Origin of the sequence: Streptomyces atratus (assembly GCF_040655115.1) — a bacterium.
GTDB classification, from domain to species: domain Bacteria; phylum Actinomycetota; class Actinomycetes; order Streptomycetales; family Streptomycetaceae; genus Streptomyces; species Streptomyces atratus_D.
The window spans coordinates 1-57,671 of sequence record NZ_JBFAJH010000045.1 but is presented as its reverse complement, the minus strand read 5'-3'; the positions used below and the strand labels follow the sequence as shown (position 1 = coordinate 57,671).

Annotated in this window: 44 protein-coding genes and 7 pseudogenes (1 of these 51 running past the window's edge); 23 read left to right on the top strand and 28 right to left on the bottom strand. The window is 69.6% G+C overall.

What is annotated here, in order from left to right; translation table 11 throughout:
• Together AB0I23_RS32500 and AB0I23_RS32495 are read right to left on the bottom strand one after the other, a co-directional pair.
• Positions 1 to 1,152, bottom strand: partial view of a DUF5107 domain-containing protein gene (locus AB0I23_RS32500; protein ID WP_359114714.1) — the 5' portion only. 819 nt of this gene lie to the left of the window's left edge; only the first 1,152 of its 1,971 coding nucleotides appear in the window; it begins with the start codon at positions 1,150 to 1,152; its stop codon lies off the left edge, out of view.
• 188 nt (positions 1,153 to 1,340) lie between these two features.
• Positions 1,341 to 1,688: pseudogene (locus tag AB0I23_RS32495) on the bottom strand (arginase family protein); the annotation flags it as partial.
• A gap of 57 nt (positions 1,689 to 1,745) precedes the next feature.
• Here AB0I23_RS32495 and AB0I23_RS32490 point away from each other — a divergent pair.
• Complete coding sequence (locus AB0I23_RS32490) at positions 1,746 to 2,099, top strand: DUF6204 family protein (protein WP_359114710.1); 354 nt, start codon at positions 1,746 to 1,748, stop codon at positions 2,097 to 2,099.
• Between the two features lie 595 nt (positions 2,100 to 2,694).
• Here the strand turns inward: AB0I23_RS32490 and AB0I23_RS32485 are convergent.
• From AB0I23_RS32485 to AB0I23_RS32475, 3 genes are all read right to left on the bottom strand, one after another.
• Positions 2,695 to 3,621 carry a hypothetical protein gene (locus AB0I23_RS32485; RefSeq protein WP_359114708.1) on the bottom strand — a complete coding sequence of 309 codons (927 nt, stop codon included), beginning with the start codon at positions 3,619 to 3,621 and terminating at the stop codon, positions 2,695 to 2,697.
• A gap of 103 nt (positions 3,622 to 3,724) precedes the next feature.
• Positions 3,725 to 4,162 carry a hypothetical protein gene (locus AB0I23_RS32480; RefSeq protein ID WP_359114706.1) on the bottom strand — a complete coding sequence of 146 codons (438 nt, stop codon included), beginning with the start codon at positions 4,160 to 4,162 and terminating at the stop codon, positions 3,725 to 3,727.
• Between the two features lie 154 nt (positions 4,163 to 4,316).
• On the bottom strand, positions 4,317 to 5,420 hold the full coding sequence (locus tag AB0I23_RS32475; protein ID WP_436847036.1) for a cation diffusion facilitator family transporter: 1,104 nt from the start codon (positions 5,418 to 5,420) through the stop codon (positions 4,317 to 4,319).
• Between the two features lie 71 nt (positions 5,421 to 5,491).
• Between AB0I23_RS32475 and AB0I23_RS32470 the strand changes: the two genes are divergently transcribed.
• On the top strand, positions 5,492 to 5,839 hold the full coding sequence (locus AB0I23_RS32470; protein WP_359114705.1) for an ArsR/SmtB family transcription factor: 348 nt from the start codon (positions 5,492 to 5,494) through the stop codon (positions 5,837 to 5,839).
• A 21-nt stretch (positions 5,840 to 5,860) separates the two neighbouring features.
• On the opposite strand, the gene AB0I23_RS32465 is transcribed toward AB0I23_RS32470, so the two are convergent.
• From AB0I23_RS32465 to AB0I23_RS32450, 4 genes and pseudogenes are all read right to left on the bottom strand, one after another.
• Positions 5,861 to 6,022, bottom strand: a complete 162-nt coding sequence (locus AB0I23_RS32465; RefSeq protein ID WP_359114703.1) for a hypothetical protein — start codon at positions 6,020 to 6,022, stop codon at positions 5,861 to 5,863.
• A gap of 379 nt (positions 6,023 to 6,401) precedes the next feature.
• A complete protein-coding gene (locus tag AB0I23_RS32460) occupies positions 6,402 to 8,693 on the bottom strand; it encodes an ABC transporter permease (protein ID WP_359114701.1) in 2,292 nt (763 codons plus the stop codon).
• Positions 8,694 to 8,836: 143 nt separating this feature from the next.
• Positions 8,837 to 9,490: pseudogene (locus tag AB0I23_RS32455) on the bottom strand (ABC transporter ATP-binding protein); the annotation flags it as partial.
• A gap of 89 nt (positions 9,491 to 9,579) precedes the next feature.
• On the bottom strand, positions 9,580 to 10,095 hold the full coding sequence (locus AB0I23_RS32450) for a PadR family transcriptional regulator (RefSeq protein ID WP_359114698.1): 516 nt from the start codon (positions 10,093 to 10,095) through the stop codon (positions 9,580 to 9,582).
• A gap of 318 nt (positions 10,096 to 10,413) precedes the next feature.
• Between AB0I23_RS32450 and AB0I23_RS32445 the strand changes: the two genes are divergently transcribed.
• The 14 genes and pseudogenes from AB0I23_RS32445 to AB0I23_RS32380 all read left to right on the top strand — a co-directional run bounded on the left by AB0I23_RS32445 (position 10,414) and on the right by AB0I23_RS32380 (position 27,919).
• On the top strand, positions 10,414 to 11,685 hold the full coding sequence (locus tag AB0I23_RS32445; protein WP_359114696.1) for an ABC transporter substrate-binding protein: 1,272 nt from the start codon (positions 10,414 to 10,416) through the stop codon (positions 11,683 to 11,685).
• Positions 11,686 to 11,851: 166 nt separating this feature from the next.
• Positions 11,852 to 13,489: a glycoside hydrolase family 13 protein gene (locus tag AB0I23_RS32440; RefSeq protein WP_359114694.1), complete on the top strand. Its 1,638-nt coding sequence runs from the start codon at positions 11,852 to 11,854 to the stop codon at positions 13,487 to 13,489.
• Positions 13,490 to 13,588: 99 nt separating this feature from the next.
• Positions 13,589 to 14,923, top strand: a complete 1,335-nt coding sequence (locus tag AB0I23_RS32435; protein WP_359114693.1) for an ABC transporter substrate-binding protein — start codon at positions 13,589 to 13,591, stop codon at positions 14,921 to 14,923.
• 5 nt (positions 14,924 to 14,928) lie between these two features.
• Complete coding sequence (locus AB0I23_RS32430) at positions 14,929 to 16,287, top strand: ABC transporter permease (RefSeq protein WP_359114691.1); 1,359 nt, start codon at positions 14,929 to 14,931, stop codon at positions 16,285 to 16,287.
• A complete protein-coding gene (locus tag AB0I23_RS32425; RefSeq protein WP_359114689.1) occupies positions 16,284 to 17,123 on the top strand; it encodes a carbohydrate ABC transporter permease in 840 nt (279 codons plus the stop codon). The genes AB0I23_RS32430 and AB0I23_RS32425 overlap by 4 nt, the downstream gene beginning before the upstream one ends.
• 547 nt (positions 17,124 to 17,670) lie before the next feature.
• Entirely contained in the window at positions 17,671 to 19,218 is a 1,548-nt protein-coding gene (locus AB0I23_RS32420; protein WP_359114687.1) for an esterase, read from the top strand.
• A gap of 105 nt (positions 19,219 to 19,323) precedes the next feature.
• On the top strand, positions 19,324 to 19,677 hold the full coding sequence (locus tag AB0I23_RS32415) for a hypothetical protein (RefSeq protein ID WP_359114685.1): 354 nt from the start codon (positions 19,324 to 19,326) through the stop codon (positions 19,675 to 19,677).
• 330 nt (positions 19,678 to 20,007) lie between these two features.
• Entirely contained in the window at positions 20,008 to 22,230 is a 2,223-nt protein-coding gene (locus AB0I23_RS32410) for an NADP-dependent isocitrate dehydrogenase (protein WP_359114683.1), read from the top strand.
• Positions 22,231 to 22,282: 52 nt separating this feature from the next.
• Positions 22,283 to 22,699: pseudogene (locus tag AB0I23_RS32405) on the top strand (ATP-binding cassette domain-containing protein); the annotation flags it as partial.
• Between the two features lie 208 nt (positions 22,700 to 22,907).
• Positions 22,908 to 24,014 carry a polyamine ABC transporter substrate-binding protein gene (locus AB0I23_RS32400; RefSeq protein ID WP_359114682.1) on the top strand — a complete coding sequence of 369 codons (1,107 nt, stop codon included), beginning with the start codon at positions 22,908 to 22,910 and terminating at the stop codon, positions 24,012 to 24,014.
• On the top strand, positions 24,011 to 24,835 hold the full coding sequence (locus tag AB0I23_RS32395) for an ABC transporter permease (RefSeq protein ID WP_359114680.1): 825 nt from the start codon (positions 24,011 to 24,013) through the stop codon (positions 24,833 to 24,835). The genes AB0I23_RS32400 and AB0I23_RS32395 overlap by 4 nt, the downstream gene beginning before the upstream one ends.
• Entirely contained in the window at positions 24,832 to 25,629 is a 798-nt protein-coding gene (locus AB0I23_RS32390; RefSeq protein WP_359114678.1) for an ABC transporter permease, read from the top strand. The genes AB0I23_RS32395 and AB0I23_RS32390 overlap by 4 nt, the downstream gene beginning before the upstream one ends.
• Entirely contained in the window at positions 25,626 to 26,633 is a 1,008-nt protein-coding gene (locus AB0I23_RS32385) for an ABC transporter ATP-binding protein (protein ID WP_359114676.1), read from the top strand. The genes AB0I23_RS32390 and AB0I23_RS32385 overlap by 4 nt, the downstream gene beginning before the upstream one ends.
• Positions 26,630 to 27,919 (top strand): glycosyltransferase, encoded by a 1,290-nt coding sequence (locus AB0I23_RS32380; protein ID WP_359114674.1) that lies wholly within the window; start codon positions 26,630 to 26,632, stop codon positions 27,917 to 27,919. The genes AB0I23_RS32385 and AB0I23_RS32380 overlap by 4 nt, the downstream gene beginning before the upstream one ends.
• A gap of 611 nt (positions 27,920 to 28,530) precedes the next feature.
• Here the strand turns inward: AB0I23_RS32380 and AB0I23_RS32375 are convergent.
• From AB0I23_RS32375 to AB0I23_RS32365, 3 genes are all read right to left on the bottom strand, one after another.
• Positions 28,531 to 29,559 (bottom strand): alpha/beta hydrolase, encoded by a 1,029-nt coding sequence (locus tag AB0I23_RS32375; protein ID WP_359114672.1) that lies wholly within the window; start codon positions 29,557 to 29,559, stop codon positions 28,531 to 28,533.
• A gap of 55 nt (positions 29,560 to 29,614) precedes the next feature.
• Positions 29,615 to 31,225 (bottom strand): phosphodiester glycosidase family protein, encoded by a 1,611-nt coding sequence (locus tag AB0I23_RS32370; RefSeq protein ID WP_359114670.1) that lies wholly within the window; start codon positions 31,223 to 31,225, stop codon positions 29,615 to 29,617.
• Between the two features lie 247 nt (positions 31,226 to 31,472).
• A complete protein-coding gene (locus AB0I23_RS32365; protein WP_359114668.1) occupies positions 31,473 to 31,868 on the bottom strand; it encodes a DUF6281 family protein in 396 nt (131 codons plus the stop codon).
• A 284-nt stretch (positions 31,869 to 32,152) separates the two neighbouring features.
• Here AB0I23_RS32365 and AB0I23_RS32360 point away from each other — a divergent pair, with 284 nt between their 5' ends.
• Positions 32,153 to 32,296 carry a hypothetical protein gene (locus AB0I23_RS32360; protein ID WP_359114666.1) on the top strand — a complete coding sequence of 48 codons (144 nt, stop codon included), beginning with the start codon at positions 32,153 to 32,155 and terminating at the stop codon, positions 32,294 to 32,296.
• Between the two features lie 255 nt (positions 32,297 to 32,551).
• Entirely contained in the window at positions 32,552 to 35,266 is a 2,715-nt protein-coding gene (locus AB0I23_RS32355; protein ID WP_359114664.1) for an ATP-binding protein, read from the top strand.
• 183 nt (positions 35,267 to 35,449) lie between these two features.
• Here AB0I23_RS32355 and AB0I23_RS32350 read toward each other — a convergent pair whose 3' ends face one another.
• Positions 35,450 to 36,475 (bottom strand): terpene synthase family protein, encoded by a 1,026-nt coding sequence (locus tag AB0I23_RS32350; protein WP_359114663.1) that lies wholly within the window; start codon positions 36,473 to 36,475, stop codon positions 35,450 to 35,452.
• A 403-nt stretch (positions 36,476 to 36,878) separates the two neighbouring features.
• Here AB0I23_RS32350 and AB0I23_RS32345 point away from each other — a divergent pair, with 403 nt between their 5' ends.
• A complete protein-coding gene (locus AB0I23_RS32345; protein ID WP_359114662.1) occupies positions 36,879 to 37,601 on the top strand; it encodes a carbon-nitrogen hydrolase family protein in 723 nt (240 codons plus the stop codon).
• A gap of 250 nt (positions 37,602 to 37,851) precedes the next feature.
• Here AB0I23_RS32345 and AB0I23_RS32340 read toward each other — a convergent pair whose 3' ends face one another.
• The 8 genes and pseudogenes from AB0I23_RS32340 to AB0I23_RS32305 form a co-directional block, all read right to left on the bottom strand.
• Positions 37,852 to 38,424, bottom strand: a complete 573-nt coding sequence (locus AB0I23_RS32340) for a GNAT family N-acetyltransferase (protein WP_359114660.1) — start codon at positions 38,422 to 38,424, stop codon at positions 37,852 to 37,854.
• Positions 38,425 to 38,451: 27 nt separating this feature from the next.
• Positions 38,452 to 38,691, bottom strand: coding sequence for a lipopolysaccharide assembly protein LapA domain-containing protein (locus tag AB0I23_RS32335; RefSeq protein WP_359114658.1), 240 nt, complete (start codon positions 38,689 to 38,691; stop codon positions 38,452 to 38,454).
• 134 nt (positions 38,692 to 38,825) lie between these two features.
• Positions 38,826 to 39,230, bottom strand: a pseudogene (locus AB0I23_RS32330) (peptidase S15); the annotation flags it as partial.
• A gap of 74 nt (positions 39,231 to 39,304) precedes the next feature.
• Positions 39,305 to 40,249 (bottom strand): S66 peptidase family protein, encoded by a 945-nt coding sequence (locus tag AB0I23_RS32325; protein ID WP_359114656.1) that lies wholly within the window; start codon positions 40,247 to 40,249, stop codon positions 39,305 to 39,307.
• Complete coding sequence (locus AB0I23_RS32320; RefSeq protein WP_359114654.1) at positions 40,246 to 42,234, bottom strand: prolyl oligopeptidase family serine peptidase; 1,989 nt, start codon at positions 42,232 to 42,234, stop codon at positions 40,246 to 40,248. Before AB0I23_RS32320 ends, AB0I23_RS32325 begins: the two co-directional genes overlap by 4 nt.
• Before the next feature lie 21 nt (positions 42,235 to 42,255).
• A complete protein-coding gene (locus AB0I23_RS32315; RefSeq protein WP_359114652.1) occupies positions 42,256 to 43,599 on the bottom strand; it encodes a M20/M25/M40 family metallo-hydrolase in 1,344 nt (447 codons plus the stop codon).
• On the bottom strand, positions 43,592 to 44,425 hold the full coding sequence (locus AB0I23_RS32310; protein ID WP_359114651.1) for a M55 family metallopeptidase: 834 nt from the start codon (positions 44,423 to 44,425) through the stop codon (positions 43,592 to 43,594). Before AB0I23_RS32310 ends, AB0I23_RS32315 begins: the two co-directional genes overlap by 8 nt.
• Before the next feature lie 504 nt (positions 44,426 to 44,929).
• Positions 44,930 to 45,922 (bottom strand): aldo/keto reductase, encoded by a 993-nt coding sequence (locus AB0I23_RS32305; protein WP_359114649.1) that lies wholly within the window; start codon positions 45,920 to 45,922, stop codon positions 44,930 to 44,932.
• A 123-nt stretch (positions 45,923 to 46,045) separates the two neighbouring features.
• Here AB0I23_RS32305 and AB0I23_RS32300 point away from each other — a divergent pair, with 123 nt between their 5' ends.
• The gene (locus AB0I23_RS32300; protein ID WP_359114647.1) at positions 46,046 to 46,963 is read left to right on the top strand and encodes a LysR family transcriptional regulator; all 918 of its coding nucleotides are present in this window, start codon (positions 46,046 to 46,048) and stop codon (positions 46,961 to 46,963) included.
• Positions 46,964 to 47,127: 164 nt separating this feature from the next.
• Positions 47,128 to 47,322: pseudogene (locus tag AB0I23_RS32290) on the top strand (acyltransferase family protein); the annotation flags it as partial.
• Between the two features lie 36 nt (positions 47,323 to 47,358).
• Here the strand turns inward: AB0I23_RS32290 and AB0I23_RS32285 are convergent.
• The 6 genes and pseudogenes from AB0I23_RS32285 to AB0I23_RS32260 all read right to left on the bottom strand — a co-directional run bounded on the left by AB0I23_RS32285 (position 47,359) and on the right by AB0I23_RS32260 (position 54,146).
• The gene (locus AB0I23_RS32285; RefSeq protein WP_359114646.1) at positions 47,359 to 48,084 is read right to left on the bottom strand and encodes a methyltransferase domain-containing protein; all 726 of its coding nucleotides are present in this window, start codon (positions 48,082 to 48,084) and stop codon (positions 47,359 to 47,361) included.
• 112 nt (positions 48,085 to 48,196) lie between these two features.
• A pseudogene (locus AB0I23_RS32280) lies at positions 48,197 to 48,556 on the bottom strand (ATP-binding protein); the annotation flags it as partial.
• Between the two features lie 40 nt (positions 48,557 to 48,596).
• Positions 48,597 to 51,065: a DHA2 family efflux MFS transporter permease subunit gene (locus tag AB0I23_RS32275; protein ID WP_359114645.1), complete on the bottom strand. Its 2,469-nt coding sequence runs from the start codon at positions 51,063 to 51,065 to the stop codon at positions 48,597 to 48,599.
• 187 nt (positions 51,066 to 51,252) lie between these two features.
• Entirely contained in the window at positions 51,253 to 51,696 is a 444-nt protein-coding gene (locus AB0I23_RS32270) for an SRPBCC family protein (RefSeq protein ID WP_359114643.1), read from the bottom strand.
• A 231-nt stretch (positions 51,697 to 51,927) separates the two neighbouring features.
• Positions 51,928 to 52,753: pseudogene (locus AB0I23_RS32265) on the bottom strand (transposase family protein); the annotation flags it as partial.
• An 835-nt stretch (positions 52,754 to 53,588) separates the two neighbouring features.
• Positions 53,589 to 54,146 (bottom strand): hypothetical protein, encoded by a 558-nt coding sequence (locus AB0I23_RS32260; protein WP_359114641.1) that lies wholly within the window; start codon positions 54,144 to 54,146, stop codon positions 53,589 to 53,591.
• A 140-nt stretch (positions 54,147 to 54,286) separates the two neighbouring features.
• Between AB0I23_RS32260 and AB0I23_RS32255 the strand changes: the two genes are divergently transcribed.
• Positions 54,287 to 55,117, top strand: coding sequence for an IS5 family transposase (locus tag AB0I23_RS32255; RefSeq protein ID WP_359114639.1), 831 nt, complete (start codon positions 54,287 to 54,289; stop codon positions 55,115 to 55,117).
• Complete coding sequence (locus AB0I23_RS32250; RefSeq protein ID WP_359114637.1) at positions 55,114 to 55,536, top strand: hypothetical protein; 423 nt, start codon at positions 55,114 to 55,116, stop codon at positions 55,534 to 55,536. Before AB0I23_RS32255 ends, AB0I23_RS32250 begins: the two co-directional genes overlap by 4 nt.
• Before the next feature lie 539 nt (positions 55,537 to 56,075).
• Here AB0I23_RS32250 and AB0I23_RS32245 read toward each other — a convergent pair.
• A partial coding sequence (locus AB0I23_RS32245) for a polymorphic toxin type 44 domain-containing protein (protein ID WP_359114636.1) occupies positions 56,076 to 57,671 on the bottom strand: 1,596 nt, incomplete at its 5' end.

Here is a 57,671-nt window from a genome sequence, read left to right as displayed (position 1 = left end):
CCGCGGCAGCGCCTCGGCCAGCCGTTGTTCGGTCTCGGCGCGGGCCGCGGTCCAGTCGTCGCCGTGCACGACCCGGGGGTCCGTTGCCAGTGGACCGTACGACTCCAGCCAGCTGAACTCGGCGCCGGGTTCGAGCGGTATGTGCTCCAGCTGGGTGCGGGCCAGTCCGGCTTGGATCTCCGCGTAGCCGACGGTGCCGGGTTCGGTGAGCCACTGCTGCCAGCGGCGTCCGCCGGGCCCGTTGCCCCAGACGAAGAGCTTGCGGCCGCGCAGCAGGTCGGTGGAGGTCTGGACGAGGCCCCGGCCCTCGGCGTCGAGGGAGGCGATCCAGCGGCGGGCGCCGTCGGGCACTTCGTAGAAGTAGTCGGCGGGGAAGTCGCTGAGCAGCGGGTACGTACGGTCGACGGAGCCGCTCTCCGGGACGGGAACCCGGGTCAGGGTCCGCTCGTAACCGAAGTGCCAGGCCTCGTCGGCAGGGGCCAGGACCCGGGTGCGTTCGCCTTCCGGGACGGCGGTGTTGGACCACCAGTAGACAGGTGCGGTGTGCTCGTGCGGGTTGCGTATCCGTACACCGACGTGGAGGAAGTCGGAGTCCTCCGGCAGCCACAGGTCCACCTGGAACGGCAGGTCGCGCAGCCGCTCCCACTCCCAGAGGCGGACCATCTCACCGCCGTCGGGGGCAGGTACACGGGCGGCGTGCACCGGGGCGCAGGACAGCGTGGTGTGACCGGTGGCGCCGATGTTCCACTCGATGCCGCCGGAGAACCAGGCACCGTTGAGCGCGAAGTCGGCGGGCTGCAGGACGGGGTTGGTGTAGAGCAGTTCACGGCCGGCCGGCTTGTGGTGGAGGGAGTGGATCCGGCCGCCGAGCCCGGGCAGGACGGTGGCCCGCAGCCGGTCGTTCTCGATGATGATCGCGTCCACGCCGGTGGGCGTACGCTCGCGCCCGTAGCCGTCGAGGACGCGCACCGGCAGGACGGTGCCCAGCGGCTCGTAGCCGATCTGCCGTGCCATGTCACGTGGCAGTCCTGCCCGGGCCCGGTCGTCGACGACATGCATCTCGTCGAGCGGCCGCAGCGCCGGCAGCGGGTTCTCCGGGCCCAGCGGTGCGGCAGGCAGAGTCAGTACGACACGTCGTACGGTCGTGGCCAAGGCATCCTCGCTCCCTCGCGCGGGCCGCCGCAGGTCCGGGCGCCCCCCCCGATGACCATGGAACACGCTGGGAGCCTCCCCGACCAGGGGCGCAGCTGTCACTCTTCGGCAAAAGCCGCCACCAGCAGATCGGTGAGCAGGGCTCCGGCGGCTCCGTCGGGGTCGAGATCGGGGTCGTACACCGTGACGTAGAGGCCGACGCGACGGGGCGAGCCGGCAAGGGCGCGCGGCAGCGGGCCGAGCTCCAGAGGGAAGTCGCCGGCTCGGACATGGTGCTCCACTCGGTCGGCGAGGGTGCGGGTGCAGCGGGCGATGGCGGCGGCGTCGAAGGCCCCGTCGCCCTCCTGCCGCCCGCCGAGGTCGTACCGCGGCGGTACGACGACGCCGCCTTCCAGCGCCCCGAGCCTCTGCACGATCCGCTGCTCGCCCAGTGCACCGGCCGGCTTGCAGCAGCCGGGGACGGTGCCGGGAGCGGGCGGCCGCAGCCCGAGGTCGGACGGGTCGTCGACGACGCCGATATTCCGCGTGCCGCCCATCCTCGCCGTCGTAGCCTTGATCCTCAACGAATCATGCGATGAAGGCGGCAGGACTCTATGAGCACCCAGCACACGTACCGAGTGATCGTGCGCGGCACCTTTGAGGGCCTCACGGACGAGGCGCGCGCCCGGCTGCTGGCCGAGGTGGAGCAGCACGGCCTGGCGGCGATGCAGTTCACCGAGGAGGGTTCACTCACCTACGACGCGGTGCTCAAGCACTTCAGCTTCCGGTACGTGGTCGTGTCGGACGCCGAGGACGGCGAGGAGATGGCGTCGGCGATCGCCGAGGACCGGGCGGAGACGGCCCTGAAGGAGTACGACTACGGCTTCCGCGAACTGCGCTCCACCGCCACGGACATGGACACCATGAAGATCAATTACAAGGGGCGGCGCGCGGCGGGCTCGGCGTGACGCCGCATCGAGAGCCGCCGCACGGGCTCTGATCCGGATTTTCCCGTCCGTCGGTTCCGTCATGGTCTTTCCCGCTCGCACACCGGATCGTCCCGCGTCGCGCGCATGCGTCAGGAGCCGGTCGGGAATCAGGCGTCGTGCCCCTGCCTCAGGGACTCCGGAGGTCCTGGTCGGGGTAGAGCATCGTCCCAACCAGTTCATCGACGCCGGGACCGCCGACGAGCTCGCCGTGATGCGACCGCTGACCGAGGACCAGATACGCGCCTGGGCGCCGGACGGCCGCCCCACGTACAGCCGGTTGGCCGACGCCCTCCACTCCGACCTGCTCGCATTCCCGGACGCGGTTGCGGGAGGTGCGCCGTGCTCTACCGCGACGGTGAGCCCGCGGAGATCGGCTGCTGGGGGTCACGGCGGACTGACTGATCGCCGATCCCGTACTCGTCGGGAACCGCTTGTCCGCCGGCTCGATCGTCGACGACGTGCCCATGTCCCAGGGGCCGGCGCGGATGACGGCGTGCGGGCCGTGACACTCCCCTCGGGGGTGTCACAGGGATGGGACGAGGGGCGCCACCGCTTCGGCGGCGCCCCTCCGGGTTCAGCCCACGGACAGGGTCAGGGCCGCGGTGTGAAGCCTGCCGCCGGTCTGGAACTGCAGGAACAGACGCCAGTCGCCCGAGGTGGGCAGTTCGGCGTGGAAGGACAGGGCGGGGCCGCCGAGCTCACCGTTCACCGCGGTGGTCGGGTGGAGGTGGGCGAATGCGGCGTCGCCCTCGTGGAAAGCCGTCAGGTGGGCGTAGGTGTCCAGGTAGGGCTGCAGATCGGTGACCGGCTCGCCGTCCTTGGAGACCGTGACGGTCAGCGGACACGCCATGCCGGCCATCGGCTCGCCCTTGACCGTGACGGTGTACCCGTCGACCTCCGCGCTGCCGGCCGCCGCGGGCAGCGGGGTCTTCGTGGTTGTGCCGGGGACGGTGACGGTACGGCTGAGAACGAGGTCCTTGCCCTTCCCGGTGCCGGTGTCCGGGGTGAAGGAGGCGAACATGCGCCAGGATCCGGGAGCGAGGGAAGCGAGGTCGGCGGTCCAGGTGCCGTCGGCGGCCATGACCGGGTGGATGTGCTGGAAGCCGGTCAGGTCCGAGCGGATGGCGTAGACGTGCATCCGCTTGGTCTGGTCGACGGCGAAGGCGGTGACCGGCTTCGCGTCCGGGCCGTTGACCGTGAACCGGTACGCGGCCCGCTTGCCGGAAGCCAGGGCCGCGTCGTGGGAGGTGAGGCGGTAGCCGTCCTTGCTGTCGGACAGCCCGTCGGCGGCGGCCATGTGATCCATGCCGGGCATGTCACCCGTCGATGGCGATGCGCCGGGCGAAGAGGACGCCGACGTCTTCGCGCCGTGGTCCATGCCGGGCATGGACGAGGAGTCGCTGGAGGAGCCGCACGCGGCCAGGGTCAGTGCGAGGGCCGCTGCGGTGCCGACCATGGCGATGCCGCGGCGACGCATGGTGAATCGGGAAGAGGCGAACATCTGAGAGTGGTCTTTCCGGGTGGGCGCACCACGCCGGTGGCGCGCGGGAAGGGCAGGACACGGTGCCGGGCCGGTCGGTGACCGGGCCTCGGCGCGGTGTCTGTCACGTCCGTGCGACGCACACCTGGATGAGGAGATCTCGCCCACCGGCCGGCGGCCCGCGCCGCCGTGTCCAGCCGGTGGCCGCCCGCAAACCTGCCGGGAACCATGCGGCCGGCACGGCGACGGCGGCGTACAGGCCGCCCGTCGGCAGCGGGTTCCGTTCGTGGGCGGGGGTGAAGACGCACTGCACTCCGTGCGTCCCCGAACCGTCCCCGGCGTGGGCGGCCGGAGCGCTCTGCGCGGGGGTCGGCGGCGCCGCTGAGGTCGTCGTCGAAGCGGCGTGGCCGTGCTGCACGGGAACGGTGACCGAGGGCATCGCGCCGTGGCAGCCCTCGGCGGCGGTGGCCGGGGCGCCGTGCATCAGGAAGAGACCGAGCAGCACGGCACAGACCGCCACGAGCCGGGCGATGCCCCGCTCGCCCGGTCGTCCGCTGCTCACTGTCACTCCTTTCCTCCGCGTCGACGCACGCCTGTGGCCGGCTGCCCGTCCGACGATACCCCGGCCGGGTACGCGCAGCCCCTCGGCGAGTCGGATGCGGGCGATGAGTGCGTACCGTTCGTCGTTGACCGGCCCGCCCCACGTGATGCCCAGGTCAGACGGCGGTGTGGTGGGCGAGGGCGGCGTGGGGGTCGCCGTGGTCCGGAGTGTGGTCGGTGTGCACGGTGGCGCCGGTCAGGCGGGGAACGGCGTGGATGAGGGCGTGCTCGGCTGCGACGGCCAAGGCGTGGGCCTCGACCACGGTGAGCTGCGGGTCGACGACGATGTCGGCCTCGGCACGCAGCGCGTGACCGATCCACCGCATGCGGACCTGCCCGATGTCGCGGACGCCGTCGACGGCACGCAAAGCGGTTTCGGCGGTGTCGACCAGAGCGGGGTCGACGGAGTCCATCAGCCGCCGGTAGACCTCACGGGCGGCATTCCTCAGCACCATGAGGATCGCCACGGTGATCAGCAGCCCGACGATGGGGTCGGCGGCCCGCCACCCGACTGCCGCGCCGCCGGCGCCGAGGAGGACGGCGAGCGAGGTGAAGCCGTCGGTGCGGGCGTGCAGCCCGTCGGCGACGAGGGCGGCGGAGCCGATCGCGCGGCCGGTGCGGATGCGGTAGCGGGCCACCCATTCGTTGCCGACGAAGCCGACCACCGCGGCGGCTGCGACCGCCCACAGGTGGGTGATGTCGCGTGGGCTGACGAGACGGTCGACGGTCTCGTACGCGGCCAGGGCGCAGGAGGCGGCGATGGTGAGCACGATGGCGATGCCGGCCAGATCCTCGGCGCGTCCGTAGCCATAGGTGTAGCGGCGGTTCGCCGCACGGCGGCCAAGGACGAACGCGATGCCCAGAGGGATGGCGGTCAGGGCGTCGGCAGCGTTGTGGATGGTGTCGCCCAGCAGCGCGACCGATCCAGACAGTACGACGACGACCGCCTGGATCACCGTGGTCGCCCCCAGGATGCCCAGGGACAGCCACAGGGTGCGCATCCCCTCCTTGGATGTCTCCATCGCCGCGTCGACCTTGTCCATGGCCTCGTGACTGTGCGGCGTGACCACGTGGGCGATCCGGTGTCGCGCCCGCGACCAGCGCGAGCCGTCGTGCTCGGGAATCTGCGGGTACGGGTGATCGTGCGCGTCCTCGTGACCGTGGTCATGTCCGTGACCGGCACCCGGTTCGGCGTGACCATGGTGGTGCTGCTGGCTCACAGCGCGCTCGCTTTCGTCAGGCGGGGTGGCCGGAGATCCCACCCGCCTATTATGTGCATATGAATGCACGCATGCATCTATCACCTGCGCAGGGTTCGCAGCCGCGAGAGGTGGGCGCTGAGCATTTCCTGGTCGCGGCCGAGGTCCTGGGCCTTCTGGCGGACCGCACCCGCTTGGCGCTGTTGCATGTCCTGACGGCGAACGAGGCGGACGTCACCTCGCTGGCGGAGGCCGTAGGGGCGGCGCGACCGGCGGTCAGCCAGCATCTCGCCCGGTTGCGCATGTCCGGGCTGGTGACGACCCGCAAGGAGGGCCGCCGGGTGATCTACACCCTGCCGGACGGGCATCTACGACGTGTGGTGGCCGAAGCCCTGGAGCTGGCCGACCACCGGCTGACCGGGCGTGCGCCCCACGCGTGAGGCGCACGCCGGGCCAGGGGTTCAGACCGCCGCCGGCACCGGGACAGCGGCGGCGTGGTTGAGGTGGCCGGTGCGGCGCAGTGCGGTCAGGGCTGCCGCGCAGCCGCCACCCACGACGGCCAGCGCGGCCCAGGGCAGCCACGGTGCGCCCAGTCGGGCGGCGAGGTCGAACAGGGCTCCCACGCCCAGGTTCCCGGCGGCCACCGCGATCCCGGAGACGGTGCTGTACGCGCCGTAGCATGTAGAAGCCGAGGTTGATGCCGAACTGATTGAACATCAGCAGCTGAAGACCGGGGTCGAAGGAGCGCACGTGCGCCGGCAGTTGCTTCACCGCGCACCCGCCACGGTACGAAGGTCCGTGGGGGCGGTGCGACCCAGCGGTGTTGCCCACCAGCTGGTGGGCGCCGCGGGCGACCGGCGGCACGGGGGCGAGTGAGTTCGCGCAGAAGTTTTCGAGCAGGGGGACGTGCGTGGTCGGCAACGCTCCTTGGTGCACCCCGGATCAGGCCGGTTGTGCGAGGCAGACGGGTTACGGGCGCGCGCACACACCTCCGTTCGGTACTCAGACTCCCGCGCTCAGGGTGTCCGCGAGTCGTCGGCGGGCCGAGCGGGCCGCGGGAAGTGCGGCGAGCGCGCCGGCCCCCACCACCGCGACCGTACAGAACAGCAGGAGGACGGGGAGGGACGGTCCCCGGGCGATCCCGGCGCCGACCCCGCTCGACCTTCCCTGGATGTCGATCAGCCAGTGCGCGAGGGGCAGCCCCAGTGCCGTAGCGGCGAGGACCGCGACCAACGCCTTGCAGGCGGTGGCCGTGACAGTGACTGCCGTGATCTGCCGTGGGGACAGCCCGATGGCCTTGAGTGCCAGTACGTCCCGCTGGCCCTCGCGCACGGTGCCGCCGATCGCGGTCAGCAGTTCGATGAGTCCGATGAGGGCCAGTACGGCGATCAGCCCGACGACTACCCCGCGCAGCGGCGAGAGACCGTCGGCCGGATTCGTCACGGCGCGTACGTCCAGGTGTCCGTGCCCGGCCGTGGTCAGTTCCGCGCCGACCTTGCCCGGGTCGGCGCCGGGCCGCAGCTGGAGCTGGTAGAGGGTCGGGCGGAGTTCGGGGTCGTTCTCGCGGAGGGTGTCCAGCGAGGTGGAGATGACGCGGCCGCCGTTCTCCGGTTCGATGCTGCGGCCGACGATGTGCAGGATTTGCGGGCGCGCGCCGACGGTCATGCGCACCCAGTCCCCGACGTGCGCGTCCAGCAGGTCGAGCAGCCCCTGACCGGCCACCGCCTCGTCGGGCCCGTGGGCAGAGCGGCCTTCGGCCAGTGCGAACGGGTACGGGTCCTGACGTGTGCCGAGCCCGCGCAGCGCGATCGTGGCCGTCTGCCCCGGGACCAGGGCGGCCACCTCGGTGCCCGGATGGACGGCGGTGACATGTGGATTCCGGGCAAGCAGAGTCTGCGCCTCCGAGCCGCTCAGACTTTCGTCCGCATGTGCCGTGAGCGCGGCTGCGAGACCGATCTGCTCGGGCCTGCTGTGGAAGCGGTCGATGGTGGTCCACGCGCTCAGCGCCACCACGATCAGCAGCAGCGGCAGCCCGAGTCGACCGACTGTGGCGAGCGACCGCGGACGGCGCGGGAAGGCCTCGTGCCAGCCCAGCACAAGCGCCGGAGGCAGCCGCAGTCCGAGCGCCCGGCGTGCCACGCCCGACAGGCGCCCGCCCAGCGGTGCCGCGGCCCGCAGCACCGGTACGGGAGGCACCCGGCCGGCCCGCCACGCCGCGATCCCGGTCGTCGCACCGATGAAGAGCACCGCGGCCACGGGCACCGCGAACAGTGCCGCGTTGTGTCCGGGCAGCCCCCGCCATACGCCTACCGCGTCGCCGAGACGACCGGGGATCCACCTGCCCAGCGCCTGCGTGAGCGCTGCGGCAACCAGGGCGCCCAGCGACGCGAAGGCCACGTGCTGGATCAGGAAGATGCGCACCACCTGACCGGGCGTGAATCCGATCGCCTTCAGCACCGAGATGTCGCGCAGATGGCCGCGGATACGGGTGCCGATCGCGCCGTGAACGGCGAGCGCGGCCGCGACCAGCGCGCCGAGGCCGAACAGCCCCAGCACCTGCCCCAGCAGCCGGTTGTCGCCCTGTGCCTCGGCGCGGGCCTGCTGCCAGTTCGAGACCTGCGTGACCGCGCCGGCGCCGAGCACCGTGACGGCGCGCTGGACCGCGTAGTCCGTGTCGTCGGGAGCGGTGAGACGCAGGCCGATGACCTGACCGACGGGTCCGCCGGCGCTCTGCACCGCGGACGACAGCGCCCAGACGACCCCCGAACGCTCGCCGGGTCTGTAGCGGGGCTCGGCGCTGTCGGCGACCCCCAGGACGGTGAGGGTCCGCGTGGTGTTGGGCACGGTGAGGGTGTCCCCGGGCTCCGCCAACAGGGCCCGGGCGAGGCTGTCCTCCAGCACGACTCCGTCGGGTCTGGCGGGGTCGAGCCAGCCGCCGGAGGCGAGCAACGGCTGCCCGGTGCCGAGGCGTTCGACGGCGCCGCGCAGCTCCACGGAGGCGCGCGTCCCGCGCGACTCGACGGTGGCGGACGCGGTGTGGTACGGGCCTGCCACGGATTCGACACCGTCCAGCGCCGCAAGCCGCCGGGCGTCGGCGGACGGGCCGGTGTGGATCCAGACGTGGGCGCCGTGCGACTGCGTGAAGACGCGCTGCCAGGGATTGGTCGCGTATCCGAAAAGCGCCGCGGCCAGCAGCAGCGAGGCGACGATGCCGGCGGTGGCGAGCACGATGAAGAGCGCCTCGCCGCGATGGGTGCGCAGATCGGCATGCGCCCAGCGCAGAGTGGCCCGCACGCCGCGTCAGCCCTTCGACCCGCGTACGACGGCACCACGGGTCACGGGCCGGCGTACGCCCGGACAGGCCCCGGGGTCATACACGCTGGTGCTGGCCACGGACTCACCTGCAGCAGGGCAATCATTCGACTCGGGCACGCGGATCAGTCCTTCAGTTCCAGCACGCCGGATATCCCGTCGCCGCGCGACGGCGTGCCGTCGAGTGTCGCGTCGTCGACGATGCGGCCGTCGAAGAAGCTGATCACCCGGTCCGCGGCGCTCGCCACCCGCGCGTCATGGGTGACCAGCAGAATGGTCTGACCGCGCTCGTGGAAGTGGGACAGCAGCCGAATCACCTCGCGGGTGCCCTTGCTGTCCAGGCTGCCCGCTGGCTCGTCGGCCAGCAGCAGCGCGGGATGGTTGACCAGCGCCCGCGCCAGGGCAACGCGCTGCTGTTCGCCGCCGGACAGCTCACCCGGCATGCTGCGTTCCTTGCCCTCCAGGCCCAGCTCGGACAGCAGCCGCTCGCGCTCGGCGCGCGCCCGCCTGGGGGAGACCCCGGCGAGCAGGGCCGGCAGTTCGACGTTGTCGGCGACCGACAGGTTCGACACCAGGTTGAAGAACTGGAAGACAATGCCGATACGGCGCCTGCGCTCCACCGCCCAGCGCGCCTCGCCGTAGGAGTCGGTGCACTCGCCGTCCAGCCAGATGCTGCCGCCGTCCGGCCGCTGCAGTCCGCCGAGCAGGTGCAGCAGCGTCGATTTCCCGGCGCCGGACGGGCCGGTGACGGCCACGAACTCGCCCTGCCGCACGGCGAGATCCACCCCGCGCACGGCGTGCGCCGGGGCGCCCTCGCCGTAGTGGGTCTTGACCAGGCCCTCGGCGCGCAGCAAAGGAGCGCTGTGGCTCACTCCTGCTCCTCCAGTTCTTCCTGGCAGCGCTCCAGCCAGTCGAGATCGGCCTGCAGATGCAGCATGGCGCCCTCGATCAGCAGGTGGGAAATGCGGTTGTCCCGGTTCTCGGCCGCAGCCAGTTTCGACAGGCCGCGCATGGTGTTCAGATACTGGCGTCGTTGCTTGTTGATCAGGGTGATCTGGTCGGCGAGGCCGGTCGTTGCGGCGAGCGCGAGCTTCATGAAGAACTCGTCCCGTACTCGCGGCTCGTCCGCCGTCTCCTCGTACCAGGCGTGCAGCGCCTCGCGCCCGGCGTCGGTGAGGTGGTAGATCTTCTTGTTGGGTCGGCTCGACTGCTCGACTTCCTCGCTCTCGACCAGTCCCGACTTCTCGAGGCGGCCGAGCGTGACGTAGATCTGGCCGACGTTCGGCTGAGGGTACGCGGAGCCCAGCAGTTGCTCAAGGTCCTGCTTGAGCTCGTACCCGTGGGCCGGGCCACGCGCCAGTAGGGCCAGGAGTGGCAGCCGCACTCGCGCTCTCCTCCTCGCATCCTTGTCATGTGGCGCAGGCCGATGTGGCGGGAGCCGATGTGTCGCAGGCTCTAGTGCCCCTCCCGGCAAGCTTTGCCCCGTCGCGCCGCCCAGCACGCACGCTCGCAAGCGTCGGCCAAAAGCCCTGGTAGCTCCGCTACAAGGACTTCCGGCCGCCTTGCGATCGCACGCACCGGACGACGCTCCTTCCGGGCAAACATTGCCGGTCACGGCACTAGTATCGCCCATACCTAACAGGTATACATGGCGTCTGACGCCGAGCGAAGGTGCCCGGCGCCGGTGTACAGGGAGGAACCTATGCGGTGGATGCGTGCCGCCGGTAGGGGCCTTCTTGTCGCTGCGGTGGTCCTGACCGGTCACGTCGCCTCCGGCACACCCGGCCACGGGGCACGCGGCGGCGGGCGCGGTCCGCTCACTCTGGCGACGGCAGGTGACCTCACCGATTATCTGAGGCCGTTGCTGGAAGGCTGGAACCGCAGCCATCCCGGTGAGAAGGTCACCCTCGTGGAGCTCCCGGACTCCGCCGACGAGACGCATGCGCAGATGACGACCGACCTGCGTGGCGGCGACCGAAGCCGCTTCGACGTGCTCAACATCGATGTGGCCTGGACCTCGGAGTTCGCCGCCGCGGGCTGGATCTCCCCGTTGGACCGCGACCACTTCCCGCTGGACAGCTTCCTGCCGCCGGTCGTGGACACGGCGACGTACGACGGCAGGTTGTATGCGGTCCCGTACGTCACCAACGCGGGACTGCTGCTGTACCGCAAGGACGTCCTCGCCAAGGAGGGCGTCCCACCGCCGCGCACCTGGGCGGAGCTGGAGCACCAGGCGGCGGCCATCGCGCCGAAGTACGGGCTCGACGGATACGCGGGCCAGTTCCTGCCGTACGAGGGACTCACGGTGAACGCGGCGGAGGCGGTCTACTCGGCAGGTGGCACGATCCTCGGAGACGAGGGTCAGCGCGTCACCGTGAATTCCGAGGCCGCCCGCCAGGGCATCGGGTTCCTCGCGCGGGGTGTGCGCGACGGCTGGATCCCGAGGACAGCCCTGACATACAAGGAGCAGGAGTCCAAACAGGCTTTCCAGGACGGCCATCTCCTCTTCCTGCGCAACTGGCCCTACGCCTACGTCGGCGCCTCCGGCAAGGGTTCCGCGGTGGCCGGGAAGATCGGCGCGGTGCCGCTGCCCGGACCCGACGGGCCGGGCGCGAGCGTGCTCGGCGGCTCCAACCTCGCCGTCAACACCCACGCACGGCACTCCGATTCGGCCGCGCGCCTGATCACGTACCTCACCGGCGAGCGGGCGCAGCGCCAGGTCCTCACCAAGGGTGCGCTGCCACCCGTGCTGGCCGCGCTCTACCAGGACCCGGAGCTGATCCGGGAGTTCCCCTACCTGCCCACACTCCGGGCGAGCGTCCTCGCGGCCGCCCCGCGCCCCAAGAGCCCGCACTACGACCAGGTCAGTCTGGCGGTGCAGGCCGTCGTGCACGATGCGATGACCGGGCACGAGACGCCTTCCACGGCGGTACGGCGGCTGGCGCGTGAGCTGGCGGCCATCTCACGTCGATAGTTACCTGTTAGGTAACGGACGCATCCCAACTCTGGATTTTGCGCCTGATATATCGGCATAAAATCTCCCGACTCCCTGTCCATCTCTGCCGACTCGTTGACACCCGCCTGACACACCTACTTAACATGCATGCACAACTCATAGGCACGCATAGAGAGGTCGACGGGTGACCCTCAACACGCACCGCTGGTGGCGCGACGCAGTGATCTACCAGGTGTACGTCCGCAGCTTCCTGGACAGCACCGGGGACGGCATCGGCGATCTCGCCGGGGTCCGGGCGGGCATGCCGTATCTCAAGAAGCTCGGTGTCGACGGCATCTGGCTGAGCCCCTTCTACCCCTCACCGCAGCACGACCACGGCTACGACGTCGCCGACCACTGTGACGTGGACCCGCTCTTCGGCGATCTCGCCGAGTTCGACCTGTTGATGACGGACGCCCGCCGACTCGGCATCAAGGTGCTCCTGGACATCGTTCCCAACCACTGCTCCAACGAGCACCCGTGGTTCCGCGAGACACTGGCGGCGGAGCCCGGCAGCGAGGCCCGCGCCCGCTTCCATTTCGCCGACGGGCGCGGCCCTGACGGCGCCGAGCCGCCGAACAACTGGCACGCCATGTTCGGCGGACCCGCCTGGTCCCGCGTCACCGAGGCGGACGGCCGGCCCGGCCAGTGGTACCTCCACATGTTCACGCCCGAACAGCCCGACCTGAACTGGCGCAACGCTGAGGTCGCCGCCCACTTCGACCATGTGCTGCGGTTCTGGCTCGACAGGGGCGTCGACGGCTTCCGCATCGACGTGGCCGCCGGGCTCTTCAAACACCCCGACCTGCCCGACTCGCCCGACCCCGAGGCCGACGCCCGCAGCCGCGACTCGGTCAACCCGCTCGCCTGGAACCAGCCCGAGGTGCACGACATCTGGCGTCACTGGCGGGCCGTGTGCGAGGAGTACGCCGCGCACGACGGCCGCGAGCGCCTGCTGGTCGGGGAAGTCTCGGTGCCGACGACCCGCGAACACGCCGAGTACGTACGCCCCGACGAACTGCATCAGGCCTTCTTCTTCGACCTGCTCGGCGCCCCCTGGAACGCCGACGCCTTCCGCAAGGTCATCTCCGAGGCGATGCAGGACATCGCGGGCACCGGCTCGACCGTCACCTGGGTGCTCAACAACCACGACCAGGTCCGTACCGTCACCCGTTACGGCGAGTCCGGCACCGAAGGCAGCGGACTCGGCGCCGCCCGCGCCCGCGCCGCCGCGCTGCTGATGCTGGCCCTGCCCGGAGCCGCATACATCTACCAGGGCGAGGAGCTCGGGCTGCCCGAGGTCGTCGACCTGCCCGACGACGTGCTGACGGACCCGATCTTCCGCCGTACGGGAAACCGCGCCCGGATCCGCGACGGGTGCCGTGTGCCCCTGCCGTGGTCGGGACACGCCTCGCCGTTCGGCTTCACCTCAGGCGTCGAGAGCGCCAAGCCATGGCTGCCGCAGCCCTCCTACTTCGCCGAGTACGCCACCGACCGTGCGCTCACCGACACCGGCTCCGTCTGGCACCTCTACCGGGACGGGCTCCAGCTGCGCGCAGGACTGCCTCAGTTGGGCGAGGGCGCACTGCGCTGGCTGGAAGCCCCGCCGGACATCCTCGCCTTCGTCCGCGGCGACGGCCTGGTGTGCGCTGTGAACTTCGGTACGGCTCCGACGCCCGCGCCGGTCCCCGGCACCCCGCTGCTGTCCAGCGGCCCCTGCCCAGCAGGCGTCCTGCCCGGCTCGACGGCCGCCTGGTGGATCAGCGACTGCACGAACCTCTGAGCACTCCTTCCATGGGCCCGTGCAGTCGGCCCGCTCCTGATCACCCCTCAAGACCCCCGATCACCCGTCAACTTCCCTGTTCTCGAAAGGACATCAACAATGACGCAACGACGCACGACCCTGCTCGCGAGCTGCACCGCCCTCGCTCTGGCCCTCGGCGCGACCGCCTGTGGCGGCGATCCGGTCACCGCCGGTGGTGGTGCTGGTGGTAACAAGTCGCTCAAGGGCCAGACGATCACCGTGGCCGGTGTCTGGTCGGGCAGCGAGCAGAAGAACTTCCAGAAGGTCCTCGACGCGTTCACCGAGAAGACCGGCGCCACGACCCAGTTCGTCTCCACCGGTGACAACGTCTCCACCGTCGTCGGCAGCAAGATCGAGGGCGGCAACGCACCCGACGTGGTAATGGTCCCGCAGGTCGGCGTCCTCCAGCAGTTCGCGCAGAAGGGCTGGCTGAAGTCCCTCTCCAAGACCACCGAGCAGTCCGTCGACGCGAACTATGCGAGCGTGTGGAAGAAGTACGGCAGCGTCGACGACGTCTTCTACGGCCTCTACTTCAAGGCAGCCCACAAGTCGACCGTCTGGTACAGTCCCGACGCCCTCGACCAGGCAGGCGTCAAGCCGCCCAAGACCTACGACGAGATGCTGAAGGCCGGATACACCGTCTCGGACTCGGGACTCGCGGCCTTCTCCGTCGCCGGACAGGACGGCTGGACGCTCACCGACTGGTTCGAGAACGTCTACCTCTCCCAGGCAGGGCCCGAGAAGTACGACGCCCTGGCCGCCCACAAGCTCAAGTGGACCGACCCGACGGTGGTGACGGCCCTCACCACCCTCGGCAAGCTCTTCAAGGACAAGCAGCTGATAGCGGGCGGCCAGAAGGGTGCCTTGAACACCGATTTCCCGGGCTCCGTCGAGAAGGTCTTCGGCCCGAAGCCCGAGGCGGGCATGGTCTACGAGGGCGACTTCGTCGCCGGGGTCGCCAAGGACCAGTTCGGCAAGAAGATCGGCCAGGACGCGAACTTCTTCCCCTTCCCCGCGGTCGATGGCGGCACGGCTCCGGTGGTCAGCGGCGGCGACGCGGCCGTGGTCCTCAAGGACGGCAAGAGCCAGAAGGCCGCCATGCAGTTCCTGGAGTACCTGGCGACCCCGGAAGCCTCCGCCGTGTGGGCCAAGGCCGGTGGCTTCCTGTCCCCGAACAAGAAGCTCGACCTCGCCTCCTACAGCGACGACATCGCCCGCGAGACCGCCAAGTCCCTCGTCGCCGCCGGGGATTCGGTCCGCTTCGACATGTCCGACCAGGCCCCGGCCGCCTTCGGCGGCACCAAGGGCACGGGCGAGTGGAAGATCCTCCAGGACTTCCTGCGCGACCCCTCGGACCCGAAGGCCACCGCGGCCGAGCTGGAGATCGCGGCGGCCAAGGCATACCGGGGCTGATCGCCATGACCGCCACCCTCGTGAAGGGGGCGAGCCCCCCGACCGTCACGACGGCCGACCGCAGGCGGCGCGCCAGGCGACGCGGCCGGATCATCGCCCTCGCCTTCGTCCTCCCTGCCCTGCTCCTGCTCGGCGCGCTCGTCGTCTACCCCGTGGTGTTCTCCGTGGGCCGAAGCTTCTTCGACGCCTCCGGGACCCGGTTCGTGGGGGGTGACAACTACAGCGAGATGTTCCGCGACCCAGCCACGCTCAAGGCCATCCGCAACAGCACCATCTGGGTGGTCGTCGCGCCGACGCTGCTCACCGGGCTCGGTCTCGTCCTCGCCGTACTGGTCGAGAAGATCCGCTGGTCCACTGCGTTCAAGCTGCTGCTGTTCATGCCCATGGCGGTCTCCTTCCTGGCCGCCGGCATCATCTTCCGGCTCGCTTACGACGAGGACCCCGACAAGGGCGTGCTGAACGCCGCCGTGGTCGGCGTCCATGACGCCTTCAAGGGCACATCCTCGTACCCGACAGCCCGCGCCCGCGACGGCCAGGGCCTCACCAAGGGAGCCGACGGCTCGTACCGTACGACCGCCGCCGCATCCCCCGGCCACACGGTCGGCCTCGGTCTGGTCGGCGTGCTCCCCAAAGATCTGCCGAAGAACGCGGAGCCCGCATACACGGCGGCCGGACAGAAGGCGGCTGGGGACGAGCTCCGGGGTGTTGTCTACCTGGACTTCACGCCCGGCGGAGGAGGGGAATCGGGCAAGGTCGACAGGCAGGAGAGCGGACTGCCGGCCATGAAGGTCGAGGCTGCGCGCGAGGGCAGGACCGTTGCGAGCACCACTACGGCGGCCGACGGTTCCTTCCGCTTCTCCGGGCTCGACCCCGGCTCGTACACCGTGCGGCTGCCCGCCTCGAACTTCGCCCCACCGTACGGGGGCGTCTCCTGGCTCGGTCCGACGCTCGTGACGCCCGCGATCATCGGCGCCTACCTGTGGATCTGGACCGGCTTCGCCATGGTCCTCATCGGCGCCGGACTCGCCGCCCTGCCACGCGACGCGCTGGAGGCGGCCCGGATGGACGGTGCCAACGAGTGGCAGGTCTTCCGTCGGATCACCGTGCCGCTGCTCGCGCCGGTGCTCACCGTGGTCTTCGTGACCCTGGTGATCAATGTGATGAAGGTCTTCGACCTCGTCTACATCATCGCGCCGGGCCCGGTGCAGGAGGACGCCACCGTGATCGCCACCCAGATGTGGCTGGTGTCCTTCGGCGGCGGCAACAACCAGGGTCTGGGCAGTGCCCTCGGTGTGCTGCTCCTGCTGCTGGTGATCCCCGCCATGGTCGTGAACGTCCGTCGTTTCCGAAGGAGTCAACGGTGAACGCGCTCAGGCGAGGACTCGCCAACAGCCTGGTGCAGGCGTTCCTCATGGTCGTCGGTCTGATCTGGCTCACCCCGCTCGCCGGGCTGTTCCTCTCGTCGCTCCGCTCCGCGCAGGACAACGCCGACGGTGGCTGGTGGACGAGCCTGACCAGCCCCGGACGGCTGTCCTTCGACAACTACTCGGCGCTCCTGGGCAATGCCGGCATGACGCAGGCGTTCTGGAACACTGTGCTGATCTCGGTCCCGGCCACGGTCCTGGTCGTGGTGATCTCAGCGCTCGCCGGATACGCCTTCGCCTGGCTGGAGTTCCCCGGCCGGGAGGCGATCTTCCTGGTCGTGGTGGCGCTGTTGGTCGTGCCGGTCCAGATCGGACTTCTGCCGGTCGCCAAACTCTTCGGACAGCTGGGCCTGTTCGGCACGATTCCAGGCGTCGTCCTGTTCCACGTGTCCTACGGACTGCCGTTCGCCATCTTCCTGCTGCGCAACTACTTCGCAGAGATGCCGCGGGAGATGCTGGAGGCGGCGCGCATGGACGGCGGGAACGAGTGGCGCATCTTCACACGACTCGTGCTACCGGTCGGGCGCCCCGCCGTCGCCAGCCTCGCGATCTTCCAGTTCCTATGGGTGTGGAACGACATGCTCGTCGCGCTGTTGTTCGCCGACGGCTCCGCACAGCCGCTCACTGTAGAACTCCAGTCGCAGATACGTCAGTTCGGCAGCAACATCGACGTGCTCGCGCCAGGGGCGTTCCTTTCCCTGATCGTGCCGGTGGCTGTCTTCTTCGCCTTCCAGCGGCACTTTGTGCAGGGGGTGATGGCGGGGTCGGTGAAGTAACCGTCCTCTCTCCCCCACCCCTGGCTGGTACTCCTCCCCGGACCCCCCTCCTCGAACGCCGGACCGCGCTGAAATCAGCCTGTCCGGCGTTCGAGGCCGAGCCCGTTCAGGGCCTGGCCGACGGATACAGCAACCGCGACAACTGCGAGCCGGGCGGGTGTTCCCCTTGAGCGGTGCCATTTCGTGGATGCCCGGTGGGAGAAACTCCGACGGCCCCGGTCACCGTGATCCCGAAGGCGACGCGCTGCGCGTCGGCTCGCAGCCGACCGATGAAGATGGGCCGACGGACGGGGGGCGCACCGCCCGTCCGCCCCGAGCAGACCGGAGCCACCGCAGGTGCTCGGCCTTCCGCCGATGCGTCAGACCCAGGCGTACCGCCCGTGAACGGCACCGAAGTGATCTTCTTCGGCAATCCGGGCACACCTTGCGTACAACCCTTGTGCCTCATGAGCTGTCAAACACGACACCGGACAAGGAACGGGCCCTTTCCGGATACCCCCCGTGCCCCCCGAGCAAGCCCGGCCCTTCGTGAGCCAAGGAGCCGCTCATGCGCAAGCACCGCTCGGCCGCCGTTGCCGCGGCATCGTTTCTCCTCGTGACGGGGGCGGCCATCGCCGCGGCCCCGTCCGCGTACGCCGGAACCCCCGGCGGCACCCACGCCAACGACCGCAACACCGACTTCAACGGCGACGGTTACGACGACGTGCTCGTCGGCGCTCCCGGTGCGGCCGTCGGCGGGCACAAGGGCGCGGGCATGGTCACCGTGCAGTACGGCGGGCCCAAGGGCATGGGCACCTCCAACGTCAGGGCCTTCAGCCAGAACACCTCGGGCGTGGCCGGCGCCGCCGAGGCCGGCGACGCCTTCGGCAAGACGCTGGCCACCGGCGACCTCGACGGCGACGGCTACGACGACGCGGTCGTCGGCATCCCGGGCGAGGACATCGGCACCATCTCCAACGCGGGCGGCGCCGTCGTTCTGTGGGGCACGCCGAAGGGCCTCAGCGGTTCGGTGAGCAACTGGCTGCGGGCCGACGAGCCCACCGCCGGCGGCAAGTTCGGCGCCTCGCTCGCCGCGGCCCGGTTCTCCGACACCACCCCGGGCGACCTGTTGGCGGTCATGGACTCCGTCGGACTGACCACGTACCAGTTCGAGCCGTCCACCGAGCCCAGCACGAAGAGTGTCGGCCCGCGGACGCGGCAGCCCGTACAGAAGTCGCGTACGACGCTCTCCGCGCCGTCGAAGACGGCGCGCGCCGGGTCCGCCGCCGAGGCGCCCGGTATCCGGCCCGCGTCGATGACGACCGGCGACTACGACAACAACGGCTACGCCGACCTGGTCGTCTCCGGCACCAGCGTCGGCGACGAGCCGGGGTACGGCTGGTCGTACATCCTCCCCGGCACCGCCTCCAACGACGAGCCGCTGCCGGTCACCGCGGTACGCGGCGGCCCCGTCGTCGCCTCCGGCGACATCAACGGCGACGGATACGACGACCTGGCCACCGGTGAGCCGCACAGCCCGGACGACGGCGGCGCGAGCATGACCGGCGGTCTGGTCGGCGTCTACTACGGCAGCGCGGCCGGACTCGCGGGCCAGAAGGGCCCGGGCACCCCGCCCGTCTGGTGGACCCAGAACTCGCCCGGCGTGCCGGGATCGAACGAGCGGGGCGACGGCTTCGGCACCGACCTCTCCATCGGCGACACGAACAAGGACGGATTCGCGGACCTGGCGGTCGGCATCTCCGGAGAGGACGTCGGCAGCGTCGCGGACGCGGGTGCCTTCACGGTGCTGCGCGGCTCGGCCCGGGGGCTGACCGCCACCGGTGCGCTGTCGGTGACGCAGGGCACCGCGAAGGTCCCGGGCACCGTGGAGAAAGGCGACAAGTTCGGCGGCCAGGTCTCCTTCACCGACCCCAACGACGACGGCCGCTTCGGTCTGCTCGTCTCGGCGCCCGGCGAGAACACGAACGACGGCTACGTCTGGGTCTTCTCCGCGGGCACCGGCGGCGTGACGACCTCCGGTTCGTGGAACTACGGGGCGAGCGCCTTCGGCGGTCCGTCCCTGGACGCGCTGTACGGGGCGGCGATCGACGACTGACACGACGCGTGGCGGGCGCTCGTCCCGCCCGCGCCCGATTCATTGGTGCCCCGGCGGTCTCCGGGGCACCAGTGCTTTCACGGAAGTCCGGATAGCCTCGGACCCATGGATGCGTTCCTGCCGCTCCTCGCGGTCGTCGGCGGCCTGGCCGCGGTCATGGGCTTCTTCACCTGGCTGGCGTCCCGCGTCCGTCGCCGCGGTACCGCAGGCGCAGCGATCACCGCAGCCCTGGCCTCCTACGACGAGGCGTTCCGGGTGACTGCTCACGAGGCGCACCACGAGATCCGGGCGCAGGCCGAACGCAAGGCGTCGATCCTGTCGCCCGGCGATCACTGGCGGCGGAACCCCGACGAAGGACGTCGGCCCGGCGCGGGGAACCGCGGGCCGCGTCGGGCGCGCCCGCGCCGAAGGCTGCGGGGTCTCGGCCGCCGGATCGGCCGCCCGGATCCCCGCCGCTGATCGTCTGTGCGTCGGAACTCTATGAGCGGACGCGGCGCACCTGGCCAGATCGCCGCCGGCCTGGCGCGGGCGCCCTGATCGGGAAGGCACTCGCTGAGCGGGTGCCGGAGAAGCGGGCCCGACTGCTCGTCCTGCTGCTCGCACTCGGCGGTGGGATCACCACGCTCACCAAGGGTGTGTGGGCGCTCTGACCGTCGGGGCCACTGCCTGGATCCGCCCACAGATGATCTGCACGGACCGCCGCCCGGTCGGCAGGGCCCTGTCGAACAGGCGGCGGTCACGGGATATCTTGATATCAAGCAATGTTGCAGACGTGGAGCGGAGCACCCGGTGACTGACTCGACCATCATCTATACGCACACCGACGAGGCCCCGGCCCTGGCGACGTATTCGTTCTTGCCTGTGATCGAGGCGTACGCCTCGACGGCCGGGGTCACCGTGGAGAACCGCGACATCTCCCTGGCGGGGCGGATCATTGCCGGCTTCCCGGAGCACCTCGACGAGAACCAGCGCATCGATGACGCTCTCGCCGAGCTCGGCGAGCTGGCCAGGACGCCCGGCGCGAACATCATCAAGCTGCCGAACGTCTCGGCGTCGATCCCGCAGATGAAGGCGGCCATCGCCGAGCTGCAGCAGCAGGGCTACGCGCTGCCGGACTACCCGGACGACCCGCAGACGGACGAGGAGAAGGACGTCCGCGCGCGCTACGACAAGATCAAGGGCAGCGCGGTCAACCCGGTCCTGCGCGAGGGCAACTCCGACCGCCGTGCCCCCGCGTCGGTGAAGAACTACGCCAAGACGCACCCGCACCGCATGGGCGCCTGGACGGCCGACTCGAAGACGAACGTCGCGACGATGAACGCCGACGACTTCCGCTCCACCGAGAAGTCCGCCGTCATTGTCGAGCCCGGCTCCCTGCGGATCGAACTCGCCGGTGACGACGGCACCACCACCGTCCTGCGCGAGTCGGTACCTGTGCTCGCGGGCGAGGTCGTCGACGCGTCCGTGATGCGGGCGGCGGCCCTGCATGAGTTCCTCGAGGCGCAGATCGCCCGCGCCAAGGCCGAGGGCGTGCTCTTCTCCGTACACCTGAAGGCCACGATGATGAAGGTCTCCGACCCGATCGTCTTCGGCCACGTGGTGCGCGCCTTCTTCCCGAAGACGTTCGCGAAGTACGGCCAGGCGCTGACCGCCGCCGGCCTGTCGCCGAACGACGGCCTCGGCACGATCCTGAACGGGCTGGACGGCGTGCCTCACCTGGGCGCCGAGATCAAGGCGTCCTTCGACGCCGAGCTCGCCGAAGGTCCCGCCCTGGCGATGGTCGACTCCGACCGCGGCATCACCAACCTGCACGTGCCGAGCGATGTCATCGTCGACGCGTCCATGCCGGCCATGATCCGCACCTCCGGCCACATGTGGGGCCCGGACGGCAAGGAGGCCGACACCCTGGCCGTCCTGCCGGACAGCAGCTATTCGGGCGTCTACCAGGTCGTCATCGACGACTGCCGGGCGCACGGCGCGTTCGACCCGTCGACGATGGGCTCGGTGCCGAACGTCGGTCTGATGGCGCAGAAGGCCGAGGAGTACGGCAGCCACGACAAGACCTTCGAGATCGCCGCCCCGGGCACGGTCCGCGTCGTCGACGGTTCCGGCGACGTGGTGCTGGAGCAGACGGTCGCCGCCGGCGACATCTTCCGCATGTGCCAGACCAAGGACCTGCCGATCCAGGACTGGGTCAAGCTCGCCGTCACCCGCGCCCGCGCGACCGGCACCCCGGCCGTGTTCTGGCTGGACGAGGACCGCGCGCACGACGCGACGCTCATCGCCAAGGTCAGGACGTATCTCGCCGACCACGACACCGAGGGTCTGCAGATCGAGATCCTGTCGCCGGTCGAGGCGACCGCGTTCTCGCTGGAGCGCATCCGCCGGGGCGAGGACACGATCTCGGTCACCGGCAACGTGCTGCGTGACTACCTGACCGACCTGTTCCCGATCCTGGAGCTCGGCACGAGCGCCAAGATGCTCTCGGTCGTCCCGCTGATGAACGGCGGCGGCCTGTTCGAGACCGGCGCCGGTGGCTCCGCTCCCAAGCACGTACAGCAGCTGGTCAAGGAGAACTACCTGCGCTGGGACAGCCTGGGCGAGTTCCTCGCGCTCGCGGTCAGCTTCGAGCACCTGGCGCAGACGACGGGCAACGCGCGCGCCCAGGTGCTCGCCGACACCCTCGACCGCGCCACCGGCACCTTCCTCAGCGAGGACAAGTCGCCGAGCCGCAAGCTGGGTGGCATCGACAACCGCGGCAGCCACTTCTACCTGGCGATGTACTGGTCCCAGGAGCTGGCGAAGCAGACCGACGACGCGCAGCTCGCGGCGGCGTTCGCCGGTCTCGCCAAGACGCTGACCGAGCAGGAGCAGACGATCGTCGACGAGCTCATCGCGGTGCAGGGCTCGCCGGTCGACATCGGCGGCTACTACCGTCCGGACGCCGCCAAGGCGTCGGCCGTCATGCGCCCGTCGGCGACATTCAACGAGGCCATCGCGTCCCTGGGCTAGCCCACGGCAGCCCCCCGTTCACCGCGAGGCCCGCGGTGACCGTTCCGCCCCGGCCGCACGTGCGGCCGGGGCGGTCCCGTGTGCGGGGAGTGTTTCCGGCGTCCGCCGCCTCTGTGGCGAGCTGTCCGGCGGACAGCGCCAGCGGGTCGCCCTCGCCAGGGCGATCCTGCGCGACGCGCCGATCCTGCTGCTCGACGAGGCGACCGGCGCCCTGGACTCCGAGAGCGAGATCCTCGTCCAGGAGGCGCTGTGGCGGCTCATGGACGGGCGGACGGCGCTCGTGGTGGCGCACCGGTTGAGTACGGTCGCCACGATGGACCGGCGCGTAGTCCTCGACCGCGGTCGGATCGTCGAGCAGGGCACGCACCAGGAGCTGCTCGCGTCGGACGGCGCCTGCGCGAAGCTCTGGCAGCACCAGTCGGGCGGCTTCCTCGACGACACTCCCGCGCCGCAGGCCGGCCTGCACTGAACGCCGGCCCGGTGGGTGTGGCCCTGCGCCTGCCGATCATCTCATCCGTACTGATCAGACGGTTCTGCCTGCTTCGTGGGGCTTGCTCCGGCCCGTCGGTCTGGCGTCCGGCCCGCCTGACGTGCCCCGACCGACGCCCCATTGTGCAAGATGCGGCGTGATGCGAGACTCACGCTGCAACTGGGGCTTAGGTGGGGGGAGTTGCGATATGAGAGGCATGCGTGCGGTGAGTGCGGTGGTTACGGGCCTTGCCCTGTTACTGCTCACCGGTTGCGGAGAAGGCGACAACCGGAGCAACGGCCCGGACGCACTTGACCCGAAGGCCGACATCACCGAACAGTCCCTCACGGTCTCCATCTGGGACGGCTACAGCCCCGAGGACCTCCCCGAACGGGTCAAGAAGGACCTCGGCGTCCCGGTGAAGATCGCGCACCACGCCACCAACGAAGAGATCATGGCCAAGCTGACGGTCGGCGGCACGGCAGGGAGCCACAGCGGTGTCGATGTCGCCTTCGTCTCCGGCCAGTACGCCCAGGCCCTGAACGAGGCCGGACTGATCGAGCCCATCCACGCGGACCTGATCCCGAACCTCAAGAACCTCTACCCCGAGGCCCGGCAGCTCGCCTACGACAAGGGCAACACCTTCTCCGTCCCCTACACCTGGGGGACGACCGGGATCTGCTACCGCACCGACTTCGTGAAGCAGCCCCCGACCAGCTGGAACGACCTCCTCAAGCCCCCGCCCGCGCTGAAGAAGAAGGTCACGATGATGACCACCGAGCGCTGGCTGGCCCTCCCCGCGCTCAAGGTGCTCGGGCACTCCGTCAACACCACCAGCGACCAGGAATTCGCCGCCGCCCGCGCCCTGCTCCTCGATGCCAAGAAAAACCTGCTCGCCTACGACGACACCACCTTCGGTGACCGGCTGACCAAGGGCGAGTCGGCGATGGCCGAGGCGTGGGACGGCTGGTGCCCGACCAGCGACCCGAAGATCGAGTTCACCGTCCCGAAGGAGGGCAGCGACCTCTGGGTCGACACGATGGTCGTGCTGAAGTCCTCCAGGAACAAAGAGGCCGCGCACGCCCTCATCAACTACATCCTCGATCCGGAGATCCACAGCTGGGCCGCCGAGAACATCCTCTACAAGGTGCCCAACAAGGCCGCGATGGAACAGCTCGACCCGAAAGTGGTCGAGGCCAACACACCACTGCGCATGACCCCGGCCGAGCTGCTGAAGGGCGAGTCCATCGTCGATGTCGGCGAGGCGGCCACGAAGTACACCCGACTGTCGACCGAGGTAGCCGCCGGCTCATGAAGCGGTGGCCGCTGGCAGGGCCCGGCCTGACCTATCTGACCGTCCTCATGGTCATCCCTCTGGGCCTGGTGCTGAGTTACGCCTTTCTCCGGCGCGGCCGCTTCGGCGGCGTCGTGTACGAGCCGACCACCGAAAACCTCACCCGCCTCGCCGACCCCCTCTACGCCGACGTCGTCCTCCACTCCACCTGGATCGCCGCCCTCACCACCGTCCTCGCCCTCCTGATCGGCTATCCGACGGCGTACGTGATCGCCGACCTCCCGCGCCGCCGGCAGACGATCGCCCTGATCGCCGTCGTCCTGCCCTTCTGGACCAGCTTCCTCATCCGCGTCTACGCCTGGATCGTGCTGCTGAGCGGCCCCGGCTGGCTCAACAAGGCGCTGCGCGCGATCGGCCTGGGCCCGGTGGACGTCCTGTACACCGACGCCGCCGTCGTCATCGGACTGCTGTACGCGTATCTGCCACTGATGATCCTCCCGCTGTACGCGTCCCTCAGCCGGCTCGATCCGCAACTGCGCGAGGCCGCCGCGAATCTGGGCGCCGGGCCGTGGACCACCTTCCGTACGGTGACGCTTCCCCTCACCCTCCCCGGGGCCCTCACTGGCTGCCTCTTCGTCTTCGTACCGAGCTTCGGGAACTTCGTCGTCCCCGAACTGCTCGGCGGAGGACGGTCGGTGATGGTCGGCAACCTCATCCGCGACCAGTTCCTCAAGGCACGCGACTGGCCCTTCGGCTCGGCGCTCGCGCTCGCGCTGCTGGCCGTGCTGATGTTGTTGCTCTTCGCGCAGGCGTGGGCAGCGAGGAGGTACGCAACCCGATGACGAACACCCCGAACCGGCTGTTGACACGCCTTCCGTTCTGGCTGACGTACGTCTTCCTCTACGCGCCTGTCGTCGTCCTCGTCGCCATGTCGTTCAGCGCGGGCGGCTCTCCGTACGCCTTCGAGGGGTTCAGCCTGCGCTGGTACGGCGAGCTGGCAGGCGACGACGAGATCCTGCACGGGCTCGTCAACACCCTGATCGTCGCGGCGGGGTCCGCGGCGCTGTCCACCGTCCTCGGCACCCTGCTCGCGGTCGGCGCGGGCCGTGACAACCGTTCACGGCTGCTGGAGGCGGTGACCCTGCTCCCCGCCGTCGTCCCCGATCTGCTGCTCGCCATCGGCCTGCTCGTCTTCTACGCAGCTGTCCAGCTCACTCTCGGCCTGCACAGCGTGCTGCTCGCGCACACCGTCTTCGGCACCGCCTTCGTCGCCGCACTCGTACGGACCCGGCTGGCGCACACCGATCCCTCACTGGAGGAGGCATCCCGGGACCTGGGGGCGACGCCGCCTGCGACGTTCGTCCGCATCACCCTGCCGTCCCTCGCGCCGGGCATCGCCGCCGGGGCGCTGCTCGCCTTCACGCTCTCCGTCGACGAGTTCGTCATCGCGTTCTTCACCGCCGCTCCGACCGAACCGACGCTCCCGGTCGTCGTGTACTCGATGGTCCGCTTCGGCGTCACCCCGGAGATCAACGCGCTGGCGACACTGCTGCTGGCGGTCAGCTTCACCGCCGTCGTGGCCGCACAGCGGCTCACCCGTACGACCGACCCCGGTGCTCCGGAGGCGACAAAGTGATCGAGATCAAGGGGATCGACCACCGCTTCGGGCGGACGCGAGCGCTGGACGGCGTCTCGCTGGACATCGGCGAGGGCGAGTTCTGTGCACTGCTCGGGCCGAGCGGCTGCGGCAAGACGACCCTGTTACGTATCCTTGCCGGCTTCGAGACCCCGGACGCGGGCACGGTCACGCTCGACGGGAAGGACCTGCTGACCGTGGCACCGCACCGGCGCCCGGTCAATCTGATGTTCCAGTCGTTCGCGCTCTTCCCGCACATGTCGGTCGAGCGGAACGTGGCGTACGGGCTGGAGCGGGAAAGGCTGCCGCGCCGTGAGGTACGGGAACGGGTCGACGCGGTCCTGGCCACCGTCGGCCTGACCGCGTACGCCCGCCGCAGGCCGCACGAGCTCTCCGGCGGACAGCGCCAGCGTGTCGCGCTCGCCCGCGCGATTGTGAAGCGGCCCCGTCTGCTGCTGCTCGACGAGCCGCTGTCCGCGCTCGACAAGCAGGTGCGGGCTCAGATGCAGCTGGAACTGAAGCGGCTGCAGGACGAGGTCGGCATCACCTTCCTCGTGGTCACGCACGACCAGGAGGAGGCGATGTCGCTCGCCGACCGGATCGCCGTCATGAACGCGGGCCGCATCGAGCAGACCGATGCACCGGTGGCGCTGTACGAACGCCCGCGCACCGCTTTCGTCGCGGGCTTCGTCGGCGCGAACAATCTCCTTCCGGGCCCGGACGGCATCACGGCCGTACGCCCGGAGCGCATCCACATCGGCGACGGTGACTGCCACGGCGACGACGACGGCGGGGGCGGCCGGCTCACGGGCACGGTCGTCGACGTCAGCTTCCACGGCGGTACGTCACACCTCGCCGTGCGCGTCCCGCACCTGGACCAATCGGTACTCGTCGCCGTCCAGGGTCCGTCCCGTGCCGTGTCCGGCGAGCGGGTCTCGCTTTCCTGGCCGCCGGAGGCCGCCGTCCACATTCCTGCCGGACCGATCGTAGGGGAAGATCCATGACAGAGCGCCGGCTCACCGTCCTGTTCGTTCCGGAGAGCGCGTACGGACCCACCAACAACTGCGTCGGCATCGGCGATGTCCTGCGCCGCCGCGGCCATCGCGTCGTCTTCGCCGCCGAGGCATCCTGGCAGGGGAAGCTCACGGCGCTCGGCTTCGAGGAGGACCTGGTCGACCTCGCGCCCGCACCCGAAGGCGGGCAGGACGCGGGTCAGTTCTGGAAGGACTTCATCCGGGACACCGCCCCGGAGTTCCGCAAGCCGACCATCGAGCAGCTGGAGACGTGGATCAAGCCGGTCTGGGAGGAGCTCATCGCGGGCGTCAAGTACTGCGAGCCGCAGCTTCGGCAGATCATCGAACGGGTCCGCCCCGATGTGATCGTCGAGGACAACGTCGTCTCCTTCCCCGCTCTGCTGACCGCCGGCAAGCCCTTCGTACGCATCATGTCCTGCAACCCCCTTGAGCTGAGGACGGGCGGCGTTCCCCCGGTCTTCTCCGGCTATCCGTCGGCGGACCGCACCGGCTGGGCGGAGTTCCGAGAGGCCTACGACCGCTCGCACGGCGCGCTCTGGGAGGCGTTCAACGCGTGGGTGATGGAGCAGGGAGCTCCAGCCCTGCCCGAGCTGGACTTCATCCACGAAGGCGGCACGAATCTCTACGTGTACGCGGAGGTCGCGGACTACGAGCGCGCGCTCGGCCCGGCCTGGCACCGGCTGGACTCCTCGGTGCGGGAGACGGACGAGAAGTTCGAGCTGCCCGCCGAACTGCGGAACGGCGACGGCGCGTTGGTCTACTTCTCGCTGGGCTCGCTCGGCTCGGCGGACGTGGCGCTGATGCGGCGGATCATCGGCCTGCTGGCCGGGACCCCGCACCGCTACATCGTGTCCAAGGGCCCGCTGCACGAGGAGATCGAGCTCGCGCCGAACATGTGGGGCGCCGAGTTCCTGCCGCAGACGTCGATCCTGCCGCTCGTCGATCTCGTCATCACGCACGGCGGCAACAACACGACGACCGAGGCCCTCCACTTCGGCAAGCCGATGGTGCTGCTGCCACTGTTCTGGGACCAGTACGACAACGCGCAGCGGATGGACGAGCTGGGCTTCGGCGTCCGGCTGGACACCTACCGCTTCACGGACGGGGAACTGACAGGGACGGTGGAGCGGCTGCTCGCGGACAACGCTCTGCGGGAGCGGCTGGCCGGTGTGGGCGAGGAGATCCGCCGCCGGGACGGCCTGCGCCAAGCGGCGGATCTCATCGAAGGAGCTGCTACGTCCACCACGTGGCCATGAGGAGTCGATGGTGGGCCTCTCTTTCGTCGAGTGGCTCCCCTTCCTCGTCACCGGTCGGCGGTGCCACCGCGGAATCGTCCCGGGCGTGACCGGGCGGTGCCGTCGCAGCGCCCTGGGCAGTGTCGGATCAGGGCAGCGAGGCAGGCGCGGTCGGCCCAGCGCGTGACCGCGACGTGGTCCCGCTCGAGCGGTCGTACGGGGCCGGCCGTGCTGCGGGACAGCTGGTCGAGCCCGGCGCCGGCATCCTGGTCCGGTGCCTGGAGGTGGCCGGCGGGGCACAGTGCGAGGACGGAGCCTTCCGCGAGTCGGCGTTCAGCGGTTTCGAAGGGCAGCCCGCCGCGCGGCCTGCGTCAGCACCTCACCGTCGTCGCAGCACGTGACCAACGCGGTGACCTCCCTCCACGTGCTCGCTCACTTCTGGCTGAGCTTGATGTGCTCGGTCAGGTTGCCGACCTCGCTGCCGAGTTTCTCGAGCACCGCAAGCAGTCCGGGCGTGTCCGCGACGACATTGATCACGCGTCAGAGGTGCGAGAGAAAAGGGACTCGTCCCGGACCCGGTTGGCCATGACGCGGCGGGGATGCCCTGGCGGATGATCTCGGCACATGGCCGTTCAGCCGTCGGCCCGCAGGGCCTGCAGCAGCATCGGTAGCGAGGAGTGCAACTCACGCTGCCAGTAAGCCCAGCCGTGGGTCCCGGGTCCGTAGAAGTTGGTGGTCACGTGCTTCGCGCCCCTGCGTTCGAGCTCGCTCGCGAGTGCCTGGTTCTGCCTGTTGAAGTCCGCCTCGAGCGCGCTCGTGCTGCCCGGCGGGTCCAAGGGGCCGGTGGTGCCGTCACCGCACGACAGGTAGACGGGGATCGACTTGAGGCGCTTGGCCAGGTGGAACGGGTCGTGGGCCGCCCAGACATCACGTTGCGCAACCGGGTCGCCCCAGACCCTCAGCGGGTCGTTGCCCTGACCGGCGAAGAACCCCATGATGCGGTTCACCGACTCGTCGTTGAGCAGCGGGTGCACGGAGCCGGAGTACGCCGCGGCCGCCTTGAACATCCCGGGGTGCCGGGCGGCATACAGCAGCGCGCCCTGGCCGCCCATCGAAAGTCCCGCCACGACGCGGTTTCTGCTCGCCCCCCAGTCGTGCTCGAGGAGTAGGCGCAGCTCCTTGGTGTGGAAGGTCTCCCACGCCGGGTCACCGCCCTGGCCGTGGTTCCACCAGTCGCTGTACCAGCCGTTCCAGCCTGCCTCCGGCATGACCACGAGGACGTCGCGCAGAGCGTCGGTCCGCGCGACGTCGGTCCGGCTGGTCCACGACGTGTAGTCCCCGCAGCAGCCGTGCAGCAGCCAGAGGGTCGGCCAGCGCCCGGTCCGAGCGCCCGGGTCCCAGCCGTCGGGCGTGAGCAGACGTACGTTCACCGTCCGGCCGCCGAGGGCCGGTGAACGGACCGACAAGTCGAGCTGCCGGTCGCCGACCTGGGTGACCGCGACGACCTCGGCACCCCGGGACGAGGGATCGAACCCGCCCACCTTCCCGGCAGGTGACACTGTCGACGCGGTGGCGAGCGCCGGCGGAATCGACGCCAGGGTGAGCAGCAGCGCGGCAAGGACGAGCAGGAGGCGGGCCCGGCGGATCGGGATGGCGGTCATGGCGGCTCCTGGCGGTCGGTGGTCGCCCGCTCGGGCGTTCTCGGACCGGGCTGGGTCAGTCCCGGTGGGGCAGGATCAGCAGTGCGTCCCCGACGGGGCGTTCACCGGCCGCGTCGGACGGTTCGTTGATCACTTCTCCGTCGACCACCATGGTGGTCGACCCGCCGCCGTCAAGATTGACCGCGTCGCGCAGGCCGAGTGCCCGGGCGACGGCGGCACTCTCGGGGATGCTCAGCCCGAGCGCATCCGTGCTGCGTCCGTCGGCGGTGACGACCACGGTCCTGCCGGCAGCGTCCACCCCAGCCAGCGTGCGTGGATTGCGCTTGTGCACCCAGCCGTAGTAGAAGCTCGCGTTGCCGGGCTGCACCATCCCGTCGGTGGCAGGCGTGACGTGCAGCCGTCCGTCGCGGACCAGTTCGGGGCCGCCGTTGAGGATGCTCGTCGCCAGTGACGGGGAGACCTTGCGGCCGCTGCCGTCCCGCAACGTACCCTCGACGCGCAGGGGTCGGCCGACCTGCGCCAGGGCGGCCAGCTCGGCGACGCGGGTGCCGGTCGCCTGCACGGAGCTGCCGCCGACCGGCAGCGGTCCGCCGCGTGGTGAGCGCAGCTCGCGAACCCGTCCGCGGGTGTCCAGTACGGCCTCGAGGCCGTCGCCCTGCGGCGTCTGCCGACCGTAGTCAGGCGTGAAGGCGACGAGTTCGTCGCGGTCGGTGCAGGTTACGTCGTGCAGGGGAAGCGAGGTCGGAGTGTCGTCGGCGGTGCCGCCGCAGTTCCTGATCAAGCCCGGTACACGGTCGATGCCGTCCAGGGGTTGCGACGCGTCCCTGCCGGCGACTCGTCCCTTCCAGGTGAGCCGGGCGACCCCGCTGTGTGCGCCGGAGTCGCGTATCATCAGGGCGGGGCGCCCGTTCACCGGCTCGCTCAACAGTCGGCCGTCGTAGACGCCGACGCCGGCCGGATCGCCCGGTGCTCCGGCGCTCGGGTCAAGGACGAAGAACCCGGCGTTGACCGCTGCGGTCGCGCCGCCCGCGGCCGCTAGCTCGCTGGTCTTCTCGCGGTTCTCCAGATCGGGACCGTACGACGCCTTGAGCCCGCCGCGGAACCGGTCCGGGTCGATGGTGAGCACGTCGATCCGCCACGGGCCACGGTCCGCCGGGTTACCGTCCCAGCCGGTGTACATGGCGGACCCGGCGTACCCGGACCCTCTCAGCCGGGTGCGCTCGACCGTCGCGGCGGACTGCGACTCGAACTGCCCGACCCGGACCCGCCACCCAAGCGTTCCACCGGCGTAGTCGGCGACCGCCGGAGTCGTGACCTTCTCGACCCGGGCGTCAAAGCCGTCCCCCTGCAAGTCGGCAGCGAGCTCGTCGGCGCTCGCCCGGTCCTTCAGCGCCGTCGGCGGCGCGTCGGGGTCCGGCGAGGTGGCACCGCCGGGTATGGAAACCTCGACCGTCCACGCAAGCGCCGGGGCGTCGGCACCGCGCACGATCCGCGTGAGGGTGACACCAGGCTGCAGCGTCCGTGTGCTGCGGGTCTCGGTCAAGTCGACGGCGCCCAGCGGCAGGGCTCGCGTCGGCAGCGGCTCGGAGGAGGCAGGCGCCGGCAGGGCGCCCACCACAGCGAAGAGGGCCAGGGCCGTACACGCACCGAGCAACTTGCTGTTCACGTAACCCCCTTGGAAAGAACGGCCCAGCAACGGTGCGTGCGACAGCGACCACCAGTCAAGACGCGTGCACGTCAATCTCCGATGACGCGGCATGTGGAGGGTGCCGCACAACAGTTGGCCCCTGAGCGGTTGGGGCAGTGCGGTGCGCTGGAGCAGTGCGTCACCGGCTGGTATCCCGCGACGAACGTCGCCGCTGAGTCACCGTCCGTTCTCTCTCTTCGAAGCCGCTATGGGCGCCGAGGCCGCATCAGGAGCCATCGATCAGTTTCTCCACCTCGGGCGGGAGTTCCGAGCCGGAGTAAGCGGCGAAGAACGTGACTTCCTCAGGTGCGTCCCCGATGGCGATGGCCACCTTGGGAGAGATGCCGTCCACCTCGTAGGCGGTCTCCGTCGTTGCCGGCTCCTCGTCCTTGTCCTGGCCGCCGGTGTCTTCGCAGGGTGGTTTGGTGGCGGCGCCAAGCTTCTTCCCGACCGTGAAGTCCACGTTCGCCACGTCCCGATACGACCGGTCCTGGTAGGTGAACCGGTTGACGCAGGAAGCCGATCCCTCCCCACCGCTACTGCTGTCGGCCGTGCACGCGGCTGCTGACATCACCATCGCCGCCGCCAGTAGCACGCCCGCAGATCGCTCGGTCCAGCTCATGCGTGTCCCCCTCAGTAGATGCTGCGAAGAGCGAGGATGTCCCCTCGTGTCGAGTTGTCCTTGCCCGAGTCGACAACATTCGCGCCAAGTAGACGTCGACGACCCGGATCAGGTTCCCTTGCCGCGCCACCGCCGCGTGATCCTGCAGCCTGGTCCTGAGCGGCAGAGAGGGCGTTCACACCTGCGATGGCGACAAGTACGCCTGGCGCGAGGCGAGGCGACGGCAGTCCTCGGCCCGGATCTACGTCGAACACACCAACGCCGAGCTGCGGCAGTGGGCCCCGATGAGGCGGTTCACCGGACGCCGCGAGACCTTCCCCGAGACCCAGCGGGCCATCGCCGCCCTGATCTCCGACCGCGCTGCCAAGAGGCCCACCCGCCGCGTGCACAGCACCGACCTCGTCCTCGCCGGCGACGCCGCCTGCTGATCACCCACCAGCCGAACCGCCAGACCAGCACGCCCCGAACCCAATCGCGGGTGAGGTCGTAAGGGATTCAGGTGCAGTTGCCGTAGCTTGGGCTCCCCAGGCCCGAGGTGGAGGAGCGCGGCAAGGAAAGCACGGTCCGTCCAATTCCCCCGCAACTCTGCCGTGTATGTGTGCGCTTCGCTATGCTTCCCGGCATACCGGCCGATCAGGGGGAACGGAGTGTCGGAACGGCACCGCACGAAGAGGACCACCGTCGTGGGCGGACGCGATCGGGTGGGTAAGCCCCTGTACGAGCGCGAAAACGCGGTGACCGCTGCTCGGAATGCAGTGGAGGAGATCTGCGCAGGCGTCGGGGACGGCGAAGGCAAGCACGGCGGGCTGCTGTTCTTCAGCGCCGCCGCCGGACTGGGTAAGACGACCGTGCTGGCAGAGATCCGGCGCATCGCCGCTGCCCGCGGCTGCACCGTGCTGTCCGCCCGAGGCAGTGAGCAGGAGCATACCGTCCCCTTCCATGTCGTACGCCACTTGCTGCAGCCCGTCCTCGCTTCCTGCACCGAGGCCGAGCGTCGCGAGATCTTCGGCGGGTGGTACGAGATCGCCGGCCCGGCCGTAGGTCTGTTCGCTCAGCAGACCGGTATCGCCGTCCCGGACCCGCAGGGCGTCCGGGACGGTCTGGACTGGGTCGTCACCCAGCTGGCCGTGCGCCGGGCACCGGTCGTGATCGTCCTCGACGACGCCCACTGGGGTGATCTGGAGTCGCTCGCCTGGCTCGCTGCGTTCGCAGTGAGAGTGCAGGAACTTCCCGTGCTGGTGGTCCTCGGCTACCGCCCGGACGAAGTGCCCACCGAGGCCCAGACGTTCCGCGAACTGGTCGACGGCCGCAGCACACGCCCGATCGCGCTGCACGCCCTTAGCCCGGAGGCGGTGTCCGAACTGGTGCGAAGTTCGCTCGGAGCGGGAGCCGACGACCTCTTCTGCCGCGAGTGTTGGCTGGTCACCGGCGGCAACCCCTACGAGGCCGTCGAGCTCGTCGCCAAGGTCCAGGACCGCAACCTCGCCCCGGACGCGGAGTCGGTTCCCCTGCTGCGTGAACTCGGCGCGAGCGCCCGCGGCACCGGACTGGTCAAACGGCTGGAGAGCCTCGGCCATGCCGCTGTCCGGCTTGCCTGGGCCGCCGGAGTGCTGGGTACCGAGATCTCCCCGGAACTGGCCGCATCAGTGGCCGGGCTGCCACCCGCCGAGGCCCAGGACGCCGTGGACCGGCTGCGCGTCGCCCGTATTCTCACCGGCACCCGGACACTCGAGTTCATCCATCCGCTCATCGCCACCGCTGTGTACCAGGCCATCCCGCCGGCTGTCCGCACCGCGCTGCACGGTCAGGCCGCCTGGGCGGTGGCCGAAGCGGGCCTGGGCGTCACAGCCGCCGCTCGGCATCTGCTCGAGACCCATCCCGAGGACGACCCGCACACCGTCCGGCAACTGCGCGCTGCTGCGCGCGAGAATCTCCGTCTGGGCGCGCCCGACGCGGCTCGACGCTGTCTGGAACGTGCGCTGCGCGAACCGCCGGCGCCTGAGGATCGCGCGGGCGTGCTCTACGAACTCGGCTGCTCTGCACTGCTCACTGCCCCGGCCACCACAGTCAACCACCTCACGGCGGCCTTGGAGCAGCCCTTCCTGGACCCTGCACTCAGGGAGGACGCCACCTTCCGGCTGGCTCAGGCGTTCGCCCACAACGACCAGCTCGCCAGAGCGGCCGCCGTCGCGGGCGCCGAGGCCGCCCAGGCGGAGACCTCCCGAGCGCGGCTGCGCCTGCAGACAGCGCATTATCTGTGGCTGGTCTTCGACGCGCACGAGACGCAGGCGTCCGTCCGCTCCCGCCGGCTTGCACGGCTTGCCGAGCACTTGCCCGGAAAGGACATCGAGGAACGGGCCTTGCTGTGCATTCGAACCTGGGACGCGATGTTGCGCGGGGAGCCGGCCGCGAGCACGCTGACCATCGCCGCACGCGCCCTGGGACTGAGCTACACCGACCCGGACTGGGGCTTTGAACTGCCGAGCCTCACCGCGCTCAGCTACATGTACGTCGACGAGTGCGACCGCGCGGAGGAACTCTTCAGTTCGGCCATCACCGAGTGCAAGCAGGTCGGGTGGAGCGGTGCCCACCTCTCTTTCGGCTTCACTCTCCTCGGCCTGGTCTGGTTCCGGCGCGGGATGTTTGTCAAGGCAGAGGAATGCGCGCGTGAGGGAGTGCGCCTGGCCGAGCGGGTGGGCCCCCGGGTGCCCGCCCAATGGTACGCCGTCGGGCTGTTGCTGGACGTCCTACTGTCCGGGGGCCGCGTCAAGGAGGCGCTTCGCGTCGCCAGGACGTACGACTTCGCGCCCCCCTACCCGAACGCGGTGGTCTTCCCCGACTCCCAGACGGTCTACGGACGGCTGCTTCTCGCCCGTGGTCTGCGCAAGGAGGCCGTGACCCAACTCACCGCCGCCGGGAAACGGCTGGAGGCCAAGGGCGTACTCAACCCGACCTGGTGTCCCTGGGCGGGACACCTCGCCATCGCCGTCGCCGAGGAGGACCCCCGGCGCGCCCGCGCCCTCACGGCGGAAATGCTGCGCCGGGCAGAGCACTACGGCACGCCCACCGCCATCGGTGAGGCGCTGCGCTTCAGCGCGGCGGTGGCCGAGGACGGGCAGGCGCTGTCCCTGCGGGAGCGCGCGGCGGAGGTACTGAGCCGGTCCCCCAACCGGCACGCATACGCTGAAGCGCTGATCGACCTCGGCGCGGAGCTCGGGCGCGGCAGCCGTACCGACAGGGCAGCTGAGCTGCTGTTCGAGGGTGTCGAGCTGGCGGACCGGTGTGGTGCCGACCATCTCGCAGAGCGAGGCCGTGCGGAGATGGCCAAGGCGGGACTGCGGCTGCATGGGCGGCGCACTTCGGCGCAGCGCGGAGCGGGCGCCGCAGAGCAGGGCTGACGGGGCCGTGGCGGCACGCGCCGGCGCCCTCCTCCGTGCGGGATGCGGCGGGCGTGTCGAGGTCCGCGGGGACGCCGACACCTGCCCCGAGACGTTTCCAGCACAGGCCTCACCGCACCCTGCATTGGCGCTGCACCCCTACGGCCGGTTCCCGAACCGACGCGCCGGCCTCTCACTTCTGTGTCAGTACTCCTCGCTCACAACCGCGGCCCTGCCGCGAGTGTCATGAATCAGGTGTGGGCCCTCCACGGTCCTGCCCTTTGCCGGGGGAACGGGGGCCTCGGCGTACCGGGCCGATTCCTGGCAGTAGTCGAGAAACCCACGAGCCCATGCGCGGATGCCGTCCACGTATCGGTCAACTGAGGCCTGCTCCTGCACCGTCAGGTTCATGGCGAGGGCGGTTGTCTGCAGACTGGCTATCGCGGCAGACAGTTCGGTGATTCGCCAGGAGAGCCGGCGGTGTACCTCGTTGACAGCGTCCTGCAGCGTCAAGTGGTGATGGTGCTGCAGTATCAGGACGAGGTTGCTGGTTTCGCCGGTGCGTAGTTCTTTGCCCAGGGAGAACAGGTCGTTGGTCCAGCAGATGACGTCGGCGGCGGTATCCCGCAGCCGACGGCAGGCCGGCGAGGACCACACCAGCTCGGTGAGTTCCGCGTGCTCTGCGTATTCGGTGAGGTCGAAGCACCAGCCGACCGCTCCGGAGACCCGGCGCCACGCGACGTAGGCCTGGGGGGTGGGTATGCCGCCTTCGGTCCGGCGCCGGATCATGTCCCTGTTGGTGTGTATCCATTCCGCCAGATGCCGGCGGAAGCGGTCGCTCCACGCGGGGCTCATGTGATCGGCCAACCGGGGCACAACCTCTGCCAGGACGCGTAAGGTCGCCGGCGCCTTTTCGGGCACAGCATCCTGTGCGCAGGTGACAATGCGCATCATGGCTTGCAGTTCTGTGTCGACCGCTCCGGAATCGTCCCCGCGGGCGTCGCTGCGGTCATCGACGGCGAACATCCACAGGGCCAGGCGAGACAGCTCTGCCAGCCTCTCCGGGGGTGCCCACGGCCAGACGTGTCCGGCGAAGGCAATATGACGCTCCCTGCGGGCCTGCTCAGCCGCTTCCGCAGACAGCAGCTCCACTTTCTGTGCCCAGGCCATGACGTGCGGCTCCACGTGCGGCAGCCCGGGGTTGAGCAGCGAGGGTCCGGGGATCTGCACCGCAGGGGTGGCAAACCGTTGCTCGCCGTCCGCTGGGACGACCCGGCCTGCGGTCTCGGTGCGTGCGCTTGCAGACGTCTGCCTCACGAGAACTCCCCTACAGCACGGGTAAGGACCTCACCTTGTGATCTTCCCTGCATATCGGTTCCTACCCACCCCGCCGGGACGGGACGCCCTCTCTTCTCGCATCGCGCCCAGCATCCGCCATCCTGACGTGGTGAACGCACGCTCGTCCATCGGTTCCTGCTGCTGGAACCCGACATCGTGCAGATGATGCAGCGGCGGATCATGCTGCCCTGTTCCTTATACGCTGCGCGTGACCATGTTCGCACCGTTGACCTACAAGTACGTCCAGTGGTCCATGCCTGGACAGCTCTGCCGACCGATCGCTTCGGAGTAGTACATGCCCGCACCCCTCATCGTCGCTGTGTCCCAGCCTTCCTGTCTCCACCTCGATATAGCCGCGAACGCCACGGCCCACGCGGAGGCGATCACGGGCGCGGGGGCGCGGCTGGTCGTCTTCCCGGAGCTGTCGCTGACGGGCTACGACCTCACCGCCCCGGCCATCTCGCCCGACGACGCCCGTCTCCGGCCGATCGTCTCCGCGTGCCGTTCCACCGGAGCGACGGCCCTGGTCGGGGCCCCGGTGCGCGAGGCGGACGGGCGTGAGTACATCGCCGTACTGGCCGTCACGGGAGAGGGTGCACGGGTCGTCTACCGGAAAATGCGGCTGCACGGCGAGGAGTTCGACCGCTTTGCCCCGGGCGAGAAGCCGGAGGTCCTGGTGATCGACGGCGTGCGGCTGGGGCTTGCGGTGTGTTACGACGCGGCCGTCCCGGAGCACGCGGCCGAGACCGCCGCGCTGGGCATCGACGCGTATGTGGCCGGCACGCTCTACGGCGTGGGCCCCGATTCGGCGGCCCGGCGTGACGGGCACATGAGGGAGCGGGCGCTCGCTCACGGGGTGTGGGTGGTGCTGGCCACCTCGGCGGGGGCCAGTGGTACGTATCCGGAGACGTCCGGCGGTTCCGGTGTCTGGGATCCCGACGGAGCCGTGGTCGTGCAGGCCGGGCCGGAGCCCGGCGCCGTGGTGTCCGCGGCGCTCGGGGGAACCGTGCCTGCCTGAGAGCCTGTCGGGTGACCTCTGATCGGGCGGCCACGCCCTGGCACGCACGCTTCCGGCGTTGCCGAAATGCCCTAGTAGCTCCTTCCCCGAGCTCTCAGCTTCGTTCGAGCAGGGGAGACCCCATCCGAGGCCATCTCGGCGCCTTGGAATCGCACGCACCATGCCGCGTCCGCTATCCGATCGAAGGTCACCCGACAGGCTCTGAGGCGTGTCCGGCGGATCAGGGACGACAGGACCCTGGCCTTTCGGGTCAAAGGCCCGGGGCGAGCATCTCCGCTGTGATCGCCCACCGCTCGTGGTCCCGCCACGCCCCGTCGATGAAGAGGAACTCCGGCGAGAAGCCTTCGAGCCGGAATCCGGCCCGGCGGACAAGGGCGATCGAGCCCTTGTTGTCCGGCTGGATGTTCGCTTCCAGGCGGTGCAGGCCGAGCGGCCCGAAGGCGTACCGCAGCACCAGATCGAGCCCCTCGCTCATCAGGCCACGCCCCGCGGCGTGGGCGAACGCCCCGTATCCCAGCGCGCCGCAGCGGAACGCACCGCCGACGATGTTGTTGATGTTGATGAAGCCCGCGATGGGACCGCTCCCCGCCGCGTTGCCGTCCACGGTTGTGCGTTCGCAGACGAGGAAGCCCACCTTGGTGGGGTCCTCGATCAGCCGGCTCGCGTAAGCGGCGTACGCACGCGGGTCGTCCGGCGGGAACAGCCACGGGCGGTGCAGGCGACCGCTCTCCTTGGCCCGGCTGGTGAACTCCTCGGCGTCCGCGGGGGTGAAGAGGCGGATCCCCACGCGCGAGCCCTCGGCCAGGTAGACGTTGTCAGACATCCGGACAGCGTAGACAGCGCGCCGGGCTCACTTGGGCCTGCGGCGGAAAAGGTAGCCGCCGCACACCATGCCGGCCGCGAACATCGCGAGCAGCACCACGTACAGGGGCAGCGTCACCAGCGGGGTCAGCAGACGGATGGTGACCTCGCCGGTGTTCTCGGCGATGAAGACGATCGACAGGACAGCGATGAGAAGGACAACGATGCGGGACGGTGAGAACGGTCCGACGCTGCCCTTGCCACCGCTCGACGCATCCTTCGGGCTCATGGCTGGGCCCCTTTCCCTGGTCCTGGTACGTCACCGCCCTCCCGACTCCAGGATGCCTCCATCCCGCGCCCGGGGGGCGGTGACGTGGGGCCGTACAGGTGACGCTCCGCTCCGGGTCGGTTCACCCGTCCTGCGACCACCGGCAGCTCCAGCACGCCGGTGTCCTGCGGCCTGCTGACGACCGTGACCGGGGTGATGCCGCGGTTCCCGGAGTACGCGCTGTCGCCGGCCGCGATCTTGAATTCGAGCCGGTGCCCCGCCTCGTACCGGTGCACGATGCCCGGCAGCCGCACGGTGAACGGCCGGGTGACGTCGGGCACCCGCGCCGGTGGGACCAGCCGGTTCACCGGCGTTCCGGAGCCGTCGGGCGCCATGTCGTACACCATGGCGAACAGGACCAGTTTGTCGGCGGCGCCCCCGCTGTTCTGCACGTCCTCCGTCCGCGGCGAGACGACCCCCCGCGTGGCCTTCGGCGCGCCGACGACAACGACGGCGGCGGAGGTCGGCGGGGCGCCGGTCCAGCCGAGACAGGTGCCCCTGGCCCGCATAGCAGTGTCAACGCTCGCGACAGTGTTTCCTGAAGGATGTTCGACTTCTTCTCATCCGGGGGCGTTCAGATCAGCGCGGGCACCTCGACGGTGAGCGTGCCGGGGCCGCCGTCCTCCGGCGCGTCCAGCACCGCCGGCACGCCGAGCGGAATCGTCAGCGCCGTCGGGCCGTGGCCGAAGCCCAGCTCCTCGACGACGGGCACGCCCAGCCCGCCGAGCCGGTCGGCCAGGACCGCACGCACCTCCTCGTACGGTTCGCAGCCCTGCCAGGAACCGCAGGCGACCCCGGACACCCCGGACAGCGCCCCGGCCCTCAGGAGTTGGGTGAAGATGCGGTCGAGGCGGTACGGATCCTCCGTCGTGTCCTCGATCATCAACAGTCCGCCCCGGGCGGACGTCCGGGCCTGCGGGGTGCCGATGTCGGCGGCGAGCAGGCTCACGCAGCCGCCGTACGTGATGCCGCTGCCCCGGCCGGGCACCAGCACCCCGGCCGTGCGAAGGCCGAGGGTCCGTACCGACTCCGGCTCGAACAGGGTGGCCCGCAGCGACTCCTGGGTGTCCGGGTCCTTGAGGAAGGTCTCCGTGGCGACCATCGGGCCGTGCAGCGTCGCGAGCCCCATGCGCCGGGCGAACGCCTCATGGAGCACGGTGATGTCGCTGTAGCCGACGAACACCTTGGGCCCGGCAGCGCGCATCGCCGCCCAGTCGACCAGGTCGACCATGCGGTGCGCCCCGTACCCGCCGCGGGCGCACAGCACCGCGTCGAACGACGGGTCGCACCAGGCCTGCTCAAGGTCGCGGGCACGCGCCTCGTCCGTACCGGCGAGATAGCCCAAATCCGGGTGTACATCACGGACATGGGGCATCTCGACGGGCTCCAGGCCCCAGCCGCGCAGCACGTCCAGACCCGCCTCGAGGCGGTCACCCGGCACCGGACCGCTGGGCGACACGACGGCGACCCTGGCACCCGGTCGCAGGCGGGCGGCGCGGGTCAGGGGAGTCAGCGTCACTTCTTCAGCTCCAGTTGTGGTACATCGGGGCGGTCGATGCCGAAGGTCTGGGCGTAGAGGGAGAGTTCGGCCTCCAGTGCGGCGATCATGGTATCGGCACGCCGGAACCCGTGGCTCTCCCCCTCGAAGGTGAGATACGCGTGCGGGATGCCGCGCCCTTCGACGGCGGTCAGGAACCGCTCGCACTGGACCGGTGGGCAGATCACGTCGTCCAGCCCCTGGAGCAGCAGGAACGGGGTGGTCAGCCGGTCGGTGCGGTTGATCGGCGACCGCGCGCGGTAGCGGTCCGGAACCTCGGCGAGCGGGCCGATCAGGGACTCCAGGTACTGCGACTCGAAGTCATGGGTCTCGTCGGTGCCCCAGCCGGTCAGGTCGAGGATCGGATAGATGACGGTGCCGCAGGCGTAGACGTCGGTGCTGGTCAACGAGGCGGCGGTGGTCCAGCCGCCGGCGCTGCCGCCGCGGATGGCGAGCCGGTCCGGGTCGGCCGTGCCCTCGGCTGCCAGCGCCCGGGCGACGGCGGCGCAGTCCTCCACGTCGACGACGCCCCACTGTTCGCTCAGCCGGTTGCGGTAGGCCCTGCCGTAGCCGGTGGAGCCGCCGTAGTTGACCTCGGCGACGCCGATGCCGCGCGAGGTGAAGTAGGCGATCTCCAGGTCGAGGACGAGCGCGGCGTGCCCGGTGGGACCACCGTGCGCCCACACGACATAGGGCGGCAATTCGCCTTCCGGACCGCCCCGTTCGGGGTTGCGCGGCGGGTAGATGTGAGCGTGGATGTCGCGGTCGTCGGGCCCGGTGAAGGTGCGCTGGTGAGGTTCGGGGTAGTAGGCGGGATCGACATCGTCGCGGTGCTGCGCGCCGATGATCCGGGTGCGGCCCGTCGCGGTGTCCAGCTCCACCACCTCGTACGCGCTCCGCGGGCCCGCGGCGACGCCGACGACCCGGCTGCCGTGAACGGCGAGCGTCTCGGCCCACTCGGTCCAGGGCCCGGCGGTGTCGGCGAGTTGGCCGGTCTCCGGGTCGAGGATGCCGAGGGTGGTGGTGCCCTTGCCGTGGATGGTGGCGATCAGTCCGTTCTCCAGCGGCCGGAACCAGCTGAGCCCGATCTTCCAGAGCGGCCCGGCGAACTCCTGCTCCCGTGTGCAGAGCGCCACCGCGCCCCGGTGCGGATCGGCGCGGTACAGGTTCCACCAGCCGCTGCGGTCGCTCGCGAAGAGGAGTTGTCCGTCGGCGGTCCATTCGATCTGCGGCACCGATTCCCCGGGTCCGCCGCCGAAGCTCCAGGCGCTGCGGAACGTGCCGTCGTCGGTGACGTCGGCGAGCATCACCTCGGTGCCGTCCCACGGCATCCGCGGATGGTCCCAGGCGATCCACGCCACACGCCGCCCGTCGGGCGACAGCTTCGGCCCGGTCACGAAGCGGTGCCGGTCGTCGGAAAGTTCGCGTACCGCGCCGCGGTCGTCGGCCGCCGATCCGTCCAGCGGTACGGCGGCGATCACCCGGCGCACATCGGTGGGCGCCTCACCGGTGAACTCCTCCAGGACGCACCACACTTCGCCCCGCTCGCCCCGGTCGAGGTGCAGTTGCGGGTCGACCCAGCGCAGTCCGCCGCCGACGGCCGAGACCGGGGTGAGCGGCCATGGTTCGTCGGGCCCGTCGGGCGCGTACGCGTACAGCCGCTGGTCGGTGAAGTGCACGAAGACGATCAGCGGTCCGTCGTCGGCGCGCCCGGCCCCCGCCCAGGGCAGTCCGCCGTACTCGATGACGCGGCTGCGTACGTTCCACGGAACGGGCAGCACGGATTCGGTGGTCCCGTCCGCCCGGCGGCGGACCAGGGCGCGGCGGCCCGCCTCGGCCGGGCGCGGCTCCGTCCACCACACCTCGTCGCCGACCACGCCGACGTACTCCGGGCGGCCGTCGTGCGACGCGGCCAGCCGTGCGTCGATCGGCGACGGCCATGTTCCGTAGGCCCCTGTGGACACCATGTTCAATTCCCCCCGTGCGGGTCAGGCCGTGCGCAGATAGTGGTCGAGTACGCGGACGCCGAAGTGCAGTGCCTCGACGGGCACGCGTTCGTCGACGCCGTGGAAGAGCGCCTGGTAGTCGAAGCCGACCGGGAGCTTCAGCGGTGAGAAGCCGTAGCCCGTGATGCCGAGGCGGGAGAACTGCTTGGCGTCCGTGCCGCCCGACATGCAGTACGGCACGACATGGCCGTCCGGGTCGAAGCGTTCGACGGCGGCGCGCAGCTTCGCGTACGTCGGTGAGTCGACCGGCGCCTGCAGAGCGACCTCGCGGTGGTGGAACTCCCAGTCGACGTCCGGTCCGGTCAACCGGTCCAGGGTGGCGTGGAACTCGTCCTCGCCACCGGGCACCGTCCGGCCGTCGATGTAGGCGACGGCGCGGCCGGGGATCACATTGACCTTGTACCCGGCTTCGAGCATGGTCGGGTTGGAGCTGTTCCTGACGGTCGGCGCGACCAGGGCCGCGGCCGGTCCGAGCTTTCCGAGCAGTTCGTCCACGTCGAACCCGGGGGCGTCGACATCGGCGCGGATGCCGTGCAGGGCGGCGATCTCGGTGAGGGCGGCACGTACGGTCGGGGTGAGCCGCACCGGCCATTCGTGCGCGCCGATCCGGGCGACGGCCGCGGCGAGTGCGGTGACCGCGTTCGCCCTGTTGACCTTGGAGCCGTGCCCGGCCCTGCCGTGGGCGGTGAGCTTCAGCCATCCGGTCCCGCGCTCGCCCGCGGCGATGGGGTAGAGCGGCATCCCGGGTCCGGCGTGGAAGGTGAAGGCGCCGGATTCACTGATGCCCTCCGTGCACCCTTCGAAGAGTTCGGGGTGCCGGTCGGCGAGGAAGCCGGAGCCGTCCTCCGCGCTGGCCTCCTCGTCGGCGGTGTACGCGATCACGATGTCCCGGCGGGGCCGGATACCGGCCCGGGCCCAGGCCCGGACCACGGCGAGGACCATCGCGTCCATGTTCTTCATGTCGACGGCGCCGCGGCCCCAGACGACACCGTCGCGGACCTCCCCGGAGAAGGGGTGCACGGTCCAGTCGTCGGCCTCGGCGGGCACGACGTCGAGGTGCCCGTGGACAAGAAGCGCGTCGGCGGACGGGTCGGTGCCCTCGATCCTGGCGACCACGTTGGTGCGGCCCGGGGTGCGTTCGAGGAGCTGCGCTTCCAGTCCGGCCGCGGCCAGCCGTTCGGCGACGTACTCGGCGGCCGGACGCTCCCGGCAGTCGCCGCCGCCCCGGTTGGTCGTATCGATCCGGATCAGTTCGGACGTGAACGTCACCGACTCGTCGAGGGCCAGGTCGTCGACGGAATCCTGGGGGGTGGTCGCCTCAGCCATACTGCTCCTCCACGGCCGACGACGCGATCGTCGTCACCGCCTTGAACGTGCGAATACCTTCGTACATCGTCGCGCTGGTGTAGGCGACGCGCCGCTCGCCACTGGGCGCCACGCCGGGGACAACGGTGGCCGCCGCGGCCAGATGCTCGGCATCGAACTCCAGCTCCACCGTGAACGGGCCGCCCCGCACCGGTTCGAGGCGCCCGGCGAGCGTGGTGGCCTCCTTGGCGGCCGCACGGATGGCGGCCGCGGTACGAGCGGGGGTCCGGCACACCGCGGCGTACCGCGACACGTAGTCCTTCACCGCGACCTTGCGGGCGGCGGGAGCGTATCCCTCGGCGTCCACGCAGGTCAGGTCGTCGCCGGTGACGAGGACGACGGGCACGCCGTACTCCGCGGCGACATGTGCGTTGAGCAGCCCCTCGCTGGCACGGACCCCGTTCAGCCAGACGCCGGTGATGGAGTTGGCCAGGTACGTGTGGGCCAGCACGCCCTCCGCACCGGCGCCCGTGTGGTAGCCGACGAAGGCGATCGCGTCGACGTCACCGTGCTGGATGCCCTCCACCATGCTGAGGGACTTGTGCCTCCCGGTGAGCATCTGGACCCGCTCGTCGAGCCGCTCCAGCAACAGGTTGCGCATGGACCAGTGGGCCTCGTTGATCAGCACCTCGTCGGCGCCCCCGTCATAGAAGCCGAGAGCCGCCGCGTTCACATCGGAGGTGAACATCGAACGGCAGCGCTCCCACTGCGGCGTCCCGGGCAGCACATCGGCCGGCCAGGTCACGCCCGTGGCGCCTTCCATGTCCGCGCTGATGAGGATCTTCACGGTGTACCGGTCCTCTCACAGGTCAGCAGGCATGCGTTCCGGCCGTGACCTCGGCTGCCTGCCTCGGCTCCGGAGGAACGCCCGACAGGCTCCCGAAGCGACCGTTCGCGAAGGGAGATCTTCATGCGGGAACACCGTACGCGGCGGCGGAGTCCCAGGCCAGAGGTGTTGTCAGCTCCAGAGGTCCAGTCCACCGCGGGGTCAGCCGGACGGCCGGTCGGCGCGGGGATCCCGGCGACCGGCCCCCATCGCCCCCATGGCCCCATCGGCCCGGATCCCGTGACCGGGCCGAAGCCGCACGACGTGGGCCGGGGCGGAGACCAGAGCCCAGGTCGGGACGGTCCTCCACGCGGCCTCGGTGGCCCTGCCCATGAACGCGGTGGCACCGATGGGACGTTGAGAGGCCGCCGGCCTTGCGAGGGACGGCCGTCGGTGGTCGACACTCGCCGTCGACACCCCGTACGACGGGCGCCGACGGCGGCGGCCGGTACCGGACGAGGGACCTCAGGAGATCTTCAGCAGCTCCTCGATCCGGGCCAGTTCCTCGTCGCTGAACTCCAGGTCGCGTACCGCCTCGACGCTGTTCTCCAGCTGCGCGACACTGCTCGCACCGACCACGGCGGAGGTCACACGCCCGCCTCGCAGCACCCAGGCCAGCGCCATCTGTGCCAGGGTCTGCCCGCGCTCGGAGGCGACCAGGTCGAGCGCGCGCAGTCGGGCGACCAGTTCGGGGGTGACCGACTCGGGCGTCAAAAAGGGACTGCTGCCCGCCGCGCGGGAGCCCGCCGGGATCCCCTTCAGATAGCGGTCGGAAAGGATGCCCTGCTCCAGCGGCGAGTACGCGATGGAACCGACGCCCAGTTCGTCCAGCGTCGTGAGCAGTCCGTCCTCGACCCAGCGGTCCAGCATCGAGTAGCGCGGCTGGTGGATCAGCAGCGGCGTGCCGAGTTCCTTGAGAATGCGGGCCGCCTCCCGGGTCTGCTCCGGCGAGTAGTTGGAGAGGCCGACGTAGAGCGCCTTGCCCTGGCGTACCGCCGAGTCCAGCGCCCCCATCGTCTCTTCGAGCGGGGTGTCCGGGTCCGGCCGGTGGGAGTAGAAGATGTCGACGTAGTCGAGTCCGAGCCGGGTGAGGCTCCGGTCGAGCGACCCGAGCAGGTATTTGCGGGAGCCCCACTCCCCGTACGGCCCGTCCCACATCAGGTGGCCCGCCTTAGTGGAGACGACGATCTCGTCCCGGAGCCGGGCGAAGTCCGTCCTCAGGGCGCGTCCCATCGCTATCTCGGCGGCGCCGGGCGGCGGGCCGTAGTTGTTGGCGAGGTCGAAGTGTGTGATGCCGAGGTCGAACGCCCTGCGCAGGATCTGCCCCTGGGTCTCCGCGGCCCGGTCGCTCCCGAAGTTGTGCCAGAGGCCGAGCGAGAGCGCGGGAAGCCGCAGGCCGCTGCGTCCGGTGCGCCGGTAGGGCATGGCCTGGTAGCGGTCGGGCGACGGGATGTACATACAGGGCTCCACTGGGAGGTGAGGCGGGTACGCGGGGAAGTGCGCGGTCTCCAGGCTCCCCGACAACGATCCAGCAGTCCAACAGGAGATTCAGGTTGGATTCATCGTCTATGTTTCTCAATCATGGAGTTGCGTCAGCTGGAACATTTCATCGCCGTCGCCGAGGAACAGCACTTCACCCGGGCCGCGGAGCGCGTCGCCGTGTCGCAGTCCGGGCTGTCCGCCTCCATCCGCTCCCTGGAGCAGGAGTTGAAGACGCCGCTGTTCAGCCGGACCACGCGCACGGTGCGGCTGACCGAGGCGGGTCGCGCCCTGCTGGTGGAGGCGGAACGCACGCTGGCGGGCGCACGGGCGGCGCGGGACGCCGTCGATGCGGTACGCGGACTGCTGCGCGGCACACTGACGGTCGGGGTCGAACAGTGCGTGGCCGGTGTCCGGGTCCCGCAGCTGCTCGCGGCCTTCCACCGGACCCACCCGCAGATGGAGATGCGGCTCCGCCAGGAGGGCACGACGAGTCTGGTGAACGGGGTGGCGGGCGGCCGGCTCGATGTCGCGTTCGCGGCGGCGGTCAGCGCCGCGGAGTGGCGCGGCGAGCTCATCCCGCTGGCCCGGGAGCGCATGGTCGTCCTGTGCGCTCCCGGTCACCGGTTCGCACATGCGGCGGGCGGCGTCGCGTGGGACGAGCTGACCGGGGAGTCCTTCATCGACTTCCATCCGGACTGGGGTCCGCGCCGCGCCGCGGACGAGGCGTTCGCCACGGCACGGGTGCGCCGCACGGTGGGGCTCGAGGTCACCGACGTACACAGCCTGCTGGAGCTGGTGCACGAAGGGCTGGGGATCGCGGTGGTGCCGCACCACTTCTCGCGGAAGCCGGAGGCCCTGGGGCTGGTCACGGTGGAACTGGACAGTCCTGAGCAGTCGTACTACGAGAGCGTCGTGGTGCTTCCGGCCGCCGGGGCGATCAGCCCCGGCGCCCGGTCGCTGATGACCTTGGTGCGCGGCGGCGTACCCGGTGACCCACCGAGTGACGCCGGGCGCTGACGGCGGTCAGCTCCCCAGCGCGGTCGCGAACGCTCCCGGCGACGACGAAGGCGAGGGTGCAGATGTCGGGGGAACCGACGGAGTCGGTATCGGCAGCGGTCGTGGCGCTGACGTACGGGGTGTAGGCGGTGGTGACGGCGGATGCCGCGGGGCCGCCGGGGCGGCACGAGGTCGCGCTGATGGCGAGCGTGCCCCTGATCGATCTGATGTGGAACGTGCCTGCTTTCGAACATGACCTGCCGTTGGACAGCATGTGGTTCCAGTTCGGGGTCGCCTGGGTGCTGATCGCGGCGGCCGGGGTCCTCTTCGGCTGGGTCGAGGACATCGCGGCGAAACGGGGGCCGCGCCTGCTGCCTTGACGCGGACCCGCCGCACCTTGCGTGCCCCCGCCGGCCCTACCGGTCGGCGGCGGCGAGGACGAACCAGCGGGCGGGCAGGTCGATGCGGGTACCGTCCGGCAGGTGCTCGGTCTGGGCGAGCGCCGTGTCGCCGCTCGCCAGCGTCGTCAGTCCCGCCGCCCGCAACAGCTCCGGCACCTCCTCCTGCGTGGCGCTCGCCGGCCGGAGCCCGTGCTCGAAGACGCGCCGCAGTTTCTCGGGCGGGCCGCCCGGCGCCTGGGCCGCCTGCTGGAGCACCGTCTTGGACGCCGGGGTCAGCTCGGCGACGAAGGCCCTCCCCCGCGCCCCCAGGAGCGTCGCGATGGCTGCCGCGACGGCGGGACGTGCCTCCGGCTCGCTCTGGTGGATCACCGCCCGCATATAGACATTGGTGTCGCCGATCCGTTCGCGCAGGGCCTGTACCGCGTCCCCGTCGACCAGGTTGAGCTGTTCGAACTCGGCGACGCCCGCAGAGTCCGCGCGACGTGCGTGCCCGATCGCCGCATGCGAGAGGTCCACGCCGATGGCGCGGGTGAACACCGTGGCGAGGTAGCGGGTCTGGGTGCCGTTGCCGCACCCGAGGTCGACGACGGGCAACGAGGCGTCGGCGTGCGGGAGCAGCAGCTCGCTGTGGGGTACGGAGGTGAGGGACGGGTCGGAGTCCCAGATCGCCTCGCCGGGTGCGCCGGAGATCGACGACCAGTAGCCTTCCCACGCTTCGCGGTAGCCCTGTGACACGTCCATACGTACTCCCGAGTCCGATGCACCCACAGCCATTCGCAGAGCAACGGACTACCGCCCCGTCGGCGTCCGGGGCAAGGGTGTGGGCATCATCCGCCGTTCGGGACGCCTCTTTTCACCTGGTGTTCGACCGGGTGCGGGGGAATCGGACAAGCGGCTGCTCGAACCGGACGGTCTTGCCGTGTGCCGTGGTGCTCGTGCCCCACTCCCGGGCGAGACTGCTCACCACCAGCAGTCCGCGTCCCGACTCGTCGTGAGCGGAGGCGCTGAGGAGTGTGGCGGGGGCCGGTTCGTCGTCGCTGACCTCGCAGAGCACGGCGCCGGTCCGGACCGGGCGCAGCCCGATGTGGCGGCTGCGCCCGTGGTTCACGGCGTTGGTGACGAGCTCGCTGACCATCAGCACGGCCGACTCCACCGCGTCCGGCAGATCCCAGTCGAGGAGCTTGCCGCGTACCAGGCGCCGGGCTCGTGCGCCCCCGCGTGTCCCCGCGCACAACGCGGCGCCGGACGTGGCGTCAGTCCTCGTGACCGAGTTGCAGGTCGCGTTCGGTGCGTCCGCCGCCCGCGACCTGGAGGACGGTGGCCACCGGCGGGTACCCCGCCGCGATGACGGTGTACTCGCCGGTCGACAGGTCCACGAAGCGGAACGCCCCGTCAGGCCCGGTCGTCAGGGTGTCGACGACATTGCCCGCCGCGTCGAGGAGCGTGACCCGGGCGTCCTCCACGGGCCGTCCGCCGCTCGCCCGTACGACGCCGCGCAGCACCGCGCCACCGGCCAGTTCGATGTCCTGGCGCGTCTCCCTGGCCGCCTGCACACTGACCGGCAGCGCGGCGGGCCGGAAAGCGGGGGCGCTGGCGGCGAGGGTGTACTCGCCGGCCACCAACTCCGAGATCACATAGCCGCCTTCACGTCCACTTCGGGTGGACGCGACGACCTCTCCGCGCACATCGGTGAGCGTGACGGCGGCGTCCCGCACCGGGATCCCGTCGGCCGTGACGACGGTCCCGGCCAGCCGGCCCGCACCGCCGAGCACCACGTCGAGCTCGACGGGCCGCTCGCCGACGGTGACGCTGACGGCCTGCGGCTGGTGTCCTCCGGCCGCCGCGATGAGGACGTACGAACCGGAGCCGGGCACGCTCAGCGCGTACCTCCCGTCGTCGCCGCTCGCGCCGCGGCCGACCTGCTTCCCCTGGATGTCGATCAGGGTGAGGGCGGCGCGGGGGACCTTCGTGCCGTCGGGGTGCTGGACGCTGCCGCACACCGGAACGCCCGACAGGTGGACGGGCGGTGGAGGGGCGTGGGTGGTGCGGGCGGCGGGGATGGAGGAGGCGGGCTCGGCCGCTGCGGATTCGGGGCTGTGGTGGGACACCAGCGGTTTCTCCTTGAGGAAGAAGGCGATGACGAGGCCGAGTGCGAGCACCGGCACGAGGTAGAGGAAGATCCGCGGCATCGCGTCGGCGTACGCCTGGATGTAGCTGTCGCGGAGGGCCGGCTCCATGGCGTGGACCAGCTGCGGGGTGATCGACTCGGGGTCGGGGAGGTCGGCGCCGGACGGGAGGCGGACGGCGAGTGCGTCGGCGAGACGACCCGCGAAGAGCGTCCCGAAGACGGCGGCGCCGACGCTGCCGCCGATCTGCCGGAAGTAGTTGTTCGCACTGGTGGCGGTGCCGAGGTCGGCGGGATGTACGGAGTTCTGCACGGCGAGGACGAGCACCGGCATGATCAGGCCGATCCCGAGGCCGAGGACGGCCTGGGCGATGCTGTACTCGAGGCGTGGGGTGTCGGTTTCGAGGCGGGAGAGCAGCCACATGCCGACGACCGAGATCGCACTGCCGAGGATCGGGTAGACGCGGTAGCGGCCGGTACGGGAGATCAGCTGGCCGGAGACGACGGACGCGCCGACGATGCCGCCCATCATCGGGAGCATCAGCAGCCCGGATTCGGTGGCGCTGGCGCCGTCGACCATCTGCAGGAACGTCGGCAGATAGCTGGCGGCGCCGAACAGCGCGACGCCGACGACCGCGCCGACGAGCGCGGTCACGTTGAAGATCGAGTCGCGGAACAGCCTGAGCGGGATCACGGGTTCGGGCGCACGGTGCTCGACGACGAGGAAGAGCAGAGTCGTTCCGGCGGCCCCGGCGGCCAGCCCCAGGATGGTGCGCGAGCCCCAGGCGTACTCCGTACCGCCCCAGCTGGTCAGCAGCACCACACAGGTGGAGGCGGCGGCCAGCAGCAACGCGCCGAGCACATCGAGCCGGGGCCGGACGGCGGGTTTGGGGAGTTTCAGGACGACGGTGATGACGGCCAGGGTGACCAGTCCGAACGGGACATTGATGTAGAAGCACCAGCGCCAGGACGCGTGGTCGGTGAAGAAGCCGCCGAGCAACGGGCCGGCAACGGACGCGAGACCGAAGGCGGCACCGATCAGCCCCATGAAACGGCCGCGTTCGCGGGGCGGTACGACGTCCGCGATGATCGCCTGGACCCCGATCATGAGCCCGCCGCCGCCGATGCCCTGGACGGCGCGGAAGGCGATCAGCTCGTCCATGGTCCGGGACCAGCCGGCCAGCGCGGAGCCGACGACGAAGACGATGATGGCGAACTGGAAGACACCCTTGCGGCCGAAAAGATCGCCGAGCTTGCCGTAGATCGGCAGCCCGATGGTGGAGGCGAGGAGATAGGCGGTGACCGCCCAGGACATCTTCTCCAGACCGTGCAGCTCACCGACGATCTTCGGCAGCGCCGTGGCGACGATCATCTGGTCGAGCGCCGCGAGCAGCAGGGTGAGCATCAGCCCGAGGAAGACCAGCCGGATCCGGCGGGGGCCGATCTCCGCCGAGTCCGGACCCGATGAAGGCGAGGGCGCGGTCTCCGCACCGGGCAGGGGGGCGGTCTGTGCACCGAGCGGATCCGCGGTCGCCGTCTCGACGTCGCCCTCCGCACCGTCCGGCTCGTCCTTCACCAGAGTGATTCCACCCGCCACGTGCCGCTCCCCTCGTCGCATCTGCGCCGCCCATTTCTCGCATTGCGCGACAAGGGAGAGCAAACGCGACGGGGGGCGCTGACGGCGCACTCGGGGGGCTTATCCCCCGGTGGGAGCCACTACGGCGCACAACCGACCGGCCCGGAAAACCACCCGAACCGGTGAGGCCGGTCAGCGATACGTGGGGCTACTTCTCGACCTCGGCGGCGAGGTTCTGCAGCAGTTCGTCGTAGATGCGTCCAAGTCCCTTGGGCGCAAAGGTCTTCTCGAAGAATCCGCCGATGCCGCCCGCACCGTTCCAGACGGTCGAGACGACGGCCTTGGACCTGCCCTCGCCCGCCGGGGTGACGGTCCACGTGGTGACCATCGACGAGTTGCGGTCCTTCTCGACGAGCTGCCCGTCGGTCGGCTCGGTCACCTCGAGCAGGCAGTCGCGGACCCGCTTGCTGGTGGCCTGGAGCTTCCAGTGGACGAGGGTGCCCTCGCCGTCACCGCCCTCGCGGACCTCGTACTCGCTGAACTGACCGGGCAGGACCTTGCCCCGGACCTCCTTGTAGTCGGCCAGCGCGTCGAACACCGTCTCCGCGTCCGCCGCGATGATCCGCTCTGTCGTGGCCTCGACCTGCGCCATGGCTGTTCCTCCAGCACTCGGTTGTTCCGGGGTGTGCTGAGCCAATCACCTCCGGCACTCCGCTCAAAATCCGGGCCGGGACGAAGGGGAGAAACCGATCAAGGGAGCAAGTGTTCCATTCTCTCTCCAGCGGGTGTGGTGCTGCTGCGGAAGGTCTCCGATCGCACCTGCCTGACACTCGCGCTCAGCGCAGCGCTGCCGAAGGGTAGCGGGCCGGGCCGAGGGGACCGCGGCATGGCACTGGTCGTGCCGGCCTGCGCGATCGGTGAACAGGTAGTGGGCGCCGCGCTGTTCGACGAGGTAGGTGGCGAGAGCGCGCTGTGCGTGCAGTGCGTCCACGGTGATCACGCAGCCTCGCAGGTCCGCGTCGTCGATCTGGTCCAGCAGAGGCGCGAACTCCGGTATCTCGTTGGTCTTCGCGCCGATCTCGCGGGAGGCCAGGGTGATACCGTCGCCGTGCCGGACGGCGGACAGCACGAACACGCGGCTGCCATCAGGACGGGCGGGCTCCGCGCAGACACTTCCCGTCCACCGCCAGGGCCCGACGGCGCGGAGCGGACACGTCCTCGTCCTTCGCCCGCCGGTGAGCTCGGCGCTGTTCCCGCTCCATCAGCCCGTCCGGGGTGCGCGGGCCGGGTGGAGTGCGGGCCGCTTGCTGAAGGAGCGGGCGGAGGTAGGCGAAGCCCGCCGCACTGACCTCGGTGGGGTCGAGCAGGCCAAGAACCCGGCGCAGGGTCTTCTCGCTCGGGACGCGGAAACGTGCGGTGGACACGTCGTAGGGCAGCTCGAAAGCGGCCAGTTCCTGGTGCGTTGCGCGCTGGCACCACTCGGCCGCCGCGGTCAGGGAGTCGTTGCCGGCCGATGTCATCGCGCACACCGCCAGGACCAGCAGCGAGGCGAGAGTGAAGCGTCTGCCCTTGCGGGCACGAGGGTCGGGCACTGCCGCCAACTCGGCGACCAGCGAGCGCACTTGCGCGGCATCGCGGGTATCCACGCGAGTCGGCGGGGCGGGGATCCAGGAGGGAGAGGGTATGGGGGATGATGGAGGAACGAACACGGCACCCTTGCAGATCGTGAAGTCTAGACACCTCCATGATCCGCAAGGGGCCGTGTTCTCTTGCGTCCAAAACCCCCGCTGTCACCGATCACGACGAACTCGGACTATCGGGATACACGCCGGGGCCCTTCGGTCAGGGGGAGCGATAAAGGACTCGCTCCCCCTGACCGAAGGGCCAGCTTTCGTAAGCCTTGCAGCTTACGATGCGCAGACCATGTCGACGTACGTTCGCACGCTATCCCCTGACAGGGACACCACGTCGACGGTTATGTCGTTGTCGCAACCATCCACCCTATTCACGTAGCTGCCGCTCTCTATCGGTGTGCCTTCGGCGATGGATTGCCACTTTCCATCCAGTTGGGGAGAAGTGATTTTCGTCAGTTCTACCGTCGACTTACTGGATTTGGACAGGAACTCATCCATGACTTCCCTGGATGAATCGAACCGCATTTCTCCGGACGCTCCGGACCAATGCTTCTGCTCGCAGAATCGTAGTCCCTGGACCCCTGCTGGGATCACGAGACCGTAAACCTTCTTCACCTCTTCCAGGCCCCGCCCAGAAGCACACCCGGCGTACATCCTCGGGTCGGAAGCGGATGTGGAAGATCCAGCATTTCCTGCATGCAGGGTTCCACATCCCGAGACGACGGCAAGGAGTCCGAACATGAAACTCCCAATCGTCAGTCGAACCGCATATCGCGACGGAACGATCATTTCATCTGTCCTCTTACCCTAGAACGATTGCAGAGTACCGGTGCCACTCGCTTCGTACTCTTGAGCATATCCGTGTTCATGGAGGTCCAGGAACTGCCCAAGATCGAAGCCGAGAGCCGTATCACCTCTGTCGAAGTTCCAGTCCTTGAAGAGGGAGACGCTGAAATCGGTAGTAACACCACCTCCGGCACTCGCCCGACACGGAAGCGTTGATCCGGTATTTCACGTTGCCGATGCCTGTGAATGCGTCGAACCCCTGGAATGATGCGTTACGCCATCCACTGTCAGCAGTGAAAACGCACGACTCCTTTCCACTGCACCGCTTTGACGCTTCCCCCTCCCAAGTAGTGAGTTGCCTCTCGATCTTGCTACTCACTCCCTTGTCCTGCAGAAACTCGTCCACCGTTGAGGAGTCGAGAACGTAATCATCTCCACTTCCTTCGCATGCGACCTCCAACTCGCTGACACACGCAACCTTTGTGAGGTCGTCGTACTGAGCCAGAGCGTTCGCCAACGACATGCTGAAGTGGTCCCAGAAGCTCGACTTGGAGTCGAATTCTGCGCCTTCGTGTGGCGTGTGAGGGTTGTCGCTACCAGGCTTGCTCAGGCTGGCCGTCTCCTCCGGTGCCGGAACCCGGCCGATTGTGACGGCAGTGCAGCCCTTCAGGCCCTCACACAAGGCGTCGACCGAAGTATGACCGTCGATCTCGATTCCTGAGAGTGCGGTACGCGACCTTATGCCCGGCTTGCCATCGCTCGATGGGGTGAGGTTGGGACATCATGACCGGTCAAGCGTTCGTGATTCGCTTGGGTGGCTGGATGGGTGATTGCAAGCCGTACTCGAGTGATGTCTCCGACGAGCAGTGGGTGTTGGTGGAGCCCGTGATCAGTGCCTGGAAGGCCGGGCACCCGTCGGTCAGTGGCCACCAGGGCAGATACGCGATGCGGGAGATCGTGAACGCGATCCTGTACCAGAACCGCACCGGCTGCCAGTGGGACCTGCTACCTCACGATCTGCCGCCCGCCGGTGCGGTGAAGTACTACTTCTACAAATGGCGCGACGACGGTACCGACCAGACCATCCACGATCTTCTGCGATGGCAACTGCGGGAGAAGAAGCGGCGATTAGCCGACCCGAGCCTCGTCGTTCTGGACACACAGAGTTTCCACGCCGCCGTCGGTGTGCCGGCCACCACAACTGGCCGGGATGCCGCGAAAAAGGTGCCGGGCCGCAAGAGATGCCTTGCCGTGGACACATTGGGCCTGGTCATCGCCGTCGTCGTGCTGGCGGCCTCCGCGCACGAGAACGCCGCTGGCATAGCTCTGCTGGACGACGTGGCCGAGCAGACCGACACGGTGCGCAAGGCCCTGGTCGACCAGGGGTTCAAGAAGAGCGTCGTCGAGCACGGGAAACAGCACGGCATCGACGTCGAGATCGTCGAACGCAACCCCGCCGACAAGGGATTCGTCCCGCAGGCCAAGCGGTGGATCGTGGAGCAGACGAACGGGATCTTGATGTTCTACCGGCGCCTGGTCCGCGACTACGAGCACCACCTCCTCAGCTCCCGCTCCCGCGTCTTCTGGGCGATGACCTCCGTCATGGCCCGCCGCCTCACCGGCGCCACCGTCCCCTCCTGGAGGACAGCGTGACCGAAAACCCGCAGATCAGCGCCGTTCTGGAATATATCGAGGCCCGTGAGCACGAACTCGGTGAGCAGGCCGGACACCTCCGCTCCCGCATCGAGGAACTCACCGCACGTCTCAGCGAACTCGACGCGGAGAACGAGAACTTGCGCATTACCCGCAAGACCCTCCTCGCCATCCCCGCCCCGGCACCCGCCGAGGAGACGCCCCGCCCCGACATGCCGGACCACCCGGCCTACCAGCAGATACTCACCGCCCTCACCGACGCCAGCCGTCCGATGCGAGCCCGCGATCTGTGCGAAGCCCTCGATCTGCCGATCCTCCCGAAGAACACCGAAGGCATCCGGTGCAAGCTGAAACGCCTGGTCACACGGGGCATCCTCACCGAACCCGAACCCGGCCTGTTCGTTCAGCCCCGCACCTGACCGCCAGCCCACCCCGCCAACCAGGGCCCCTCATCCAACCCCAAGACCGAAGCGGGCATTGCATCACGTACCGCACCCTCACGATCACACAGGCAGCCAGTCCGGCCACCATGGGGGCGCATTGTCCGGAGCGCAGGCACTCACGCTGACCGGGTAATCGGCTGGAGCGTTCAAGCTCGCCATGAGGACCCAGTAGGCGCACAGCGTAGCGAGTACAGCCACCGCGGAGGCGAGCAGCAGGCCCCTTCCGGCGAGCACCCCGAACGCGATGGCCCAGATCAGTGCGACTACGACCCAGACGGCGAAAAATATGGGAATTAAGGACCAAAAGTTCGCTGACGCGTTGATTCCTATTTCGCAATCGTTCCAGGCCCTCGCAAGCATCGTGGTTCCACCGTAGGCGGCAATAACCCCCATAACGGGACCAAGCAAGCAACCGACAAGGCGGCGGGCGGCCTGCGAATCTCCGGACAATTTCTGATTCTCCATCCCGAACGGGTTGTCGGGTGCCCCACCGTGTGGGGCACCCGACTCACTTCCTAGTAGTAGGGGGAGTGCGGCCACCTACCGAGGCTCGGCTCTGTGCTCCGATACTGTAGGTCAGGATATTCGCTGAGCTGACCGATGACGCCTTGGACGCCGGTCTGGAATTCCTTGTACGTCATATCGGCGCCGTACTTGTCGTACATATCGACTCCGGCCTGAACGGTCAGGATGTCGCCAGGATCGGTCCTGCCGACCGCACCCCCGAAGTCTGCCTCCGCGCCTGCGTGCAGAGCTCCCCCGGTGAATCCGGCGGCCCGCCCGATGAACCCGTAATGGATGTTCGACCAGACGTCGTAGAAGAGCTCTGCGTCCTCGCCCGGAATCTTGAAGTACAGGTCGTCTGCATTCTCGCCGGACAGGCCGAACTTATTCCTGAGCTTGGGCTTGTGATCCCAGACCGATCCGGAAGCGACGCTCGCCCCCCAGAGGCCAAGTGCGGTGAACTGGAGCGCTCTTCCCTGGACGTTTTCGCCCTTCCCGAAGTGCGCCTCGAATTTCGTCACCAGATCCTGGATCTTATTGAACCGCGGAGTGGTCTGGTTGAACATCATCTCGTTGTAGATGTACTTTTCGGATTCTTGGTACATGTACTCCTTGTAGTCGGAGGAGAGTTCTCCCCCCTGACTATTCACAATGTTGGCGTAGTTGCCCCCGTAGCCCGTGACCTTCGTGCCGCCTTCACAGGTGTACATGCCGGAAGCGCATTCTTCGAGCTGGTGGCCGTCGAGTTCGATACGGCTGACAGGGTTGCCGCCGGTGAAGGCGTACCTGTTGCTCGTGTACGGGTCGGTGCCGAGGCCCATGTCGGCGAGGGCGCCGGAGTACATGTCCCGGCTGGTGAAGCGGTTGAGGCCGGGGTTGTAGTCGCGGAAGCCCATGTCGTAGGTGCCGGACTGGGCGTCCCACCGCTTGGCGTTGAAGCGGTAGGGGTTGTAGGCATCCTTGGTGGGGTCGGCGGCGTCGGGCTTGTCGATGCCGGTGAACTCGGACTTGTCGTCGGAGCCGTAGGCGGTGTAGCCGTACGTGGCCTTGGTGTCGCCGTTCTTGTCGGTCAGGGTCTCGACGTCGGTGTGGCTGTTGTAGCCGTAGTAGCCGTCCTCGGTCGAGCCGTCCGTGTTGTGCTTGCTCTGCGACAGGCGCTCGCCCCACGGGCTGTACTGGAAAGACTTGGTCAACTCGCCGGAGACCTTCTCGTCCAGTACCTCATTGGAGAGGCCCAGGTACGCGTAGTCCGTCGTCTTGCCGTCCGCCGTCTTCGACGCGGTGCGGTCCAGCGGGTCGAAGGTGTAGGTCGTGGACTTCATCGCGCCGGTGTCGTCCGCCTTCTGGGACTCCACAACGTGGTCGAAGCCGTCGTACACGCTGCGCTCGATGACCTGGCCGCCCGAGGTGACCGATTCCGTCCGGCCGAACGGGTCGTAGTTGTAGTTGGCCGAGACGCCGGATGCGGTCGCCGTCAGCAGGCGGTTGCGGTCGTAGTTGTAGGTCGTGGACGTGCCCTTGACGGTCTGGCTGATGACGTTGGCGTTGTCGTCGTGGACGTAGGTTTCCGTGCCGGCGCCCGTGCCGGTCTTGACCGACTTGGCGAG

Excerpts from the sequence above, each read along its gene's own strand:
- AB0I23_RS32360 (WP_359114666.1), top strand. The coding sequence starts at position 32,153 with ATGAGGCGGTTCACCGGACGCCGCGAGACCTTCCCCGAGACCCAGCGG.
- AB0I23_RS32335 (WP_359114658.1), bottom strand. The coding sequence starts at position 38,691 with ATGAGCCCGAAGGATGCGTCGAGCGGTGGCAAGGGCAGCGTCGGACCG.
- AB0I23_RS32470 (WP_359114705.1), top strand. The coding sequence starts at position 5,492 with ATGCATCTATCACCTGCGCAGGGTTCGCAGCCGCGAGAGGTGGGCGCT.
- AB0I23_RS32305 (WP_359114649.1), bottom strand. The coding sequence starts at position 45,922 with ATGTACATCCCGTCGCCCGACCGCTACCAGGCCATGCCCTACCGGCGC.
- AB0I23_RS32320 (WP_359114654.1), bottom strand. The coding sequence starts at position 42,234 with ATGGTGTCCACAGGGGCCTACGGAACATGGCCGTCGCCGATCGACGCA.
- AB0I23_RS32485 (WP_359114708.1), bottom strand. The coding sequence starts at position 3,621 with ATGTTCGCCTCTTCCCGATTCACCATGCGTCGCCGCGGCATCGCCATG.
- AB0I23_RS32380 (WP_359114674.1), top strand. The coding sequence starts at position 26,630 with ATGACAGAGCGCCGGCTCACCGTCCTGTTCGTTCCGGAGAGCGCGTAC.
- AB0I23_RS32390 (WP_359114678.1), top strand. The coding sequence starts at position 24,832 with ATGACGAACACCCCGAACCGGCTGTTGACACGCCTTCCGTTCTGGCTG.
- AB0I23_RS32315 (WP_359114652.1), bottom strand. The coding sequence starts at position 43,599 with ATGGCTGAGGCGACCACCCCCCAGGATTCCGTCGACGACCTGGCCCTC.
- AB0I23_RS32300 (WP_359114647.1), top strand. The coding sequence starts at position 46,046 with ATGGAGTTGCGTCAGCTGGAACATTTCATCGCCGTCGCCGAGGAACAG.
- AB0I23_RS32490 (WP_359114710.1), top strand. The coding sequence starts at position 1,746 with ATGAGCACCCAGCACACGTACCGAGTGATCGTGCGCGGCACCTTTGAG.
- AB0I23_RS32340 (WP_359114660.1), bottom strand. The coding sequence starts at position 38,424 with ATGTCTGACAACGTCTACCTGGCCGAGGGCTCGCGCGTGGGGATCCGC.
- AB0I23_RS32445 (WP_359114696.1), top strand. The coding sequence starts at position 10,414 with ATGCGGTGGATGCGTGCCGCCGGTAGGGGCCTTCTTGTCGCTGCGGTG.
- AB0I23_RS32435 (WP_359114693.1), top strand. The coding sequence starts at position 13,589 with ATGACGCAACGACGCACGACCCTGCTCGCGAGCTGCACCGCCCTCGCT.
- AB0I23_RS32375 (WP_359114672.1), bottom strand. The coding sequence starts at position 29,559 with ATGACCGCCATCCCGATCCGCCGGGCCCGCCTCCTGCTCGTCCTTGCC.
- AB0I23_RS32270 (WP_359114643.1), bottom strand. The coding sequence starts at position 51,696 with ATGGCGCAGGTCGAGGCCACGACAGAGCGGATCATCGCGGCGGACGCG.
- AB0I23_RS32255 (WP_359114639.1), top strand. The coding sequence starts at position 54,287 with ATGGGTGATTGCAAGCCGTACTCGAGTGATGTCTCCGACGAGCAGTGG.
- AB0I23_RS32345 (WP_359114662.1), top strand. The coding sequence starts at position 36,879 with ATGCCCGCACCCCTCATCGTCGCTGTGTCCCAGCCTTCCTGTCTCCAC.
- AB0I23_RS32400 (WP_359114682.1), top strand. The coding sequence starts at position 22,908 with ATGAGAGGCATGCGTGCGGTGAGTGCGGTGGTTACGGGCCTTGCCCTG.
- AB0I23_RS32395 (WP_359114680.1), top strand. The coding sequence starts at position 24,011 with ATGAAGCGGTGGCCGCTGGCAGGGCCCGGCCTGACCTATCTGACCGTC.
- AB0I23_RS32285 (WP_359114646.1), bottom strand. The coding sequence starts at position 48,084 with ATGGACGTGTCACAGGGCTACCGCGAAGCGTGGGAAGGCTACTGGTCG.
- AB0I23_RS32430 (WP_359114691.1), top strand. The coding sequence starts at position 14,929 with ATGACCGCCACCCTCGTGAAGGGGGCGAGCCCCCCGACCGTCACGACG.
- AB0I23_RS32415 (WP_359114685.1), top strand. The coding sequence starts at position 19,324 with ATGGATGCGTTCCTGCCGCTCCTCGCGGTCGTCGGCGGCCTGGCCGCG.
- AB0I23_RS32420 (WP_359114687.1), top strand. The coding sequence starts at position 17,671 with ATGCGCAAGCACCGCTCGGCCGCCGTTGCCGCGGCATCGTTTCTCCTC.
- AB0I23_RS32365 (WP_359114668.1), bottom strand. The coding sequence starts at position 31,868 with ATGAGCTGGACCGAGCGATCTGCGGGCGTGCTACTGGCGGCGGCGATG.